This window comes from Mycetocola sp. CAN_C7 (assembly GCF_015752285.1).
In the GTDB taxonomy this organism is placed as follows: domain Bacteria; phylum Actinomycetota; class Actinomycetes; order Actinomycetales; family Microbacteriaceae; genus Mycetocola_A.
Window position 1 is genome coordinate 1 of sequence record NZ_JADOUY010000004.1, and the last position, 57,671, is coordinate 57,671.

Annotated in this window: 48 protein-coding genes and 1 rRNA gene (1 of these 49 running past the window's edge); 36 read left to right on the top strand and 13 right to left on the bottom strand. The window is 65.4% G+C overall.

What is annotated here, in order from left to right:
* Positions 1-87 (top strand): 5S ribosomal RNA (rrf, locus tag IWX78_RS09380); the annotation flags it as partial.
* 104 nt (positions 88-191) lie between these two features.
* Here rrf and IWX78_RS09385 read toward each other — a convergent pair.
* From IWX78_RS09385 to IWX78_RS09395, 3 genes are read right to left on the bottom strand one after another with little or no spacing between them, the layout of a single operon-like run.
* A complete protein-coding gene (locus IWX78_RS09385; RefSeq protein ID WP_196833285.1) occupies positions 192-968 on the bottom strand; it encodes an Fpg/Nei family DNA glycosylase in 777 nt (258 codons plus the stop codon).
* Positions 961-5,583, bottom strand: coding sequence for an ATP-dependent helicase (locus IWX78_RS09390; protein WP_196833286.1), 4,623 nt, complete (start codon positions 5,581-5,583; stop codon positions 961-963). Before IWX78_RS09390 ends, IWX78_RS09385 begins: the two co-directional genes overlap by 8 nt.
* A 54-nt stretch (positions 5,584-5,637) precedes the next feature.
* Complete coding sequence (locus IWX78_RS09395; RefSeq protein ID WP_196833287.1) at positions 5,638-6,279, bottom strand: alpha/beta hydrolase; 642 nt, start codon at positions 6,277-6,279, stop codon at positions 5,638-5,640.
* 94 nt (positions 6,280-6,373) lie between these two features.
* Here IWX78_RS09395 and IWX78_RS09400 point away from each other — a divergent pair, with 94 nt between their 5' ends.
* Positions 6,374-6,943 carry an NUDIX hydrolase family protein gene (locus tag IWX78_RS09400; protein ID WP_196833288.1) on the top strand — a complete coding sequence of 190 codons (570 nt, stop codon included), beginning with the start codon at positions 6,374-6,376 and terminating at the stop codon, positions 6,941-6,943.
* Here the strand turns inward: IWX78_RS09400 and IWX78_RS09405 are convergent.
* Positions 6,940-7,455 (bottom strand): GNAT family N-acetyltransferase, encoded by a 516-nt coding sequence (locus IWX78_RS09405; RefSeq protein ID WP_196833289.1) that lies wholly within the window; start codon positions 7,453-7,455, stop codon positions 6,940-6,942. The two genes, IWX78_RS09400 and IWX78_RS09405, sit on opposite strands and share 4 nt — an antisense overlap.
* Before the next feature lie 167 nt (positions 7,456-7,622).
* Positions 7,623-9,200: a DEAD/DEAH box helicase gene (locus IWX78_RS09410; protein ID WP_196833290.1), complete on the bottom strand. Its 1,578-nt coding sequence runs from the start codon at positions 9,198-9,200 to the stop codon at positions 7,623-7,625.
* A 336-nt stretch (positions 9,201-9,536) separates the two neighbouring features.
* Here IWX78_RS09410 and IWX78_RS09415 point away from each other — a divergent pair, with 336 nt between their 5' ends.
* The 15 genes from IWX78_RS09415 to IWX78_RS09485 all read left to right on the top strand — a co-directional run bounded on the left by IWX78_RS09415 (position 9,537) and on the right by IWX78_RS09485 (position 26,861).
* Positions 9,537-11,495 (top strand): glycoside hydrolase family 127 protein, encoded by a 1,959-nt coding sequence (locus IWX78_RS09415; RefSeq protein ID WP_196833291.1) that lies wholly within the window; start codon positions 9,537-9,539, stop codon positions 11,493-11,495.
* Positions 11,496-11,550: 55 nt separating this feature from the next.
* Positions 11,551-13,239, top strand: a complete 1,689-nt coding sequence (locus IWX78_RS09420) for an ABC transporter substrate-binding protein (protein ID WP_196833292.1) — start codon at positions 11,551-11,553, stop codon at positions 13,237-13,239.
* A gap of 6 nt (positions 13,240-13,245) precedes the next feature.
* On the top strand, positions 13,246-14,202 hold the full coding sequence (locus IWX78_RS09425) for an ABC transporter permease (RefSeq protein WP_196833293.1): 957 nt from the start codon (positions 13,246-13,248) through the stop codon (positions 14,200-14,202).
* Positions 14,202-15,197 (top strand): ABC transporter permease, encoded by a 996-nt coding sequence (locus IWX78_RS09430; protein WP_196833294.1) that lies wholly within the window; start codon positions 14,202-14,204, stop codon positions 15,195-15,197. The genes IWX78_RS09425 and IWX78_RS09430 overlap by 1 nt, the downstream gene beginning before the upstream one ends.
* On the top strand, positions 15,194-16,024 hold the full coding sequence (locus IWX78_RS09435; protein WP_334684668.1) for an ABC transporter ATP-binding protein: 831 nt from the start codon (positions 15,194-15,196) through the stop codon (positions 16,022-16,024). Before IWX78_RS09430 ends, IWX78_RS09435 begins: the two co-directional genes overlap by 4 nt.
* The gene (locus IWX78_RS09440) at positions 16,021-16,872 is read left to right on the top strand and encodes an ATP-binding cassette domain-containing protein (protein ID WP_196833295.1); all 852 of its coding nucleotides are present in this window, start codon (positions 16,021-16,023) and stop codon (positions 16,870-16,872) included. The genes IWX78_RS09435 and IWX78_RS09440 overlap by 4 nt, the downstream gene beginning before the upstream one ends.
* Entirely contained in the window at positions 16,869-18,164 is a 1,296-nt protein-coding gene (locus tag IWX78_RS09445) for an alpha/beta fold hydrolase (RefSeq protein WP_196833296.1), read from the top strand. Before IWX78_RS09440 ends, IWX78_RS09445 begins: the two co-directional genes overlap by 4 nt.
* Positions 18,161-19,636 (top strand): aminopeptidase P family protein, encoded by a 1,476-nt coding sequence (locus tag IWX78_RS09450; RefSeq protein WP_334684669.1) that lies wholly within the window; start codon positions 18,161-18,163, stop codon positions 19,634-19,636. The genes IWX78_RS09445 and IWX78_RS09450 overlap by 4 nt, the downstream gene beginning before the upstream one ends.
* A 9-nt stretch (positions 19,637-19,645) precedes the next feature.
* Positions 19,646-20,332, top strand: a complete 687-nt coding sequence (locus IWX78_RS09455) for a GntR family transcriptional regulator (RefSeq protein ID WP_196833297.1) — start codon at positions 19,646-19,648, stop codon at positions 20,330-20,332.
* Between the two features lie 75 nt (positions 20,333-20,407).
* Positions 20,408-21,598 (top strand): NAD(P)/FAD-dependent oxidoreductase, encoded by a 1,191-nt coding sequence (locus tag IWX78_RS09460; RefSeq protein ID WP_196833298.1) that lies wholly within the window; start codon positions 20,408-20,410, stop codon positions 21,596-21,598.
* Positions 21,595-21,918: a (2Fe-2S)-binding protein gene (locus tag IWX78_RS09465; RefSeq protein ID WP_196833299.1), complete on the top strand. Its 324-nt coding sequence runs from the start codon at positions 21,595-21,597 to the stop codon at positions 21,916-21,918. Before IWX78_RS09460 ends, IWX78_RS09465 begins: the two co-directional genes overlap by 4 nt.
* Positions 21,915-23,351 (top strand): FAD-dependent oxidoreductase, encoded by a 1,437-nt coding sequence (locus IWX78_RS09470; protein ID WP_196833300.1) that lies wholly within the window; start codon positions 21,915-21,917, stop codon positions 23,349-23,351. The genes IWX78_RS09465 and IWX78_RS09470 overlap by 4 nt, the downstream gene beginning before the upstream one ends.
* Before the next feature lie 59 nt (positions 23,352-23,410).
* Positions 23,411-24,328, top strand: a complete 918-nt coding sequence (locus tag IWX78_RS09475) for a dihydrodipicolinate synthase family protein (protein ID WP_196833301.1) — start codon at positions 23,411-23,413, stop codon at positions 24,326-24,328.
* A gap of 27 nt (positions 24,329-24,355) precedes the next feature.
* Positions 24,356-25,357 carry a proline racemase family protein gene (locus IWX78_RS09480; protein WP_196833302.1) on the top strand — a complete coding sequence of 334 codons (1,002 nt, stop codon included), beginning with the start codon at positions 24,356-24,358 and terminating at the stop codon, positions 25,355-25,357.
* A gap of 10 nt (positions 25,358-25,367) precedes the next feature.
* The gene (locus IWX78_RS09485; RefSeq protein WP_196833303.1) at positions 25,368-26,861 is read left to right on the top strand and encodes an aldehyde dehydrogenase (NADP(+)); all 1,494 of its coding nucleotides are present in this window, start codon (positions 25,368-25,370) and stop codon (positions 26,859-26,861) included.
* A 232-nt stretch (positions 26,862-27,093) separates the two neighbouring features.
* Here the strand turns inward: IWX78_RS09485 and IWX78_RS09490 are convergent, their stop codons facing one another.
* Positions 27,094-27,633, bottom strand: coding sequence for a hypothetical protein (locus IWX78_RS09490; RefSeq protein ID WP_334684670.1), 540 nt, complete (start codon positions 27,631-27,633; stop codon positions 27,094-27,096).
* Between the two features lie 137 nt (positions 27,634-27,770).
* Here IWX78_RS09490 and IWX78_RS09495 point away from each other — a divergent pair, with 137 nt between their 5' ends.
* Genes IWX78_RS09495 through IWX78_RS09505 form a run of 3 tightly spaced genes read left to right on the top strand, consistent with a single transcriptional unit; the run spans position 27,771 to position 29,185 of the window.
* Positions 27,771-28,235 carry an EVE domain-containing protein gene (locus IWX78_RS09495; protein WP_334684671.1) on the top strand — a complete coding sequence of 155 codons (465 nt, stop codon included), beginning with the start codon at positions 27,771-27,773 and terminating at the stop codon, positions 28,233-28,235.
* 42 nt (positions 28,236-28,277) lie between these two features.
* Positions 28,278-28,844, top strand: a complete 567-nt coding sequence (locus IWX78_RS09500) for a 2-phosphosulfolactate phosphatase (protein ID WP_196833304.1) — start codon at positions 28,278-28,280, stop codon at positions 28,842-28,844.
* A gap of 38 nt (positions 28,845-28,882) precedes the next feature.
* A complete protein-coding gene (locus IWX78_RS09505) occupies positions 28,883-29,185 on the top strand; it encodes a DUF427 domain-containing protein (protein ID WP_196833305.1) in 303 nt (100 codons plus the stop codon).
* A gap of 46 nt (positions 29,186-29,231) precedes the next feature.
* Here the strand turns inward: IWX78_RS09505 and IWX78_RS09510 are convergent, their stop codons facing one another.
* The 6 genes from IWX78_RS09510 to IWX78_RS09535 all read right to left on the bottom strand — a co-directional run bounded on the left by IWX78_RS09510 (position 29,232) and on the right by IWX78_RS09535 (position 33,655).
* Positions 29,232-29,867 (bottom strand): CGNR zinc finger domain-containing protein, encoded by a 636-nt coding sequence (locus IWX78_RS09510; RefSeq protein WP_196833306.1) that lies wholly within the window; start codon positions 29,865-29,867, stop codon positions 29,232-29,234.
* A 53-nt stretch (positions 29,868-29,920) separates the two neighbouring features.
* Positions 29,921-30,442, bottom strand: coding sequence for a DUF1697 domain-containing protein (locus IWX78_RS09515; RefSeq protein ID WP_196833307.1), 522 nt, complete (start codon positions 30,440-30,442; stop codon positions 29,921-29,923).
* Positions 30,439-30,933, bottom strand: a complete 495-nt coding sequence (locus IWX78_RS09520) for a SprT-like domain-containing protein (RefSeq protein ID WP_196833308.1) — start codon at positions 30,931-30,933, stop codon at positions 30,439-30,441. The genes IWX78_RS09515 and IWX78_RS09520 overlap by 4 nt, the downstream gene beginning before the upstream one ends.
* Positions 30,934-30,975: 42 nt before the next feature.
* Complete coding sequence (locus IWX78_RS09525; RefSeq protein ID WP_334684672.1) at positions 30,976-31,500, bottom strand: hypothetical protein; 525 nt, start codon at positions 31,498-31,500, stop codon at positions 30,976-30,978.
* A 126-nt stretch (positions 31,501-31,626) separates the two neighbouring features.
* Positions 31,627-32,778, bottom strand: coding sequence for a PQQ-dependent sugar dehydrogenase (locus IWX78_RS09530; RefSeq protein WP_196833309.1), 1,152 nt, complete (start codon positions 32,776-32,778; stop codon positions 31,627-31,629).
* A 1-nt stretch (position 32,779) separates the two neighbouring features.
* The gene (locus IWX78_RS09535; protein ID WP_196833310.1) at positions 32,780-33,655 is read right to left on the bottom strand and encodes a spermidine synthase; all 876 of its coding nucleotides are present in this window, start codon (positions 33,653-33,655) and stop codon (positions 32,780-32,782) included.
* Positions 33,656-33,793: 138 nt separating this feature from the next.
* Here IWX78_RS09535 and IWX78_RS09540 point away from each other — a divergent pair, with 138 nt between their 5' ends.
* The 3 genes from IWX78_RS09540 to IWX78_RS09550 are packed head-to-tail and all read left to right on the top strand — an operon-like array spanning position 33,794 to position 36,023.
* Positions 33,794-34,549 carry a 5-oxoprolinase subunit PxpA gene (locus IWX78_RS09540; RefSeq protein ID WP_196833311.1) on the top strand — a complete coding sequence of 252 codons (756 nt, stop codon included), beginning with the start codon at positions 33,794-33,796 and terminating at the stop codon, positions 34,547-34,549.
* A complete protein-coding gene (locus tag IWX78_RS09545; RefSeq protein ID WP_196833312.1) occupies positions 34,546-35,163 on the top strand; it encodes a 5-oxoprolinase subunit B family protein in 618 nt (205 codons plus the stop codon). Before IWX78_RS09540 ends, IWX78_RS09545 begins: the two co-directional genes overlap by 4 nt.
* Positions 35,160-36,023, top strand: a complete 864-nt coding sequence (locus tag IWX78_RS09550; protein ID WP_196833313.1) for a biotin-dependent carboxyltransferase family protein — start codon at positions 35,160-35,162, stop codon at positions 36,021-36,023. Before IWX78_RS09545 ends, IWX78_RS09550 begins: the two co-directional genes overlap by 4 nt.
* A gap of 78 nt (positions 36,024-36,101) precedes the next feature.
* Here the strand turns inward: IWX78_RS09550 and IWX78_RS09555 are convergent, their stop codons facing one another.
* Entirely contained in the window at positions 36,102-37,061 is a 960-nt protein-coding gene (locus IWX78_RS09555; protein ID WP_196833314.1) for an endonuclease domain-containing protein, read from the bottom strand.
* Positions 37,062-37,450: 389 nt separating this feature from the next.
* On the opposite strand from IWX78_RS09555, the gene rpoB reads away from it, so the two are divergent.
* The 13 genes from rpoB to pilM all read left to right on the top strand — a co-directional run.
* On the top strand, positions 37,451-40,942 hold the full coding sequence (gene rpoB / locus IWX78_RS09560; RefSeq protein ID WP_196833315.1) for a DNA-directed RNA polymerase subunit beta: 3,492 nt from the start codon (positions 37,451-37,453) through the stop codon (positions 40,940-40,942).
* A gap of 45 nt (positions 40,943-40,987) precedes the next feature.
* Positions 40,988-44,869 (top strand): DNA-directed RNA polymerase subunit beta', encoded by a 3,882-nt coding sequence (locus IWX78_RS09565; protein ID WP_196833316.1) that lies wholly within the window; start codon positions 40,988-40,990, stop codon positions 44,867-44,869.
* A gap of 147 nt (positions 44,870-45,016) precedes the next feature.
* Positions 45,017-45,706, top strand: a complete 690-nt coding sequence (locus IWX78_RS09570) for a hypothetical protein (protein WP_196833317.1) — start codon at positions 45,017-45,019, stop codon at positions 45,704-45,706.
* Between the two features lie 155 nt (positions 45,707-45,861).
* On the top strand, positions 45,862-46,497 hold the full coding sequence (locus IWX78_RS09575) for a hypothetical protein (RefSeq protein ID WP_196833318.1): 636 nt from the start codon (positions 45,862-45,864) through the stop codon (positions 46,495-46,497).
* A gap of 135 nt (positions 46,498-46,632) precedes the next feature.
* Positions 46,633-48,303, top strand: coding sequence for a GspE/PulE family protein (locus IWX78_RS09580; RefSeq protein WP_196833319.1), 1,671 nt, complete (start codon positions 46,633-46,635; stop codon positions 48,301-48,303).
* Between the two features lie 100 nt (positions 48,304-48,403).
* On the top strand, positions 48,404-50,107 hold the full coding sequence (locus IWX78_RS09585; protein WP_334684673.1) for a type IV pilus twitching motility protein PilT: 1,704 nt from the start codon (positions 48,404-48,406) through the stop codon (positions 50,105-50,107).
* Positions 50,108-51,337: a type II secretion system F family protein gene (locus IWX78_RS09590; RefSeq protein ID WP_196833320.1), complete on the top strand. Its 1,230-nt coding sequence runs from the start codon at positions 50,108-50,110 to the stop codon at positions 51,335-51,337.
* A gap of 179 nt (positions 51,338-51,516) precedes the next feature.
* Entirely contained in the window at positions 51,517-51,948 is a 432-nt protein-coding gene (locus IWX78_RS16370) for a type IV pilin protein (protein WP_334684674.1), read from the top strand.
* Between the two features lie 108 nt (positions 51,949-52,056).
* Entirely contained in the window at positions 52,057-53,439 is a 1,383-nt protein-coding gene (locus IWX78_RS09600) for a prepilin-type N-terminal cleavage/methylation domain-containing protein (protein WP_334684703.1), read from the top strand.
* Positions 53,436-54,134 (top strand): PilW family protein, encoded by a 699-nt coding sequence (locus IWX78_RS09605; RefSeq protein WP_196833322.1) that lies wholly within the window; start codon positions 53,436-53,438, stop codon positions 54,132-54,134. Before IWX78_RS09600 ends, IWX78_RS09605 begins: the two co-directional genes overlap by 4 nt.
* Positions 54,131-55,924: a hypothetical protein gene (locus IWX78_RS09610; RefSeq protein WP_196833323.1), complete on the top strand. Its 1,794-nt coding sequence runs from the start codon at positions 54,131-54,133 to the stop codon at positions 55,922-55,924. The genes IWX78_RS09605 and IWX78_RS09610 overlap by 4 nt, the downstream gene beginning before the upstream one ends.
* Complete coding sequence (locus IWX78_RS09615; RefSeq protein ID WP_196833324.1) at positions 55,924-56,817, top strand: prepilin peptidase; 894 nt, start codon at positions 55,924-55,926, stop codon at positions 56,815-56,817. Before IWX78_RS09610 ends, IWX78_RS09615 begins: the two co-directional genes overlap by 1 nt.
* A gap of 25 nt (positions 56,818-56,842) precedes the next feature.
* On the top strand, positions 56,843-57,671 hold the 5' portion of the coding sequence (gene pilM / locus IWX78_RS09620) for a type IV pilus assembly protein PilM (RefSeq protein ID WP_196833325.1). The gene runs 221 nt beyond the window's last position; the window shows 829 of its 1,050 coding nt (coding positions 1-829); it begins with the start codon at positions 56,843-56,845; its stop codon lies off the right edge, out of view.

The window sequence follows — 57,671 nt, forward strand, 5'->3', positions numbered from 1 at the left end:
GGTCACATTCCGAACCCGGAAGCTAAGACTCTTTGCGCCGATGGTACTGCAGGGGGGACCCTGTGGGAGAGTAGGACACCGCCGGACTTAACTTAAACAGAAAAGCCACCCTTCGGGGTGGCTTTTCTGCGTTAACGGCTCAGCCGAGTTCGACCTGGCTGATGCGGTTAGACAGCGGTGAGGCTGCCAGCTCAGGTCTGGCAGCGGGGGCACCAGTAGGTGACCCGTTCTTCGGTCTCGCGCGGACCCAGCTCGCCCCGTCTGATCCGGGTTCCGCAGCGCCGGCACGGCTGGCCCTGACGCCCGTACACCCAGGTCCGCTTGCCGGGGCGGGTGTCACCCGTCGTCGTGCGCTCGGTGCGATCGCGGTTCGCGAGGATGAGGCGGGACGACAGGGCGACGAGCGCAACGGCATCCGTCTCGCCGATCGGTGACGTCGGAAGCACTCCGCGGAGGAAGCACAGTTCGTTCGCGTAGACATTGCCGAGGCCGGCGAGGTTGCGCTGGTCGAGCAGGGCGACAGCCGTCGGCTGCCCCGGCGCTGCTGAGAGCCGGTCGACAGCCTCGGTCGCGTTCCAGTCCTCACCGAGCAGGTCAGGACCGAGATGGCCGACGACGGTGTGTTCATCGCTTCGTGCGATCAGATCGACGACGCCGAGTTCGAACCCGACGCTCAGCCAGTCGGCTGAACCGACGAGCGCACGCGCCTGGTATGCAGGACGTTTCCACGCCGAGCCGGGCCTGTAGAGGTGCCAGGACCCTTCCATCTTGAGGTGGGTGTGGAGGCTGAAGTCACCGACCCGATGGAGGAGGTGCTTGCCCCTGCTGATGACACCCTCGATCCGTTCACCGACGAGGTCGCTCGTGGCGAAGGCCGGAACCCGCAGATCCCAGGTGGTCACCGTCGCACCCTGAAGCACATCGTTCAGGTGACGGGCTGCTCGGTAGACGGTGTCGCCCTCAGGCATGCCTCATCCTCAGGCCGCGCGGTGTCTCGGTGAACCCTGCTTCGCGGAAGGCAGCGGCGATGGGGGTACCGAGGAGGAAGTCCCCGTTGACCTTCTCGAGCGCCAGTTTGTCGACCCGGCCACGCCGAACGAGATCGCCGACGGATGCCGCGGCGATAGTCAGGACGGCTTCGTCGGCTGTGAACGTCAGGAGAGTCTTGCCTCCTCGCTCGACGTAGAGGACGAGTGCGCCGTCGACGAGCGTGACGAGGGATCCGGCCTTGCGGCCCGGGCGGTGTTTCGTTCCGGCCGACTCCAGAGTCGGCCACGACAGCGATGCCCCATACGGGTTGGCCGGGTCTGTGGCGGCAAGGGAGACGACCGAGCGGTCGGCGGCATCGGGGACGTCATTGGCGTCTGAGCGGGCGAACGTCCGTAACCGGTCGACGGTCCCTGCGGTGGAGAACTGTGCAGCGCCGAGTCCGTCGATGAAATAGCCGCGCCTGGCCCTGCCCGTGTCTTCGAAGGTACTGAGCACGCGGTAGGTGAGGGCGAATCCGCCCGGGACCCCCTCGCTCATCACGGATCCTCGCGTCACGACACCGTAACGTTCGAGCAGGGTCTCCGCTGTGGAAGCGGTTCTCACGGTCGGGTCCTGCTCCGCGAGGGGGAGAACGGACCACCGCCCGCCGAGTGCCGGGGCGACCCGGGTCGACATCGACGGCCGGCTGATCGGCCGGCCGCGGTACATCCGGGATCGAGGGGCGGCGCGCTGTGTGCGGTGTGCCCCACCACCGTGGCCGGTGAGGGTGCGGAGCGGTGCGAAGGTGTCGTTGGTGACGAGCCCGGCCCAGACGAGGTCCCAGAGTGCGGCCACGAGGGTCTTGTCGTCTGCGGCCCCTGTGGCTTCAGCGAGCTGGGGAAAGAAGAAGGCACCGCCACCGCCGAGCGCGAGAAGGACCTCGCGCTGCAGGGAATCCGGTTGGTGTTCCGCAACCAGGGGAAGGGTGACGTTCGCGGTCTCGGCGAGATGAAGCGCCACCCACCCGTCGTTGCCGGGGAGAGACCCCGCACCCGACCAGAGCACCTCGCCGGTGGCGGTGAGCTCGTCGAGCATCGCGGGCGAGTAATCGGTGACGCGCTGGGGCAGGATGAGCGACTCCCATGCCGAGGCGGGAATGTGCGCGCCGCCGAGCTGGTCGATGACCGCTGCCACGCCGTCGATACCGCGCAGCCGGCCGCCGACGTGCTGCCAGGCCGGAAGGAAACGGGCGAACGCGTGCTGTTCGACCGGTTCGACCTCGTGCCGGAGAGCGGCGAGCGAGCGAACGCGCAGCCGCCTGAGGACTTCGGAGTCACACCACTCGGTGTTGTCTCCGATCGACTCACGGCCGGTGGCGAGGAACTCCCCGCGCATCACCCGCCGAGCATCGGCAAGCCGGACAAGGGTGTGCTGCGCAACCGCGCTGCCGAGTCCGAACCGGTCGGCGGCATCCTGTGTTGTGAACGGGCCATGTGTACGGGCGAACCGGGCGAGAAGGTCACCGAGGGGATCTGCGACAGGCTCGATGAAGGCGATGGGGACACCGATGGGGAGCGGCACACCGAGCGCATCGCGCAGGCGTGCGGAGTCTTCGATGGCCGCCCACCAGGAACGACCGGCGAATGTGACGCTGATCGCCCGCTTCGCGCGCGACAACTCAGCGAGGTGCACCGTGGCATCCTCGACCGGATGCTCCGACTCCAGGCGCGCGGCGACCTCGTCGAGCGTCAGGGGGCCGAGCATCCGCAACAGATCGGCGACCCCTTCGACGCCCTTGGCCTTGCGCGCGTCGGCGAGTCGCTGCAGTTCGAACTCGGTCTGCGCGATGACACCGGGATCGAGCAGCTCGCGGAGTTCGACCTGGCCGAGGAGCTCTGCCAGCAGCGCGGAGTCGATCGTCAGCGCGGCCGCCTTCCGTTCGGCGAGCGGGCTGTCTCCCTCGTACATGAACGCGCCGACGTAACCGAACAGCAGCGACTTCGCAAAGGGCGACGGGGTGTCTGTCGTCGTTTCGACGATCCGGATGCCTCGACTCGCCAGCTTCTTCGCAATGCCGAGCAGGGCCGGCAGATCGTATGCGTCCTGCAGACACTCACGGACGGTCTCGAGGATGATCGGGAATGCCGGGTATTTGCGGGCGACATCGAGCAGCTGGGCCGATCGTTGCCGCTGTTGCCAAAGCGGCGCGCGCTTGCCCGGTGAGTAATTGGGGAGGAGCAGCGCCCGCGCGGCACACTCACGGAAGCGCGATGCGAAGAGGGCTGAGCCCCCGACCTCCTCGGTCACAACGGCTTCGAGCTCGTCGGCGTCGAAGACGAACAGCTCAGCACCCGGCGGTTCGAGCTCGGTGTCCGGGATCCGCACGATGATGCCGTCGTCGCTTGCGATGGATGCCCCGTCGATACCGAACCGCTCCTGGACGCGGGCGCCGACGGCGAGTGCCCACGGTGCGTGCACCTGCATTCCGTAAGGGGAATGCAGGATCACCCGCCAGTCGCCGAGTTCGTCTCGGGACCGTTCGACGACGAGAGTTCTGTCGCTCGGGATGTGGCCGGTTGTCGTGCGCTGCTCGGTCAGGTACGCGAGCAGGTTTGCGGAGGCACGCGAATCGAGACCGGCGCCGGTGAGCCGTTCGGCGGCATCCGTCTCCGATGCGGCGTCGATGTCACGCATGAACGCCCCGACCGCTTCGCCGAGCTCGGCCGGCCTTCCGAGACCGTCACCTTTCCAGAACGGGAGCCGCCCCGGCTGCCCATACGCCGGCGTGACGATCACGCGGTCGTGGGTGATCTCCTGAATCTTCCAGCTCGTCGCCCCGAGGGCGAAAACATCGCCGACCCGCGATTCGTAGACCATCTCTTCGTCGAGCTCGCCCACCCGGGACCCGGCACCCGACGCGTCGCCTGAGGCCATGTAGACGGCGAAGAGACCGCGGTCGGGGATGGTTCCACCGCTTGTCACCGCCAGGCGTTGGGCGCCTGGGCGGCCGGTGAGGGTGCCAGCGTCCCGGTCCCAGACGATCCGGGGACGGAGCTCCGCGAACTCGTCGCTCGGGTACCGGCCGGCGAGAAGGTCGAGCGTCGCCTCGAACGCCGACCGGGGAAGCCGCGTGAATGGGGCGCTGCGTTTGACCTGCTCGAACCAGACCTCGACGTCGATCGGTTCGAGTGCCGTCGCTGCCACGGTCTGCTGGGCGAGGATGTCGAGCGGATTCGACGGGATGGCGAGGGACTCGATCAGGCCGGACACCATCCGTTCGGATGCGACGGCAGAGTTGATGAGGTCTGCCCGGTGCTTGGGGAAAAGCACGCCGCGCGAGATCTCACCCACCTGGTGACCGGCGCGGCCGACACGCTGCAAACCGCTCGCTACCGACGGCGGCGCTTCGACCTGCACGACGAGGTCGACCTCGCCCATGTCGATCCCGAGTTCGAGGCTCGACGTCGCGACGACGCAGCGCAGGCGCCCGGACTTGAGGTCGTCTTCGATGAACGCCCGCTGCTCTTTCGACACCGAGCCGTGGTGGGCGCGGGCCAGCTGGGGAGCGCCCTCGTCGCGGGCCGTCGTCTGCCCGCTGCCTCCCATCAGCGCGGCGGGCGGGCGGGTCTCGGTCGCCGTGGTCGCGCTGACCAGGAGGTCAGCTTCCTGGTCGAGAGCCGTCCGCAGATCGTAGATCTCGTTGAATCGTGCGGTGAGACGCTCAGCGAGCCGCCGTGAATTGGCGAAGACGATGGTCGACCGGTGGTCGAGGATACGATCGACGATCGCCTCTTCGACGTGGGGCCAGATCGACCCGGCCCGTTCACCCTCTGGCTGGACGGCCCCCGCAGCAGAGCCCTCGTTCTGCTGCGCCGCTGCCGGGAGGTCGGTCATGTCGTCGACTGGCACGACCACCCGGAGGTCGAAACGCTTCGAGGCCGGTGGGGCGACGATCTCGACCGGGGCGGTGCCGCCGAGGAACCGCGCGACCTCTTCTCGTGGCCGGACCGTCGCGGAGAGCCCGATCCGCTGGGCGGGCGATTCGAGCAGAGCATCGAGGCGCTCGAGCGAGAGTGCGAGGTGCGCGCCGCGTTTCGTCGCGGCGACGGCGTGGACCTCGTCGATGATCACCGTCTCAACCGAACGGAGCGTCTCGCGCGCGGCCGACGTGAGCATGAGGAACAGCGACTCGGGTGTCGTGATGAGAATGTCTGGTGGCGTCTTCGCGAGTGTGCGCCGATCGGCTGCAGGGGTGTCGCCCGACCGGACCCCGACGGTGACGTGTGGCACGTCTGCGCCGAGCCGGATGGCGGTCTGTGTGATACCGGTGAGGGGTGCGCGGAGGTTGCGTTCGACGTCGACGCCGAGGGCCTTGAGCGGCGAGATGTACAGCACACGGGTGCCCGGCTCGCTGCGGGGCGCTGCCATCAGCCGGTCGATCGACCAGAGAAAAGCCGAGAGCGTCTTCCCCGACCCGGTCGGGGCGACGACGAGCGCGTGCGATCCGCGCGAGATCGCATCCCAGGCGCCGACCTGGGCGTCGGTGGGCGCGGCGAAAGCGCCACTGAACCACTCGCGGGTGGCGGGGGAGAACCGATCAAGCACGTCGCTCACGCTCCCATCCTGCCTGACACCACTGACAGGCATCCGTATGAAATGGGCGACCGATCAGAGTTGTCTCTCGATGAAGCCCCGAACGTCGGCGAGTTCCTGTTGGGAGATCGCATGCGAGAGTCCCTCATAGACCCGGCCGACGAGGCGGGAATGCCCGGGCAGCCAGTCAGAGGTGTGAGCGACGGCGGCAGGCGGGATGACGTCGTCGTGGGTACCCCTGCCCCAGAAGACGGGCAATCGGCGGTCAGCGAGAGCCTGATCACCGCTCCGGATCTCGCGGGACGCGTAGCCGGAGAGGTTCACAGCGAACGTGAAGCGCTCGGGTGCGGCGCGGAGCAGTTCGATCGACATCGCCCCACCCTGCGAGAACCCGAGGAGCCCGATGGAATCGGGGGTGTACGGCAGTGCGTCGAGCCACTCGAGCACGGCGGCGGTCGACGACTGCATTCCGTCATCGTTCGGTTTGCCCGGTTCGTCGATCGGATACCACGACCAGCCGTCGATCGGGAACGGTGCGACGAGAGGTGCCCGAAGGGCGGCGATGACCGGTTCCAGGGGCAGGAACGGTGCGAGCTGGAACAGATCGGACTCGTTCGAGCCGTAGCCGTGCAGGACGACGAGAAGCGATCGCTCCTCGCGGTCTTCTCCAGATGCCGACCAGAGGACGGCCTCCGGATCGATCCGGTGAGTGGGCATCAGTTCTCCTCGTTCGGGCAACCCATCCACCCTATCGACCCTGCGCTGGGCGGGTGCCGAACGCCCGATCCATGAAACCGGGTAAGAATGGACCATGAGCGTTCGCACCCCAGACCCCGACCAGCCTTCGGACCCGTCGTCGAATCCGACACCAGGCTGGCTCACCGACATCGAACTCGAAGAGGTGCGCAGGCGCCTGCCGCTGCTCTACGTCGAAGCGATCCCCGTGAGGGTCGACGGTCTCGGAATCGTCACGGAGGTCGGAATCCTGCTGCGTGCAACGGCCACCGGGCAGATGACCCGCACCCTCGTCTCCGGCCGGGTGATGTTCGGTGAGACGCTGCGCGACGCGCTGTTCCGCCACCTCGAGAAGGATCTCGGGCCGATGGCGTTCCCGCTGCTCCCGGCGTCACCGACGCCGTTCCACGTGGCCGAATACTTCCCGATGCCCGGTATCTCCGCATACACAGACGACCGCCAGCACGCTGTCGCCCTCGCCTATGTCGTGCCGGTCACCGGGACCTGTGATCCCCGCCAGGACGCGCTGGAACTGACCTGGATGACACCGGAGGAGGCACAGACGGATGCCGTCAGCGCCGAGATGGAGGGCGGCAGGGGAACACTGCTGCGGCTCGCGCTCGCGTCGGTGGGTCGACTGTCCTAACGGACGTACCTGACCTCGTGGATTTCTTCGCCGAGGAACGGCTCGGTGTGCTCGGCGCCGTCTGCGACGAAGCCGTTCCGCTCGTAAAAGTGCCGTGCCCTGTCGTTGGCGGACGACACCCAGAGGTAGGCGGCTTCGTCTCCGATCGCCGCATCGAACAGCTTCTGGCCGGTGCCCGTGCTGCGGAACTCGGCCAGCATGTTGATGAAATACAGCTCCCGGTCACGAGGTGCGTCCGCATCGCGGGCCGGACCTGAGCCGGAGAAGCCGATGATCTCGCCATCGACGACAGCAGCGAACTGCCGGTAAGCGGGGCCCTGATTCATCCAGTGCGTCCACAGTTCGGCCATCCGTCGTGGCGAGAGTCGTTCCAGTGCTGCCTTGCTGATCAGCTCGTCGTATGCCTCATGCCAGCACTGGGCGTGAACACGCCCGAGCGATTCGGCGTCGACATCCCGCACGGGGCGGATGACGACTTCGGAGATGTGGGAAACAGCAGCATCGGTGTCCATACCGTGACCATACCCCGGGCGTCGGCGAGGCGAGAAATCGGGCGGAACCCCGGTTGACAGGATCGGCCGACTGGCGCCGTCGCCGCGCAGAACGAAAGCCACCGCGACCGGTCGTCGCACGGGATGCGTGCGTCGACCGAAAGCGATGGCTTCCGTGTGAGGTTTACTCAGCGGCCGCTGGAAACCCGCCGGTGCGTGCGCTGGCCACCGGTCGCTGCGCCACCCGCGGTGGCGGGGCGGGCGGAGCGCTCGGGACGGGCCTGCGCGGGTCGAGCAGACGAGGCGCCCTCGTGACGACGGCCTGACGCGCCTGCGGTCGAGGTCGAGTAGTCGCGCGAACCCGAGCCGGAGCGTGAACGCCCGCCGCCCTGGCCGTCACGGCTGGAGCGCTTGCGCTGTGCATTGGCGCCCTGTGAACGTCCGCCACCCTGTGCCTGGACGACACGGGGGACCGGCTTCACATAGGCAGCGACCTGGCCGACGAGGGCCGTTACTTCGGAGGACTTCGCGGTCACGGGAACCGGGGTGACCGTGATGGCGGCCTTCTTCAGCAGCTGGGCGAGGTCCTTCTTCTGCGTCGGGAGGCAGATGGTGACGACGTCACCGGCGCTGCCGGCACGCGCCGTACGGCCTGAGCGGTGCAGGTATGCCTTGTGCTCCATGGGCGGGTCGACGTGGATGACGAGTTCGACGTCATCGACGTGAACGCCGCGGGCAGCGACATCCGTTGCCACGAGAACGCGGGCGGTGCCGTCGCTGAAAGCGGCGAGGTTGCGGTCACGCTGCGGCTGTGACAGGTTGCCGTGCAGATCGACGGAGGGGATGCCGGCATCGGTGAGCTGCTTGGCCAGCTTCTTCGCGTGGTGCTTGGTGCGCATGAAGAGGATGCGTCTGCCGGTGCCTGACGCGAGCGTCTCGATGAGGTCCTTCTTCGAGTCGGGGCCTGAGACCTCGAACACGTGGTGGGTCATCGCGGAGACGTGGCTGGTGGCCTCGTCGACGGAGTGGAGAACCTCGTTGTGCAGGAAGCGGCGGACGAGCTTGTCCACGCCGTTGTCGAGCGTCGCCGAGAACAGGAGGCGCTGACCGTTGGAGGGCGTCTTGTCGAGGATGCGCGTGACGACGGGGAGGAAGCCGAGGTCGGCCATGTGGTCGGCCTCGTCGAGAACGGTGATCTCGACGGCGTCGAGGTTGACGAAGCCCTGCTTCATCAGATCCTCGAGACGACCGGGGCAGGCGACGACGATATCGACGCCGGCCTTGAGCGCGGTGACCTGACGGGTCTGGTTGACGCCACCGAAGATCGTGGTGGTGTTGAGCCCGTATGCCGCGGCGAGGGGGGTGAGCACAGCAGAGATCTGCGTGGCGAGCTCGCGGGTCGGTGCGAGGACCAGGCCGAGCGGGCGCCCTGGGCGTCGCTTGCCACCGGCCAGCTTGCCACCGAGGCGCGCAACCATCGGGATGCTGAACGCGAGAGTCTTGCCCGAGCCGGTCTTGCCGCGTCCGAGGACGTCGCGACCGTCGAGGGTGTCTGGGAGAGTGTCGACCTGGATGGGGAAGGCCATGGTCTTGCCGTCAGCGGCGAGAGCCGAGACGAGTGCTGCGGGGACGCCGAGTTCGGCGAAAGTGGTTTCAGGAACAGTTTCTGACAAAGTGGTGCCTTTCGGGGCATCAGCTTCCCGTACGGATCTCGACAGGCGAAATCGCTGGAGCGGGAGGAATGGCGAAGGTGGCAACAGCCACATCCGTTCGCCGTATGAAGAGTCATCGACCCGGAATCCTGCGGATTTCTCGGGGAGAGAGGAAGCGTTCTACGACGCAAGGGGCACAATGGTGGACCCGCGAGTACTCACACTCTAGCGGATGCAGCACCATCGCAGCTGACAGACGGGTGAATGCGCGGCCGGGGGCAGCATCCAGCGTTCAGTACTCGTTGTGTTAAGTCTGTGTTACGCCCGGTCGGTAACGACGATTTCAGCTTGACCGAACCCTCGTGCCGGAACGTAGTATGTCACCCACTACACATTCGAATGAGAGCACGATAGGGTGATATGTCACACGGTACAGGAGGAACTGATCGTATGTCAGACAACGACGTCAGCATCGCGCAGAGCGCGCAGAACACCCGGACCCGCCCGAGCGCGGTGGCCTCGGCGCGCGGCGCCGTCCGCTCCCTCCCCGCCAGTTCGGTCGAACTCACCGGGGGAGTCCTGCACCAGTGGCAGGTCCGCAACCGGGAGCGCACGGTGCCCCACTCGATCCGCGAGTTGCGGCTCGCCGGCAACCTCGACAACCTCCGGGCGGTCGCGGACGGCAGCACCGAGCCGTACCGCGGACGCTACCCGTTCCTTGACACCGATATCTTCAAGACGCTCGAGGGCCTGGCATACGAACTCACGAGGGAGGACGTCGACAGCGACACCCGGCGGTTCTTCGACGAGGCCGTCGACGCCATTGAAGCCGCGCAGGCTTCCGACGGCTATCTGAACTCGTACTTCCAGCACTCCGACACCGAGAAGGCACCCTGGTCGGACCTCTCCTGGGGTCACGAGCTCTACAACCTCGGACACCTGATCCAGGCCGCCGTCGCAGCGTCTCGTCAACTCGGTGATGACCGTCTGCTCGCCGTCGCCACACGATTCGCCGACCTCGCCGTCGACACATTCGGTGCAGAGACACACGACCAGGTCTGCGGGCATCCTGAAGTGGAGATGGCTCTCGTCGAACTTTTCCGGGCAACAGGCACAAAGTCGTATCTGATGCTGGCCGAGGCGTTCATCAACCGGCGCGGCCACGGAAGTGTGGTGCCCAGCGTCTTCCCCGCCGAGTACTTCCAGGACAACCTCCCGCTGCGGGACCTGCCCAGTGTGACCGGCCACGCGGTCCGAATGGTCTACCTCGCCGCCGGTGCCATCGACGTCCACCTGGAGACCGGCGACGACAGCCTGCTCTCGGCGACCAAACGGCTCTGGGACGACATGGCTTCCACGAAGCTCTATCTCACCGGCGGACTCGGATCGCGTCACTCCGACGAAGCGATCGGCGACCGCTATGAACTGCCGTCGGAACGCTCATACAGTGAAACGTGCGCGGCGATCGGCACGATGCAGTGGGCATGGCGGATGTTTCTGGCGACGGGAGCATCGACCTACCTCGACGTCTTCGAGACCGTCCTGTACAACGGATACGCTGCAGGGCTCTCCGCTGACGGTCGCGCCTTCTTCTACGACAACGCACTGCACCGTCGCCCCGACCACACGCAACGTTCGGGGGCCGAACCCGACGGGGAGCTGCTCCGCCGTTCCTGGTTCGGGTGCCCCTGCTGCCCGCCCAACATCATCCGGTGGAACTCCCAACTGCAGGACTATCTCGCCGCGACGGACGCCGCGTCTCTGTACATCGCCCAGTACAGTGCAGCCACGATCCAGTCCGATGCCATCGGGCTGACGATGACGACGGTCTATCCCTGGGATGGTCGGATCGAGATGGCCATCGACCGTGCGGAACCTCGCAAGCACACCATCGCCCTGCGCATCCCTGCATGGTGCCATGACGCGTCGATCAGCCTGAACGGAGACCTCCTCCCGATCGAGGTGACGGATGGCTGGGCCAGGGTCGAGCGCGTATTCGCCGTCGGCGACCGTCTCGAACTGCGGCTCGGGATGCCGGTCCGCGCGCACGGGTCACATCCGTCGGTGGACGCCACGCGCGGAGCGATCGCCATCGCCCGCGGCCCCCTCGTCTATGCAGCCGAACAACAGGACAACGACCGAGACCTCGACGACCTGATTCTCACAGCATCCGACGTCGGAGGCGCATCGACCCGGGCCGCCCAGCTCACCCCTGACACCCCGGAGGAATCGGTCGTCATCAGCGTTCCTGCTCGCTCCGCTCCTGCCGGCTCCGCCGAGCTCTACCCAGAGCTCGGTCGTCCACAGCCACTCGGCACAACCGAGACCGCCACCGCCACGCTCATTCCCTACTACCAATGGGGCAACCGGGCCGTCGGCGGAATGCGCGTCTGGCTGCGCTCATCCTGAACCCTGCACCACACGTCAGGGACCTTTCGTCCCACCGAACCGAAAGAAGAACCGTATGAAGAAGCGCTACGCCGTCGTGGGCCTTGCCCTCTCGGCTGCACTGGCCCTGACCGGATGTACCAGCGGAGGCGCAGCAGCGCCGAAGTCCGGTATCTCCGGTGAACCGGTCACCGGAGGCACCGTCCAGGTGCTGCTCAACGCCGATTTCTCCCACCTCGATCCCGCTATGGGCTTCGACGGTGGGGTTAACAACTTCTACCGCCTGATCTATCGCACCCTCACGACCCAGTCGAGCGAGGAAGGGAAACAGGACGAGATCGTTCCTGACCTCGCGACCGACCTCGGCACGCCCAATGACGATGCAACCGAGTGGACGTTCACCCTCAAGGACGACATCTTCTTCGAAGACGGAACCCCGATCACCAGCGCGGACATCAAGTTCGGTGTCGAGCGCAGCTTCGACCCTGCCGTGTCCGTCGGTTCACCGTACGCACGTATCCTGCTCGCCGACGTCGACGGATACCAGGGCCCGGAGATCTCCGGAGACCTGTCGTCCATCGTCACCCCGGATGACAAGACCATCACCTTCACGCTCAACCAGCCGTTCGCTGACTTCGCCAGCGCCGTCGCCCAGCCGGTGTACACACCGTTCCCCGCCGACGCCGGCATCACGGCGACGAGTCTCGACGCCCAGCCGATCGCCTCGGGCCCCTACCGTGTCGAGGACTACCAGCGCGGGTCGAGCCTGGTGCTCGTGCGCAACGAGGAATGGGACCGCGAGACCGACGAGGTCCGGGCCGCGGCGCCGGACTCGTTCGAGTTCTCCTTCGGACTCGACGGTGCGACGATCGACGAGCGGATGATCGCCGGCCAGGGTGACGACCAGAACGCCATCGCCGGGACGGTTCAGGCATCATCGATCGCCAGGATCCAGACCCCTGAGATCAAGGAGCGCACGTTGGACGGGCTCGGGGGCTGCACGACATACATGGCCCTCAACACGACGACCGAGCACTTCAGCAACCCGCTGGTCCGCCAGGCCGTCGCGTATGCGATCGACAAACAGTCGGTGAAGGATGCCACAGGCGGAACCCAGCTCGCGGACATCGCGCACACCATGCTTCCGCCGACTGTCGCCGGCTTCACCGAGTTCAACCTCTACCCGAGCGAGGGCGACAAGGGAGACCCCGAAAAGGCGAAGGAACTGCTCGCTGAGGCAGGGCTGCCAGACGGATTCGAGTTCACCCTCGACATCCGCAGCCAGCCGAAGATGCAGGCGCAGGCCGAGGCCGTCCAGCAGTCCCTCGCCAAGGCAGGGATCACGGTGAACTTCAACCTCATCGACACATCGACCTACTACGAGGTCATCGGCACGATCTCACAGCAGAACGACGCTGCCATCACCGGATGGTGCCCGGACTGGGCGTCAGGATCCACCTTCCTTCCGCCGCTCTTCGAGGGCAGCCAGATCTTCGAAAAAGGCAACTCGAACGTCGCGCAGTTCAACGATCCGGCTGTGAACGCCCGGATGGACGAGATCCGCGCCATGACAGACGTCGACGAGGCCAATGCTGCGTGGGGCGCTCTCGACGAGCAGATCCAGGAGCAGGTTCCTGACGTGCCGCTTCTCTTCGAGAAAGTCGTCCTCGTCGTCGGTGCGAACGTCGCCGGCGCGAAGACGCACTCCGGATTCTCGGGCGGAATCGACTACGTGTCGGTCGGACTCGCCAGCGTCTCGGAGTAGTCGCCGATGTCGACGGTTCCCAGTGAACTGACCGTCGAGGTTGACACGGTGGGGGCGCCTCAACAGGGCGCCCCCACCCCAGCCCGCCGCGTCATCTCCACCCTCCGCAGGTCTCCCGCTGTGCTGCTCAGCGCTGCATTCATCGTCTTCGTCGCGCTCCTCGCGATCTTCGCGCCGATCCACACGCTGATCACCGGCTGGGGGCCGTACGATTTCGACCCGTCAGCGATCAACACCGACCTCGGCGGAATCCCGAACGGAACCCTCGGCGGCATCAGCGCCGAGCACTGGTTCGGTGTGGAGCCGCAGAACGGACGCGACCTGTTCTCACGCGTGGCGCACGGCGCGCGGGTGTCGATGCTCATCGCGATCTCGGCAACGCTGGTCACCATCGTCACAGGGGTCATCCTCGGCATGCTCGCGGGTTTCTTCGGCGGCTGGGTCGATCAGCTCATCTCACGCGTCATGGATTTCCTGATGGCGTTCCCGGCTCTGATCTTCATGATCGCCCTTCTCTCCGCGCTGCCCGCCGGCAACCGGCCCGTTCTCCTCGTGCTTGTCCTCAGTATCTTCGGCTGGCCATACACGGCACGGGTGATCAGAGGACAGACAATGTCGCTTCGTAACCGCGAGTTCGTCGAAGCGGCCAGGGCCAGCGGCGCGAGCAGCGTCCGGATCGTTTTCCGTGAAGTGCTCCCCAACCTCCGCGGCACCATCATCGTTCTTGCAACGCTCGCGATCCCCGGCTACATCGGCACAGAGGCCGGGCTGTCCTTCCTCGGAGTCGGTGTGACCCCACCGACTCCGTCGTGGGGCCAGATGATCGCGTCGGCTGTCGGCTGGTACGCCGTCGACCCCATGTTCTTCCTCATTCCGGGCACGTTCCTCTTTCTCACGGTCCTCTCGTTCACCGTGCTCGGGGATCACCTGAAGAAAGCACTCGACGGACGGGACATCGCCTGATGGTCAGCTACCTCGCGCGCCGCATCCTCGCCGCCGCCGGCATCCTCGTGCTCATCAGCCTCTTCACCTACGCGATCTTCTTCCTCTTGTCGCCTGACCCTGCCGTTCAGATCTGCGGCAAGACCTGCACGCCCGACCGGATCGACCAGATTCGTTCCCAACTCGGCTTGGACCAGCCGTTCTGGGCGCAGTACTGGCAGTTCCTTCAGGGCATCGTCATCGGGCGCAGCTACGGCGACGGCGCAGGCGCGATCGCCTGTGCGGCGCCATGCCTCGGTTTCAGCTTTCAGACCAACGAATCCGTCACAGACATGATCACCGCCCGCCTGCCGGTCAGCGTGACGGTGGCCGTCGGCGCCGCTGTGCTCTGGCTGCTCGTCGGCATCGCCGGTGGCCTGCTGTCTGCGGTGAAGCAGGGGACCTGGTGGGACAAGGGCGCGATGATGGTGGCGCTCGGCGGCATCAGCCTTCCCAACTACTTCGTCGCCCTCCTCCTGCAGTACGTCCTCGTCGTCCAACTGCAGATCCTTCCGTTCCCGCGGGCGGTGGCCTTCGGAGACGACCCGGTCGCCTGGTTCCAGTCGTACCTGATGCCCTGGATGGTGCTGGCCTTCGGCTACGCATCGATGTACGCGCGCATGGTGCGGGCGAACGTGCTCGACACTCTCGACGAAAACTTCATGAGAACGGCCAGGGCCAAGGGGCTGGCAGCTCCGCTCATCCTCCGACGACACGCACTGCGTCCGTCATTGACCCCGATCGTGACACTCTTCGGAATGGACTTCGCCGGTCTTCTCGGCGGTGCGCTGATCACCGAGACGGTGTTCGGACTCAACGGCGTGGGCAAGCTGGCAGCCGACTCGATCGGCAAGAACGACCAACCTGTGATCATGGGTGTCACCCTGCTCGCCGCACTCTTCGTGGTCGTCGGCAACGTGGTCGTCGACATCCTGTACACCGTGCTCGACCCGCGAGTGAGGATCAAATCGACATGACAGACACAATGACGCCTCTTCTCGAGGTGACGGACCTGACCATCACGGCTGCCACGAGTGACGGTCCCACCGAGATCGTCAACAATCTGAGTTTCACCCTCGATCCGCACTCGACGCTCGGGATCGTCGGCGAGTCCGGTTCAGGCAAGTCGATGACGTCGCTGGCCATCATGGGACTCCTCCCCGACTCATGCACGGCGACGGGAAGCATCCGGCTCGGCGGAACGGAACTACTCGGTCTCTCCGACAGGGAACTACGGCGGGTCCGTGGCGAGAAGATGGCCATGGTCTTCCAGGATCCGCTCTCGTCCCTCAACCCGTACTACACCGTCGGGTTGCAGATCGAGGAGGTATATCGAGCTCATCGCGGCGGGTCGCGACGAGCGGCGCGTGCCGTCGCGATCGAGGCACTCGACCGGGTGAAGATCAAGGAACCAGCCAGACGAGTCGACCACTACCCTCATCAGTTCTCCGGCGGGATGCGGCAGCGGATCATGATCGCCATGGCACTCTGCCTTCAGCCGGAACTGCTCATCGCGGATGAGCCGACCACCGCCCTGGACGTCACGGTCCAGGCGCAGATCCTCGAACTGCTCGCCGAGCTCAAGGAACAGTCGGGGTCAGGAATGGTCTTCATCACCCACGACCTCGCCGTCGTCAGCCAGGTCGCCGAGAACGTGCTCGTCCTGAAAGACGGATGCCAGGTCGAATCGGGCACGGCGCAGCAGATCTTCTCGGCGCCGCGAGCCGCGTACACCCGTGCGTTGCTCGACGCGGTTCCGCGAATCGACGATCCGTTCGATGACCTGAAAGGGGCCAGCCGATGACCGGCGACGTCCTGTTCTCCGCGAGGAACCTCACCAAGGAATACGTCACACCAGGGAACGGCGCGTTCGGTTCCCGCAAGAACCGTTTCATGGCCGTCGACGGCGTCAGCTTCGATGTGACAGCGGGCACGATGCTCGCGGTCGTCGGGGAGTCCGGGAGTGGAAAATCGACCACTGCCCGCATCGCGGCCAAGTTGCTCGACATGACGAGCGGCAGCCTGCAGTTCGAAGGGGAAGACGTGACGGCGGCCAGAGGCAAACAGCTCGCGTCGTTCCGGAACAACGTGCAGGTCGTCTTTCAGGACCCGTTCTCATCGCTCAACCCGAAACACACGATCGAGCGCATCATCACCGCGCCGCTCGACTACCAGGGCATCACCGCCCCGCAGGGTAACCGGACGCTGGTCAGGGAACTGCTCGAGCGGGTCGGCCTCAACCCCGACCATTCCGCCAGATATCCGGCGCAGTTCTCCGGCGGCCAGGCCCAGCGGATCGGTATCGCGAGGGCGCTCGCCGTCGGGCCGAAGCTCGTGGTGTGCGATGAAGCAGTCTCCGCCCTGGACGTCTCGGTGCAGGCGCGCGTCATCAACCTTCTCCGTGAACTCCAGAGGGATCTTGGTCTGAGCTACATTTTCATCGCCCACGACCTCGCCGTCGTACGCCAGATCGCCGAGAGCGTCGCCGTGATGAACCAGGGCCGGATCGTCGAGCAGGGCAGCAGGGAACAGATCTTCGACGCTCCGCAACACGAATACACTCGGCAGCTGCTTGCCGCCGTCCCCCAGATCAATCCAGAGTGGGAACGACAGAGGATCGCTGCAGGGCTCGCGGAAGGACACGAACGATGATCACAGCGAGCTACACGATCCCCGGCATGCGCATCCACGACCACGAGGTGGACGTGCCCCTGGACTGGTTCACGGACGCATCAACACCGACCATCACCGTTTTCGCGCGGGAGATCGTCGACCCGACCCGCTCGGGTGAGGATCTTCCCGTCATCGTCTACCTCCAGGGAGGCCCGGGAGGGAAGGGGCCGCGCCCGACCGAAGCATCCGGCTGGATCAGACAGGCCCTGAAAACTCACCGGGTCGTGCTGCTCGATCAGCGAGGAACCGGTCGAAGCTCGCGCATCGACGGCCGTCTGATCGGCGACATCGGCGGAGACCACGCCGCGGCCGAGTACCTCACCCGCTTTCGAGCTGACTCGATCGTGCGCGACGCCGAGCACCTGCGCACCACGGTGTTCGGCGGCAAGCGCTGGGCGACGCTGGGGCAGAGCTACGGCGGCTTCCTCACCCTCAGCTATCTCTCGATCGCTCCATACGGACTCAGCGCGTGTTACGTCACCGGCGGACTTGCCGGCATCCGCCCCGACGCCGCCGAGGTGTACGCACGCACTTACCCCCGCACCGAAGCGAAGAACCGGGAGTTCTCCGCCAGATACCCCCACGACGTCGCCCAGGTCGCCCGGATCGCCGAGCGGCTTGCCGCCGGGGATGTGCGGTTGCCGGACGGTGACGTTCTTACGGTGCGTCGCTTCCAGAGCCTCGGGATCGACTTCGGCATGAAGCCCGGTTACGAGCGCATGCACTGGCTGGTGGATGAGGCATTCGCCGGGAACGGGGAACTCAGCGACACCTTCCTCTCTCAGGTCCTCACCCGGTCGTCGTACTCCGACAACCCGCTTTTCGCTGTGATGCAGGAGAGCATCTACGCGTCGGACACGACCGGTGCGACGAACTGGGCCGCACAACGGGCCAGGGATGCCCAGCCCCAATTCGCCGAGGAGGCCAGGCCGCTCCTGTTCACGGGGGAGATGATGTACCCGTGGATGTTCGACGAGATCCGCGCCCTCCGGCCGTTCCGTGGGGCGGTCGACGAGCTCGCCCATCGCGAGGAATGGAGCGCGCTCTACGACCTCACGGCCCTCGCCGCGAACGAGGTTCCTGTCGCGGCCGCCGTGTACTACGACGACATGTACGTGGATGCACACCTGCAACTCGAAACGGCCTCAGGCGTCGGCAACGTCCAGGCCTGGGTCACGAACGAATACGAACACGACGGCATCGGAGCGGACCGGGTCTTCGAACGACTCACCGAACTTGTCGCCCAGCGCGGAGGAGAACTGCTCACATGACGAACATCGAGACGTCGAACGCGCCAGCGACGGGCACGACATCCATGCCCAGGCCGGCGAGTCCTGACCCGCGACTTCCACGCCTGACGGAGGTGCCAGCGTTCGCCGAGTTCATGGGAACCGGCTGGGGCACTCCCGACCGCACCGCTCCCGTGGAGCCAGGCGCAGCCGACGCCGCTGCATCGCACCGCGAGAGGTTGAGCGCGGAGTTCCCCGGACGTGCGATGCTCGTCTCAGCCGGTCGCGCCCCCGTGCGGAGCAACGACTCGTTCTACGGATTCCGGCCAGACAGCGATTTCTTCTGGCTGACGGCCTGCGACGTCGAAGGCGCCGTCATTCTGCTCACCCCGTCCGGCGCCGGCCACGACGCGACCCTGTACATCCCGTCGCCGGCGTACCCGGGCGAAACCGGGTTCTTCGCCGATGCGGCGCACGGCGAACTGTGGGTGGGATCGGCCCCCGGCTTCTCCGACTGGTCCGTGGCGCTCGGGCTCGACGTCAGGCCGCTCGACGCCCTCCCCGCCGGCGTCGCCAGGGCAGGCACCGTTCTCGCCGCCGGCCATTCCGCAGTTTCGCTTCCCGAGTCCATTGCCGTCTCGGCCATGCTCCGTCAGACCCTCGCCGAACTCCGCATGATCAAGGACGACTGGGAGATCGCCGAACTGCGCCGAGCGGTCGATGCCACTGTCAGCGGCTTCGCGAGCGTTCTCCGGGAGATACCGGCCGCCGTCTCCGGTGGCGGCGAGCGCTGGCTTCAGGGCACCTTCGACCGTCATGCCAGGACCCTGGGTAATGGACCCGGGTACTCCACGATCATCGGCAGCGGCGCGCACGCACCGACGCTGCACTGGGTGCGCTGCGACGGACCGGTAACGCCGGGCGATCTCCTTCTGCTCGATATGGGTGTCGAAACCCGGGCCTTCTACACGGCGGACGTCACGAGGACCTTCCCTGTTTCCGGTACATTCAGCCCGGCACAACGTGAGGCGCACGACCTCGTCGAGCGTTCCCATCGGGCAGGGCTCGCGGCCGTGCGCCCCGGCCGTAGCTTCACCGACTTCCACCACGCGTCCATGGAGGTCATCGCATCCGGGCTCTCCGACTGGGGGCTCCTGCCGGTTTCCGTCGACGAAGCGCTGAGCCCGGCCGGGCAGCATCACCGTCGCTATCTCGTCTGCGGGATCGGCCACCATCTCGGACTCGACGTCCACGATTGTGCCCAGTCGCGCTACGAGGCTTACCAGGGCGCCACGATGGCTCCCGGCATGGTTCTGACCGTGGAGCCGGGGCTCTACTTCCACGCATTCGATGAAACCGTCCCGCCGGAGTTGCGCGGCATCGGCGTGCGCATCGAGGACGATATCGTTGTGACATCTAGGGGGTCAGAGGTCATTTCGGACGCCATGCCCATTGACGCACCAGGGCTCGAGCAATGGATGCTCGACCAGCACGACGGCACACGACGGATGTAGGTCAGGCGAATGACGAATATTTCGGCGATTCACAAAGTGGTTCAGCCCGCGAGCCTTCGGGCACACGTCGAACGGATGCTGTCGTCTGCCATCATCTCGGGCGAACTGGCACCAGGAACGCTGCTGACCGTCCCCACCCTCGCCACCCAGTTCGATGTCTCAGCCACGCCGGTTCGTGAGGCGATGCTCGACCTGGAGAAGCGCGGCTTCGTTGAGCCGGTCAGGAACAAGGGATTCCGGGTCACCGCCGTCAGCGACACGGTGCTGCAGGAGATCGTCGAGGTGCGTCAGCTCCTCGAACCGCCGGCCATGGAGGAGCTCGCCAAACGGTTCCCGGGCGACGTGCTTCCGGAGTTCGAACTCCTCGCCGACGACATCATCGCCGGTGCGAAGACCGGTGACCTCCAGGGCTACCTGGAAGCCGACGTGGAGTTCCATCTCAAGCTGACGGCGCTGCTGGGCAACAACCTCCTCACCCAGACGGTGGCCGACCTGCGGTCGAGGACCCGGCTGGTCGGTCTGGTGGCCATGCTTGAATCGCGCCACCTCGAGGACTCTGCCGCCGAACATCGCGAACTTCTCGGCTACCTCGCTGCCGGGGATTCGTCTGCTGCCCGTCAGCTGATGCACCGCCACATCCACCACGCACTTGGCTGGTGGTCCGGAAAGCCGGAGGCCGAGGGCGACGACGCCTGAACGGCTGTTCGCGCCGAGGGCTCGTTGGAAATGTGTGACATATTACTGATAGACTGACGGCAGGAAAGGGCGGATGTGACCAGTGACGTCGTGATCGTGGGGGCCGGAATCGTCGGCGCCGCCTGCGCGCGTCTCCTCGCCCGCTCCGGACTGCGGGTCCTCGTCCTCGACCAGGGTGCAGGGGCCGGTGGCACCAGCTCCCACGGCGAGGGAAACATCCTTGTTTCCGACAAAGGCCCGGGCGCGGAACTCGCACTGGCCCAACACGCCTCGTCGCTCTGGCCCGGAACAGCCGACGAGCTGTCGAACGAACTGGGCGCGAATTTTCCCTCCATCGAATTCGACCGCAAGGGCGGGCTCGTCGTTGCGACCACCGACACCGGCGCCGCACCGCTCATCGCTTTCGCCGAGACCCAGCGGGAGGTCGGTGTCGACGCACGAATGCTCGACATCGCCGAGGCGCGTGAGCTGGAGCCGTCGATCAGCGACACCATCACCGCAGCGATCTTCTACCCGGAGGACGCGCAGGTTCAGCCCGTCATCGCGACAGAGGCCCTGCTCGCCTCGGCTCGACTGGCCGGCGCCGACGTGCGCACCGGAATCCGCGTCACCGGTGCCGTCCGGAACGGGGCAGGCGACATCGTCGGGGTGCGTACGGACGCCGGCGACATTTCCGCCGCCGCTGTTCTCGTCGCCGCCGGGCCGTGGTCGGGTGAGGTGTCGCGTTCTCTGGGTGCCGCAGTGCCGATCCTTCCCCGCCGCGGGATGGTCCTCGTCACCACACGGATGACCCACCGGATCTTCCACAAGGTCTACGACGGCGACTACGTCGGTGCCGTGTCGTCGAGCGACGCCGACCTGCAGACGTCGAGCGTCGTCGAGTCGACGGCATCAGGAACCGTCCTCATCGGGTCGAGTCGGCAGCAGGTGGGTTTCGACGATCGGCTCCAGGTAAGGGTCCTGCAGGAACTCGCGGCGAAAGCCCTGCGTCTGTTCCCCTTCCTTGCCGAGGCCAGCCTGATGCGCAGCTACGGCGGATTCCGCCCGTACATGCCCGACCACCTCCCGGTGATCGGACGCGACCACCGCGTCGAAGGGCTGTGGCACGCATCCGGGCATGAAGGAGCGGGCATCGGCCTCTCGCTCGCAACCGCGGAGATCATCGCCGCCCAGATGACCGGCACGAAACCCGCTCTTGACGCTGCTCCGTTCCGTCTGGACCGGCCGACGCTCGCGCGGTATCTCGCCGAGGACGTGCCGGCATGAGCCCCGGCCTGTTTCCGCGCTCGGAAGACGGCATCCGTCCGGCAGCGAGCGACGCCCTCAGCATCTCCGTCGACGGGAAGACCGTGGACGGGCTCGCCGGCCAGACCATCGCCGGCGTGCTACTCGGCTCCGGGCGGCTCGCCTGGCGGAAGACGTCCTCCGACGGGTCGCCACGCGGGGTTTTCTGCGGGATCGGTGTCTGCTTCGACTGCATCGTCGAGGTCAACGGCATCCGTGATGTTCGGGCCTGCCAGCGTCGCGCCCGCGACGGTGACCAGGTCATCAGCCAGCACGATCCGCTGCCGGAGGTGACCGAGTGACATCCGTCGTGATCATCGGGGCCGGACCTGCCGGTCTGGCCGCAGCCCGCGCGGCTCGCGCCCGCCAGGCAGCCGTCACGCTCCTCGATTCTTCGGACGAGGTCGGGGGACAGTACTGGCGGCACCTGCCTGCCGAGCGCCCCGCCGAGCGGGAGTCGCTGCTGCACCACGGCTGGAGCACGTTCCTGGAGCTGCGGGAGGCCCTCGAGGCCGACCCGGGCTGTGACATCGTCACCAGCGCGCAGGTCTGGGCCATCGAAAGAGATGCGAACGACTCCCCGGTCGTGCACGTTCTCGTCGGGGAGCCCGACGGCACAGACCGTAGCCAACTGATCCTCACCCCGGACGCGCTGGTGCTCGCCACCGGTGCACACGACAGGACCCTGCCGTTCCCGGGCTGGCAACTGCCCGGCGTCTTCTCCGCCGGCGCGGCGCAGGCCCTCGCAAAGGGGGAACGGGTCGCAGTCGGACGGCGGGTCGTCGTCGCAGGGGCCGGCCCCTTCCTGCTTCCCGTCGCCGCAGCACTCGCGCAGACCGGTGCACGCGTCGTCGGCGTCTTCGAGGCCAGCAGGGTTCGCGGCCTGATGGCGGGCTGGCTTCCTCAGCCACACAAACTCATGGGAGTCGCCGGGAAGACCGGCGAGCTGGCCGGATATCTGCTCTCGCACCTGCACCACCGCATCCCGTACCGTACCGGCCACGCGGTCGTCGCCGCGCACGGCACCGACCGCGTGGAGTCCGTCACGGTCGCCCGGGTGAATGCCGACTGGTCGCCCATCCCGGGAACCGAACGGCGGATCCGCGCCGACGCCGTCTGTGTGAGCCACGGGTTCACGCCGCGCCTCGAACTGGCGATCGCCGCCGGCTGCAACATCTCGGCCGACCGGTTCGTCACCGTGGATGCAGCGCAGCGGTCGACCGTACCCACGGTGTTCGCTGCGGGGGAAATCACCGGCATCGGCGGGGTCGACGCAGCGCTCGCCGAGGGGACGCTCGCCGGGCATTGCGCGGCAGGCGGGTCACCGACCGACCCGACCGTCGCCCGACACGAAAAGAAGCGTGCGGTCTACGTCGACTTCGCCGCCCGTCTGGAGCGCGCCCACGGCATCCGCCGAGGCTGGACCGCCTGGCTGAAAAACGACACGACGATCTGCCGCTGCGAAGACGTCTCATACGAGACGATCCGCACGACGACCGAGGCCACGTGCGCCGTCGGGCTGCGTTCGGTCAAGCTCACCACCCGCGCCGGGCTCGGTATCTGCCAGGGGCGGATGTGCGGGCGAACCCTCGAAGATCTCGCCGGCCGTTCAGCACCCGGCGGGCTCATCGACCGGGTCTCCACCGACCGGCGGCCGATCGCCGCGCCGGTACGGCTCGGTGACCTGGCCAGGGCGCACGACGCCACAGCAGCCATCCCGACCGACTCCCTCTGAATTCCGCAACTCGACTCCTCGATTTTCCTCACTCTCCTCGACCTCCTCGAAAGGACCCCATGTCAGACAAGAAATTCGATCTCGGCGGTGTTGTCGTCGCGACCACGCTCGCCTTCAAGGAAGATGCGTCGGCCCCGGCAGGGCTCGCTGTCGACTACGACAAGTTCGCCGAGCACTGCAACTTTTTGATCGAGAACGGATGCCGCGGCGTCGGACCCAACGGTTCGCTGGGTGAATACTCCTCGCTGACGGATGAGGAGCGCCGAAAGGTGATCCAGGTCGCCGTCGAGACCGTTGGAGACCGCGGACTCGTCGTCGCCGGAGTGCACGGGGTCGGCTGGCACCAGGCGAAGCACTGGGCTGAGCTCGCCGCAGAGGACGGGGCCGACGGGGTCCTCCTTCTGCCGCCCACCATCTACCGCGCCAACGAATCCGAGGTTCTCGCGCACTACAGCGCCGTGAACGAGGTCGGGCTGCCGATCATGATGTACAACAACCCCATCGACACGAAGGTCGACCTCACCCCGAGCCTCATCGGCAAACTGGCCGAGCTCGAGAACGTCGTCGCCGTGAAAGAGTTCTCCACCGACATCCGCCGCGTCCTCGAAATCCAGGAGGCAGCGGACATCGACGTGATCGCCGGGGCAGACGACCTGCTCTTCGAGTCGCTCGTCGCCGGGGCGACCGGCTGGTTCGCCGGATACCCGAACGCGTTCCCACGTGAAGCCGTCGAGATCTACACGCTCGTCACCACCGGTCGGATCGCGGAAGCGCTCGAGCTGTACCGCAACCTCGTCGCCGTGTTCCGTTGGGATTCGAAGACGGAGTTCGTGCAGGCCATCAAGCTGTCGATCGATATCGCCGGGCAGAGCTACGGTGGGGTCACCCGCCCGCCGCGCGGCCCGCTGAGCGCCGAGCATGAGGCGGCTGTCCGTCGTGACACCCAGAAGGCGCTCGACTACATCGCGAGCCGCTGAGATCGACAACGCCGACGAAGGAGACCGATGAGAAGCACACGGATGTTCACCGCGGTCGATTCCCACACCGAGGGGATGCCGACACGCGTCATCACGGGCGGCGTCGGCGTGATTCCCGGCGCAACGATGAACGAGAAGCGACTGCATTTCATGGAGCAGCTCGATGACATCCGTCTGCTGCTCATGAACGAACCGAGAGGGCACGCCGCGATGAGCGGCGCCATCCTGCAACCGTCGACGCGGGACGACGCCGATTTCGGGGTCGTGTACATCGAAGTCTCCGGATGTCTGCCGATGTGCGGACACGGAACGATCGGCGTCGCGACGGTCCTGGTCGAGACCGGCATGGTCGAGGTCCAGGAGCCTGTGACGACGATCCGCCTCGACACCCCGGCCGGACTGGTGATCGCACGGGTTGCTGTCGTCGACGGTCATGCCGAATCGGTGACGATCGAGAACGTGCCGAGCTACGTGGTGAGACTCGACGACACGGTCGAGGTGCCCGGGATCGGGGTCGTCCCGTACAGCCTTGCGTTCGGCGGCAACTTCTACGCCATGGTCGATCTCGATTCCGTGGGTCTGCCATTCGAGCGCGAGCGGCAGACCGAGATCATCGAAGCGGGGCTCGCGATCATGGCGGCCATCAACAGCACGGCCCCACCGCGGCATCCGACGATCGACGGCGTCGACCACGTGCACCACGTCGAGTTCATCGCCCCCGGTTCGGATGCTGTCCTGTCGCGCCACGCGATGGCCATCTACCCGGGCTGGTTCGACCGGTCGCCGTGCGGAACCGGAACATCCGCCCGCATGGCAGAGCTCTGGGCACGCGGCGAGTTGCCGCTCGGCCAGGACTTCACCAATGAGTCGTTCATCGGAAGCCGGTTCGTCGGCCGGCTCATCGCCGAAACGGAGGTCGGCGGGATTCCCGCCGTCATCCCCACCATCACCGGCAGGGCCTGGGTGACCGGGATCGGGCAGTACCTGCTCGACCCGGCAGATCCGTTCCCCACCGGTTTCCAGTTCTAGGAGCAGCAGCATGACATCCATCAGCACCCTCGACGTCGTCGCATCGCGCGCGGCGGACTCCGCTGCCGCGTTCGCGCGCACGTCACCCCGCGACCGGGCCGATGCGCTCGTCGCGGTCGCAGACGCGTTGCTCGACCATGCAGACGAACTCATCGCCATCGGAGCGGACGAAACCGGTCTTGCCGTCGCGCGACTCACCGGCGAACTCACCCGCACGGCAGTCCAGTTGCGTCTCTTCGCCGAGACGATCGTCGACGGCGGGTACCTCGACGTGCGGATCGACGCCGCAGACGCGGGCTTCGTGCTCGGCGCGCGTCCCGACATCCGGCGGTATCTCATCCCGCTCGGCCCCGTCCTCAACTTCGCGGCGAGCAATTTTCCGTTCGCGTTCTCTGTTGCCGGTGGCGACACGGCGTCAGCGCTGGCTGCCGGATGCCCGGTGATCGTCAAAGCGCACCCGGGCCATCCGCGACTCTCGGCCAGGACGGCGGATGTCGTCGCGGAGGCTCTCGCAGGTGCGGGAATGCCCGACGGTGTCTTCCAGCTCGTCGAGGGTGAAGAAGCAGGGGTCGAACTTCTGGGGCATCCGCTCATCGCGGCTGGGTCGTTCACCGGCTCCCTGCGTGCGGGGCGGATCCTCGCCGACATCGCCACCGGCCGGGACGCGCCGATTCCGTTCTTCGGGGAGCTCGGGAGCGTCAACCCGGTGTTCGTCACTGTCGATGCGATCACCGAGCGAGGCGCTGACATTGCGTCAGGTTTCGCCACGAGCGTCGCGGGTTCCGCCGGTCAGCTCTGCACCAAACCCGGCTTCGTGTTCGTTCCGATCGGCCACGACCTCGATGCGCCCATCGCCGCCGCCGTGGCGGACGTCGCCGAGCATCGCTTGCTGAACCCGAGGATCACGGCGGGATACGTCGAACGGCGGGACGCGATCCTGAGTACAGCCGGAGTGCGGATCGTCGCAGAGGGCACCGTCCGAGTCGACGACGACGGACAGGGCTGGGTGACCCCGACCATCGTCTCGGTCGGACTGTCCGAGCTCGAAAAGGCGGGAGACACCCTGCTCGACGAGTCCTTCGGTCCGCTGTCGATTCTGGTCGAGTACGGAACCGGCACCGATCTCGCGGCGGCGGCCGAGTCGCTGTTCGACGGCAGCCTCACGGCGACCATCCACATCGGTGACGCTGAAGAGAGCAGTGCTGTCGCGAACCTCGTGGAGGCGACGACCCGCCTGGCTGGCCGGGTGCTCTTCGGAGGCTGGCCCACCGGCGTCGCTGTGACTCCGGCGATGCAGCACGGCGGCCCGTGGCCGGCAACGACGAACGACTCGGGCACCTCGGTCGGGTCGGCGGCGATCGCGCGCTTCCTTCGTCCCGTCGCGTACCAGGGCGCGCCGGACCGCTTGCTCCCTGAACCTCTGCGCAACTCCAACCCGTGGGACGTGCCCCAGCGAGTGGCGGCAGCAGGCGAATCTCCTACCTGGGGTGAGAACGCGCGCTGACCTCTCGGCAGCGCTGCCAGGGCGACCGGCGCGCGCTCCGACTTCCCACTTTCAGGCGCTCGGCTGACACGCTCGAGGAGCTTGCTCCACACTCAGGCCTTTGCTCCAAATTCAGGAGATCAGGCGCGACACGCCGTGCGGGAGCGCTCCCATCGCGGCGTGTCGCCAGAAACTCCTGAATTTGTAGAGGGGTGCGCGGAAGAGGGGTGTGCCGTCAGGGAGCGGCCGGCCGTCAGGGAGCGGGAAGCACGTCGGCGTCGGGGTGCTCGGACTCCTGCTGCTCGGACTCCTGCTGCACAGGCTCGAACGCCCAGTTCGGTGCCATCTGAGTCAGGCGGATGCCGCGCCACTGCCACATCGACCACATCGGCATCCACATCGGCAGGGCGGCTGCGCCACCGAAGTCGAGACGGTCACGATAGAGCGTCTTCGCGGGGTCGCCGGGAGCGGGTGCGACCGCCATCTGGTGCCTCCAGCCCTCGAGGAGACTCAGCGGCCCGGTGAGCGGACGGCCGGAGTCGACGAGGATCCGGACCCCCGGCATCCGTTTGACGTCGAAGTCGAGATCGATGCGCTGGCGGCCGACCGGCACGACTCCGGCTCCGCGCACGGTGACGTCCATCGAGCCCGGTTCCCAGAGCGTCGGCACGGGGCCGCCCGGGTCGAGTTCGAGCAGTGGTGCGTACAGTTCGCGGAGGACTGTCGGGGAACGAAGCGCCCGCCAGGCGTCGTCGGGCTCGCAGTCGAGGATCAGTTTGAGTTGCACGCGCATGCTCCCAGTCTGATCCTCTTCAGCGAGCGGCGCGTGCAACGGTGGAGATTCGCACCGATTTCACCGGGACGGACTCCGGTCGCGGTGTGCGGCCGATGCTGCGAAGTTCCGAACGCCACATGCGCTAGACAGGAGGCATGGCGATTCGATACTGGCTGGTGGTGTCGTCACGCGACCACGTGCGCAGCGCCGTCGACCTCGGGATCGTGCAGGTGAGCCACGGTGCTCGTGCCGGACTCGACCGGATGGGGGAGTCAGACGGGGTGGTCTGCTATTCGCCGCGAACCGAGCACCCGGACGGCGACGTGCTCCGCTCGTTCACCGCGGTCGGCCGGGTCGCGGACGCCCGGGTCTACCAGGCGGTGTCCCTCGACTGGCGACCGTGGCGCCGTCGCGTCGACTGGGATCCGACAGCCGAGTCCGCCCCGATTCGCCCGCTGCTCGGCGCACTCGAACTCACCAGGAACGCGCCGAACTGGGGTTATCAACTCCGCGCGGGGCTCCTCGAGATCTCGCGCCATGACTTCGAGATCGTCCGGCAGTCCATGCAGCGCCCCACCCCGGACGACCGGCGATACCCGGAAGAGCGACGCTGGCCGTAACAGAGCACCGACACCGGCTCCCGCCGCGATTAAGCTGTTCCAATGCCCGATCCCGAGAACACAGCGGATGCCGTCACCACGATTCCGCAGGCCCAAAGCAAGTACCAGGTCCGATTCGACACCGGCAGTGGTGCCCTTCACCGGATCGGAACCGTCGACGTCGTCGTGTGGGTGGATGCTCTCGCACTCGGTGATGCTGCACCGGCGATCGCCGAGAACACCGTCGAAGCGCGCTCCCAGGCCGGGGCGGTCCTCGTCGCGGACCTCACCGACCGGAGCGCCGCGGCTCGCTGGATTCTCGAGCACCAGGTCCGGCTCGGCCGTCGCATCTCGATCGCGGTGATCGCCGCCGGTGAGAACGGATTCGCCGCACCGGACATCCTCGCGGCCGGGTCGGTGATCGACGCGCTCATCACCCTCGGGATCGACTTCACCTCCCCGGAAGCAGCCGTCGCGTGCGGCGCGTTCGCGAATCTCCGCAACGCCGTCGGGCACCTCTTCACGGCATCCGTCGGCGGACAGGCTCTGATCGGCGCAGGCGAACGCGACCAGGTCGTCGCAGCCGCGCGGATCGACTCAGCGGACGACGCCCGCGTATTGCGCTCCTGACTCTGCGGGTTGTCAGCCACGCCACATAGGGTGCAGGCATGAAAGCCATTCACAACGACACCGTCCTGGCAGATGCCCCCACGACTGACCTCGTGAAGATCGAGGGCAACTGGTACTTCCCGCCGTCGAGCATCGCCAGTGACCTCTTCACCGAAAGCCCGACCGCGTACACCTGCGGGTGGAAAGGTGAAGCGCAGTACTGGACGGTCACCAGCGGCGGCGAATCTCAGAAGGATCTCGCCTGGAGCTACCCGGTGCCGTACCCGGCGTCGTTCGGCCGGGTGGGTCAGGACTATTCCGGCTATGTGGCATTCGACCGTTCGGTTTCGATCAGCGAGTAGCCGATCGAAAAGTAGCCGATCAGCGAGTAGCCGGCCGGAGAGTAGGTCAGAGCGCAGGGCCTCCTGCGACCGGTCCGCGTGCTGCCCTGGCCCGGTGGGCTCGCACCTTGTTGCGGTTGCCGCAGCGCTGCATCGAGCACCAGCGGCGCGTGCCAGCCCGGGCGGTGTCGAGGTAGATCAGCCCGCAATCGTCGGCATCGCAGCGACGGATGTGGCCGGGAGTTTCGCCGGAGAACAACGCGACGGCATCCCGGGCCAGGGTCGACAGCGCCTGAGAAGCACGGGCCGCCGTGCGCCCGGCCTGCAGCGAGCCGCCGGCGAGTCGAGGCGGCATGTCCGGGGTAGCGGCGTACAGGTTGAGCAGGTCGATGTCACCGGCGCTCGGCTCGTCCCTCGACTCGGCGGCGAGCGCCAGGCGTCCGATCGATCCGCGCAGTCGGAGGGCATCGGCCAGGTCGCGTTCGGTGGCCTCGCTGGCCGGAAGTCGCTCCGAGAGCCAGGCTGTGAGATCTGCCGGTGAGCGCAATGTCTCCCGGGGCCCGTCGTGGCCGCCACCCAGAGCAGCCAGCGGGCCGGTGTAGGCGAAGTCCAGGGCCAGCGAGCTCGGGTCGAACCACCAGCGGGTGCCTTCCGGCCAGGTGAACCATTGCCCGGTGGCGGGTTCCGTGGGCGGTTGGTGCATGCTTCCAATATATGCGGGCCACTCGGGGGACGAGCTCGGAGCAGGAAGAGAGTTCAGAGCAGCTTGCGGAGGGTGCGCAGGTTTCTGGTGGTCGTCAGGATGCCTGGAGTCCTTGCGGTGCGCTTCGAGAAGGCGCTGTCTGTCGACATCCCCTTACGAACCTCCCAGTAGAGCACGCCGTCGCCCGCCCGAACCCGTTCGATCTCAGGATCGAGGTCGCCGGCGAGGTCGACGAGAGTCGGGAGGTCGTCGGCTGTCTGCGCGAATATCACGTACGGCTGGCGGTCGTCGACTTCGTCGAACGGATAAGCGGCAACGATGGCGTCGACCGCGGCCTGGTCGGTGACGATCACCCTGGCCTGGTACCCGAACGCGTCAGAGAGGCCCTTCTCGATGGTTGCCGTCTGCTCGGAAGGGCCGCCTTGGCCGGCGAAAAGTACGTTACCGCTCGCGAGAACGGTGCGAACCTCGTCGAAACCCAGACCGCGGAACACCTCGGCGAGCTGGGCCGACTTCACGGTGATGCCTCCGACGTTCACACCGCGGAGGAGCGCGATGCGGAGGGAGCCGGTCATGACGCCTGTGCGGCCGCGCGCTGTCGCATGGCCGGGGTGATCACCCGATGCTGCCAGCTGATCGCGAACGTCGGGTCGAACCGGCGGGAGCAGACACCGCATGAGGTGTGATGCTTGGGCTGGCGGTATCGATACAGGGTGTGCCCGTTGGGGCAGGAACCGACCCACGGCGCCAGTTCGTCCGCCGTCTCGCCATGGTGCACGCGGGAACCCTCGTAGCCGAGGTCGGCGGCGATCCGCTTCCACGCCTGACCGTGGCCGGCGCGCGGACCCGCCAGTGCGTGGGCGACCTCGTGGAGCAGGATCTGATGGATCTCATCATCGTCGAAACGCGACGCGAGGTACCGCGAGACCGTGATGCGCTTCGTGGTGAAGTTGCAGAGCCCGGCCCGACGTTTGGCATTGTCGAACCCGAACGACCACACGGTCGGGTCCAGATGCAGCTTAATCAGCGAGTCGGCCCACAGCCGTACTCTCACCAGATCGGACATGCCATTACGGTAGCGCGCGCGGCTGACATTCGCTCTCCCGGCTCATCGGCCGACGAATGACTCCGTGACAGCGACCGCGATGAGGGCCGATTCGAGCTGATCGTCTGACGCGCCCAGGTCGGTCCGAAGCCTGACGGCGGCGGTGAAGTCGGCGAGGGCCAGCGGGTAATCCTGCTGGTCGAAGTACACCTTGCCGCGGTGCTGGAGGGCCAACGCCTCGAGCAGAGTCCAGTCGTGGGTGTGTGCCTCGTTGATGAGAGACGACAGCTCGTGCAACGCTTCGTCGTACGCCCCGCGGAACTGCAGCACCTGGGCGCGAAGCATCCGTGGCTGCATCAGACCCTTGCGGTCGCCGGTGAACCGGGCAAGCCGCACACACTGGTTGGCGACTTCGAGGGCCTCGTCGAGCTGCCCGGCGACCTTGAGCAGCCAGGCCTTCTCGCAGAGGGCGCTGAGACTGCGCATGTCGCCGAGCTCACTCAGTCGGTCCCCAACAGCTTTGAGGTCGACCTTCTCACGCAGGGTTGAGGCGTCGTAGCCAAGGATGATGCTCAGGGTGTACTCCAACGGTGTCCGAAGTCCGGGAGGTGTTCGACCCGGGTTCTCTCTGACTTTAACCCGCGCATCCCCGTGCAGGGGTCACCGTCGTGCGCCTGTCGCCAGACGCACTCACAATCTCCGTACCCGGTGGTGTCAGCCTTCGACGAGAGGCGCGAGGGTCAGTTCGATCAGCCGGTCATCGCCCTCACCGGGGCTGCCCCTGCCGTCGGTGTTGTTCGTGATCAGCCACAGGGTGCCGTCCGGCCCCGGCGCAACATCGCGGATCCGGCCGAACTCGCCCTCGAAGTAGGCGGATGCCGTGACGGCACCCTCGAGTCCCTGACTGCCCTCAGGAACGTGGATGCCGTCGAGCATCCCCCAGAGTCGCTCGCCGCGGAGTGCCGCCATGAAGAGTGTGTTGTCGACGACGGTCAGTCCGCTCGGGCTGGCTTCGTCCGTCGACCACTGGTACTCCGGGTCGACGAAGTCGCTGTTGCCGGCCTGGCCTTCGACGACCGGCCAACCGTAGTTCTGCCCTGGCTCGATGAGGTTGAGCTCGTCCCAGGTGTTCTGGCCGAATTCGCTCGCCCAGAGCCGGCCGTCGGCATCCCACGCCAGCCCCTGCGGGTTGCGGTGACCGAGAGAGAAGACGGGTGAGCCCTCGAACGGGTTGTCCTGAGGCACGTCGCCGGTCGGGGTCAGCCGAAGGATCTTGCCACTGAGGGAATCGGGGTCCTGCGCCGCGTCGGCGTTTCCGGCGTCGCCGACCGTGGCATACAGCATCCCGTCCGGGCCGAAGGCGATCCGCCCGCCGTTGTGGTTGCCCGCCTTCGCCAGCCCATCGAGAACGACCTCCTGGTCGCCGAGGCCGAGGCTGCCGGGGGAGCCGGTCAGCGGCATCCGGACGATGCGGTTGTCGTCGTCGGTGGTGAGGTAGGCGTAGATCCAGTGCTGTTCGTCCTGCGTCCGGGCGGCGAGTCCGAGGAGCCCGCCCTCGCCTCCTGCGCTGACCCCGGAGACGATCCCGGCTTCGCGGAGGTCGCCCGACGGGGTGAGTTCCATGATCTGCCCCGTGTCACGGTAGCTGAGCAGGGTGCTGTCGCCGAGCCGCAGGATCGACCAGGGTGCGTCCAATCCGGTGGCCAGGACGGTCGACTCCCCGGTCGGGTAGACGGGAGGGGCGCCTGTCGGGGCGGGGGCCGGCGTCTCGGGCGCCGGCGGGCGCTGAGGAAGGGGCTCGGATGCCGTGCACCCGGCCAGGAGGAGGGCGGCGGTGGTGATGGCGACGAGCGGGAGCCGGCGCATCTCAGCGCCCCCCGCGGACCTGGAAGATGCTCTGCGCTGGCGGCGGCGACGGCACCGCTGTCGTGTCGGTGACGACCTGTGCTCCCGAGATGAACTGGCGCAGTTCCTCACCGGCTACAGCCTTCGCTGGATGCGGGCCGCCGGCCAAGAGGCGGGGGATGAAGTCCATCGGCAGTTCGGTGTTCGACCCGACGACGACCACATTGCCGAAGCGGCGTCCTTTGAGGATCTGGGTCTCGGCGAGCAGCGCCACATGGCCGACGGCCTCGCTGATCGTCGCGGCCTGGCCGCGTGCATAGCCGAGCCCCGGGCCGTCTGCCACGTTCACGACGAGGATGCCGTCGGGTTTGAGCAGAGCGGCCACCTCGCGGTAGAACTCGATGCTCGTGACGTGGGCGGGAGTGCGCGCGCCCGAGAAGATGTCGACGACCACGAGGTCCACGCTTCCGGTGAGACCGCCGGGCAGGCGCCCGAGAACCTCGCGTGCATCGCCGTAGCGCACACGGATCGCCGCGCGTTTCGACCAGGGGAGGTGTTCGCGCACGAAGTCGACGAGATCCTGCTCGAGCTCGACGACCTGCTGCCTGCTGCCCGGCCTCGTCGCGTCGACGTAGCGAGGGAGGGTGAGCGCACCGGCTCCGAGGTGCACAGCGGTGATGGGTTCGCCCGGCGCCCTCACCTCGTCGATCACGTGGCCGATGCGCTGGATGTATTCGAAGAACAGGCTCGTCGGGTCATCGAGGTTCACGTGGGACTGCGGTGTTCCGTCGACCACGAGCTGGAAGCTGCCTGGAACGAACCGGTCTGCTTCGATCACGGCGGTGTGACCGCTCGACGCCAGTCGGATGCTGGGGTTGTCGGTGTCTCTCTGCGCCATGCGTCGAGCCTACCTGCGCCACCGTCGGAGAATCGTGGGATCTGCGGAGTGAACGGGTCGAACGGGCCTGATCGTGCGCGAATTCGCGAGGTTCGGAACACCGCTGCGCTGCACACCGCTCGCGGCTAACCTGAGAGCATGCGGGTCGACCTGAACTGCGATCTCGGCGAGACGGTGGATGGCGTCCCGACCGCAGACGATGCTGCCCTGTTTCCGCTGATCACGAGCGCGAACATCGCCTGCGGATTCCACGCGGGTGATGGCGACACGATGCTGTCGTCGTGCCTGCTCGCCGTCGAGCACGGGGTGAGCGTCGGAGCCCACGTCTCCTACCGGGACCGGGCGCACTTCGGCCGGGCGGACCTCGAGATCCTTCCTGCCGTGCTCATCGACGAGACCATCGAACAACTCGAGGCGCTCGCCACCGCAGCGGAGAAGGCGGGAACTCGCATCCGTTATGTGAAGCCGCACGGTGCTCTCTACAACCGCATCGTCCACGACGAACGGCGAGCGGATGCCGTTGCCGCGGCGATCGCGCAGTTCGCGCCCGGGCTCGCGCTGATGGGGCTCTCCGGCTCTCGGGTCGCTGCTGCGGCGGCAGCACACGGGCTCCCGTTCCTGCGGGAGGCCTTCGTCGACCGTGCCTACCAGCGCAACGGATCGCTGGCACCGCGAAAGTGGCCCGGCGCGGTGCTGCACGGCGAGAGCGAGATTGCCGAACGCGCGGTGGCCATGGTCACCGAGGGGACCGTGCGCGCGCTCGACGGATCCGTTCTGCGGGTCGAGGTCGACTCCCTCTGCGTGCACGGCGACACCACCGATGCCGTCGCGATGGCTCGCGCGGTGCGGCGGGCGCTCGCCGCGGCCGGCGTCGAGGTGAGGGCTGCAGTATGAGCGGTGTCCATCCGGTCGGCGATCGTGCCGTTCTTCTCGACTGCGACGACCTCGACGCGGTCATCGCCATGCACGCCGGGCTGCTGGCCAGCCGGCCACACGGTGTGATCGACATCGTCCCTGCCGCTCGCACCGTGCTCGTGAGTTTCGATCCCGCCGTGCTGGCATCGGAGCAGGTGACCGCCTGGCTCCGCACGACCATGCCGATCGTGCCCGCATTCCGGGTCGGTGAGGAGCCGGTGACCATCGACGTTCACTACACGGGGGAGGACCTCCTGGAGGTCGCGGCGCTGCTCCGGCTCAGCGAGCGGGAGGTCGTCGACCTGCACACGGCATCCGTCTGGCGCGTGGCCTTCGTCGGATTCGCGCCGGGATTCGGCTATCTCGTGACCGACCACGAGCGGTTGACCGTGCCGCGGCGCACCAGTCCGCGCACCACGGTTCCCGCGGGCTCCGTGGCGCTCGCCGGGAAGTTCAGCGGCGTCTACCCGCGCCCGTCTCCCGGTGGCTGGCAGCTGATCGGCAGCACCGATGCCGTGATGTGGGACGAGACGGCGACTGAGCCTGCGCTCCTCGTGCCCGGTCGCGTCGTGCGGTTCCGGGAGGCGTCATGAGTGGCTTCACCGTGATCTCTTCGGGACCGCTCACCACTGTGCAGGACCTCGGCCGGCCCGGATTCGCGGCGATCGGCGTGAGCGGTTCCGGTGCGCTCGATCGGAGGGCGCTGAGGCTGGGCAACCGGCTCGTCGGCAATGCGGAGGATGCTGCCGGGCTCGAAATCACGGTCGGTGGATTTTCTGCGCTGTTCGACACTGATGTCTGGATCGCGGTCACAGGCGCGTGGGGCGCTGTGAGCGTGGCGGGGCATCCGATCGATCCGAATCACCCGGTCGAGGTGACGGCCGGAAGCCTGCTCGAGATCGGTCAGGCGAGCGCGGGAGTGCGCTACTACCTCGCGGTGCGCGGCGGGATCGACGCGACCGTCGTTCTCGGGTCGCGGTCCCGCGATGTGCTCGCGGGGATCGGCCCTGCGCCCGTCGCCGACGGCGACCTGGTCGCTTTCGGGCGGCAGCAGGCGGCGCCCGTGCCAGGGCTCGACTTCGCCCCGTGGGGTCCGCCGTCCCTCGGAACGGTGGATGTTCCGTTGCACGTGGGCCCGCGCGAGAGCTGGTTCCCTCCGGCCGCCCGTGAGGCTCTGTTCTCGACGACCTGGACCCTCAGCGCCGCGTCGAACCGGGTCGGGGCGCGGCTCGATGGTCCGCCGATCGAGAGGCTCGACCTCGGCGAGCTGCCGAGTGAGGGAATGGTCGCGGGTGCCATCCAGGTGGCGCCGTCCGGGCAGCCGACCGTGCTGCTCGCCGACCACCCGGTGACCGGTGGGTATCCGGTGATCGCGGTCGTGGCATCCGCTGCGCTCGACGTGTTCGCGCAGGTGCGTCCTGGCCAGGGGCTGCGGTTCAAGCACGCTCGCTGATCGCTTCTTCATCGCGAGTTGCTGGGTTTGAGGGGTCCCGCCGCACCTCCACCACCTCAAACCCAGCAACTCGCGGGCCTAGAGGCCACGAGCACGGATGTGCGCGTTGATGCGGGCGATCAGATTGCGGGGGTCCTTCAGATCCGCCTGCGTCACCCGGATCACTCTCCACCCCGCGTCCTCGAGGTTTCGGACTCGTTCGATGTCGCGCTGCCACTGATCGGGATCCAGAAGATGCTGCAGGCCCTCGTATTCGAGGATCAGGCCGTACTGGCGATAGAGCAGGTCGGCACGTGCGATGAAACGCCCGGACGCGTCGAAGACGTCGACATTGACCTCAGGTTCAGGCAGCCCTGCGAAGACGAGCTCAATTCGAAGGATCGATTCCTTCGGTGACTCTGCACGGTCGTTGAGAAGGGGCAGGGCCAGGCGCAAATTCTTGACGCCCCGCTGTCCCTTCTGGGCTGCGACGGCATCGGCGAGGCGACCGATCGATGTCAGAGGATCGTCGCGCCGGATGAGGTAGTCGCCCGCAGCCACGAGATCAGGAAGGCGGAGCTCCCGAGCGAGGTCGCACCAGGTTCGCTCCGGTGACGTCATCCACCCGGCGTCACCGGCGATGACCTGCCGCGGGTCGATGGTGTAGCTGTGTCCAATGGCGCCGATGACCTGTACGGCGCGGCAATCGTCAGGCAACCCGATGTGGAGCCGGCGATCAGATGACACGCGGTAGGGGAGCGGAATCCCCTGGAGAAGCGCGGCGGTCGGCCCGCAATAGAAGGCGCCGCCAGGCATCCGCAGCCTGTAAGCGGTGCACAGGGCGAGATTCTCTTCGCGGTGCCGGGAGAAGACGATCATCCAGTCGGTGAGCGATTGCGGGGGAGCGAGGGGCGAACGGGTGGGCATGCGGATGCCGGCGAAGGGCTTCATGAGATCGGCGGCGCCGAGGCGGCCGCGCGTTACCCCAAGCGAAAGCGCATCGGCCACGGTGAAAGGGCCGCGACCGAGAGCGGTCGGAAGTGGTTTGCGTGCAGTCATGCCGACAGCGTCGCCGATCGCAGTGGTCCGAACCTCCGCTGAGCAATTTCTGTGAATCAACGGTTGGCCGACGATCGCTGTGCAGGGGACAGAAAAGGCCGCGAGTTGCCGGGTTTGCAGGGTCCTGACGGCCTCGGACCCCTGCAAAGTCAGCAACTCGCGGGGTGTTATACCGCAGCGACGGATGCTCGTCAAGGATCGTGCTGGACACGGCGCGTCAGAAGGCCTATAGTTGATCTTTGCGCTCCCAGACGTTCCCCATGCCTTCATATTGCGGTCGGCCAGTGTTTCTTTCTCAAGAAAGACGCACCATTTTTGATGGCGTTTGACGAGTTCTCCATTACTACCAGTAACTAGAGCCTGTACGAGGGCCCACGGAGGTTATTTCCTTGGCTGCTGCGCGCAACGCATCCACCAACTCACCCCAGAACGGCCGCGACGCTTCGCGTCTGTCGTTCGCGAAGATCACCGACACCCTGACGGTTCCGGATCTGCTTGCTTTGCAGACCGAGAGCTTTGACTGGCTCGTGGGCAACGACGTGTGGAAATCACGCGTCGCAGAAGCCACGAAGGCCGGCCGCCAGGACCTGCCGACTCACTCCGGCCTCGACGAGATCTTCGAGGAGATCTCGCCCATCGAGGACCTCGGCGAGACGATGCAGCTGAGCTTCACCAGCCCCTTCCTGGAGCCGGAGAAGTATTCGATCGACGAGTGCAAGGAGCGTGGCAAGACCTACGCCGCTCCGCTCTACGTCGAGGCCGAGTTCATGAACCACCTCACCGGTGAGATCAAGACTCAGACCGTGTTCATGGGCGACTTCCCGCTCATGACCGAAAAGGGCACGTTCATCATCAACGGCACCGAGCGTGTCGTCGTGTCCCAGCTCGTCCGCAGCCCCGGTGTCTACTTCGACCGCAACCAGGAGAAGACGTCTGACAAGGACATCTTCTCCGCTCGCATCATCCCGAGCCGCGGAGCCTGGCTCGAGTTCGAGATCGACAAGCGTGACCAGGTCGGCGTTCGCATCGACCGCAAGCGCAAGCAGTCGGTCACCGTGTTCCTCAAGGCCCTCGGCCTGACGAGCGAAGACATCCTCGAGAAGTTCAAGGGCTTCGAGTCGATCGAGCTCACCCTCGAGAAGGACACGATCCTCACCAAGGAAGATGCGCTCCGCGACATCTACCGCAAGCTCCGTCCAGGAGAGCAGGTCGCCGCTGAGGCCGCCCGTGCCCTCCTCGACAACTTCTACTTCAACGGCAAGCGCTACGACCTGGCCAAGGTCGGTCGTTACAAGATCAACAAGAAGCTCGGCCTCGACGCCCCGCTGAGCGACTCGGTCCTGACCGTCGACGACATCGTCGAGACGATCAAGTACCTCGTTCGCCTGCACTCGGGTGAGACCAGCTTCACCGGTCTGCGCGACGGCAAGAAGGCCGACATCCGCCTCGACATCGACGACATCGACAACTTCGGTAACCGTCGTATCCGCGCCGTCGGCGAGCTCATCCAGAACCAGGTCCGCACCGGTCTCTCCCGCATGGAGCGTGTCGTCCGCGAGCGCATGACCACGCAGGACATCGAAGCGATCACCCCGCAGACCCTGATCAACGTGCGCCCCGTCGTCGCCGCGATCAAGGAGTTCTTCGGAACATCGCAGCTGTCACAGTTCATGGACCAGAACAACCCGCTCGCCGGCCTCACCCACAAGCGCCGCCTGTCGGCTCTTGGCCCCGGTGGTCTGTCACGTGAGCGTGCAGGCGTCGAGGTGCGAGACGTTCACCCGTCCCACTACGGCCGCATGTGCCCGATCGAAACTCCTGAAGGCCCGAACATCGGTCTGATCGGTTCGCTCGCATCGTTCGCCCGCATCAACGCATTCGGTTTCATCGAGACCCCGTACCGTCGCGTCGTCGACGGACTGGTCACGAAGGACATCGACTACCTCACGGCAATGGAAGAGGACGACTTCATCGTCGCCCAGGCCAACGCGCCGCTGAAGGCAGACGGCCGCTTCACCGAAGACCGCGTCCTCGCTCGCCGTAAGGGTGGAGAGGTCGACCTCTTCCCCGCAGGTGAGATCGGCTACATGGATGTCTCGCCGCGCCAGATGGTGTCGGTCGCGACGAGCCTCATTCCGTTCCTCGAGCACGACGACGCGAACCGCGCACTCATGGGTGCCAACATGCAGCGTCAGGCAGTTCCGCTGCTCCGTTCGGAGTCGCCGATCGTCGGAACCGGTATGGAGGGCTACGCAGCCATCGACGCCGGCGACGTGATCACGGCCGAGAAGTCCGGTGTCGTCATGGAGGTGTCGGCCGAGGTCGTCACCGTCCAGCTCGACGAAGGCGGAACGCAGGAGTACTACCTCCGCAAGTTCGACCGCTCCAACCAGGGCACGAGCTTCAACAACCGCGTGATCGTCTCCGCCGGTGACCGCATCGAGGCCGGCGAGGTCATCGCTGACGGCCCCGCGACGGAGAATGGCGAGCTCGCCCTCGGAAAGAACCTGCTCGTGGCATTCATGTCATGGGAAGGCCACAACTTCGAGGACGCAATCATCCTGAGCCAGAACCTGGTGAAGGACGACACTCTCTCCTCGATTCACATCGAAGAGTATGAAGTCGACTCGCGCGACACCAAGCTGGGCAAGGAAGAGATCACCCGTGACCTTCCGAACGTCAGCCCGGAGCTCCTGAAGGACCTCGACGAGCGCGGAATCATCCGCATCGGCGCCGAAGTCCGTCCAGGTGACATCCTCGTCGGAAAGGTCACGCCGAAGGGCGAGACCGAGCTCTCCGCCGAAGAGCGTCTGCTCCGTGCGATCTTCAACGAGAAGAGCCGCGAAGTTCGCGACACCTCGCTGAAGGTGCCCCACGGCGAGCGTGGAACGATCATCGCCGTCAAGGAGTTCAACGCCGAAGACGGTGACGACGAGCTCGGCTCGGGCGTCAACCGCCGCGTCGTCGTCTACATCGCCCAGAAGCGCAAGATCACCGAGGGTGACAAGCTCTCGGGACGTCACGGCAACAAGGGCGTCATCTCGAAGATCCTGCCTGTCGAAGACATGCCGTTCCTCGAAGACGGAACCCCTGTCGACATCATCCTCAACCCGCTCGGTATCCCGGGTCGAATGAACTTCGGCCAGGTCCTCGAACTCCACCTCGGCTGGATCGCTCAGCAGGGTTGGAAGGTCGAAGGCAAGCCGACCTGGGCGAAGAACCTGCCGGCAGAAGCGCACGAAGCTGCCCCGGGTACCAAAGTTGCGACGCCGGTGTTCGACGGCGCATCCGAGGAAGAGATCGCCGGTCTTCTCGACTCGACCACCGTCACCCGTGACGGCGACCGTCTCATCGGCTCCAGCGGAAAGGCCAACCTGTTCGACGGCCGCTCCGGTGAGCCGTTCCCGATGCCGATCTCGGTCGGTTACATGTACATCCTCAAGCTGCACCACCTCGTCGACGACAAGATCCACGCTCGTTCGACAGGACCGTACTCGATGATCACCCAGCAGCCGCTGGGTGGTAAGGCACAGTTCGGTGGCCAGCGCTTCGGTGAGATGGAAGTGTGGGCCCTCGAGGCTTACGGCGCGGCATACGCGCTCCAGGAACTCCTCACCATCAAGAGCGACGACATCCTCGGCCGCGTGAAGGTGTACGAGGCCATCGTCAAGGGTGAGAACATCCAGGAGCCCGGTATCCCCGAGTCCTTCAAGGTTCTGATCAAGGAAATGCAGTCGCTCTGCCTGAACGTGGAAGTGCTGTCTGCCGACGGCACCGCGGTCAGCCTGAAAGACACCGACGACGACGCCTTCCGCGCTGCGGAAGAACTCGGAATCAACATTTCCTCCAGGTTCGAGTCCTCGTCAATCGACGAGATCTAAGCCTGGCCAACAGAAGATTTCAGAGACCTTTCTTTAGGAGAGAAATTGCTCGACGTAACAACTTTTGACGAGCTTCGCATTGGCCTGGCTACCGCTGACGACATCCGTCGTTGGTCGTATGGTGAGGTCAAGAAGCCCGAGACCATCAACTACCGCACCCTGAAGCCCGAGAAGGACGGTCTGTTCGGCGAACAGATCTTCGGCCCGAGCCGTGACTGGGAATGCTCCTGTGGCAAGTACAAGCGTGTGCGCTTCAAGGGCATCGTTTGTGAGCGCTGTGGCGTGGAGGTCACCAAGTCCTCCGTCCGTCGCGAGCGCATGGGCCACATCGAACTGGCAGCGCCCGTCACCCACATCTGGTACTTCAAGGGCGTCCCGTCGCGCTTGGGCTACCTGCTCGACATGGCTCCGAAAGACCTTGAAAAGGTCATCTACTTCGCTGCATACATGGTCATCTCCGTTGACGAGGATGCTCGTCACCAGGACATGCCAGGACTCGAGAACGAGATCCGCCTCGAGATCAAGACCCTCGGCGACCAGCGGGACTCCCGCATCGCCGACCGTCTGAAGAAGCTCGAAGACGACCTCGCTGCCCTCGAGGCAGAAGGCGCCAAGGCTGACCAGAAGCGTCGCACCAAGGACGCCGCTGAGAAGGAGATGAGCCAGGCCCGCAAGTCGTACGACGAGCAGATCGCTCACCTCGAGCGCGTCTGGGACGACTTCCGTGGGCTCAAGGTCGGCGACCTCAAGCCTGAGGATGCCGTCTTCCACGAACTGCAGGACCGTTTCGGCCTGTACTTCGAGGCGTTCATGGGTGCAGAGGCCATCAAGAAGCGTCTGCTGAGCTTCGACCTGGCCGCCGAGAGCGAACTCCTGCACACGCAGATCGCCGAGGGCAAGGGTCAGAAGAAGATCCGCGCCATCAAGCGTCTCCGTGTCGTGAACTCGTTCCTGTCGACCGGCAACTCGCCGGCCGCCATGGTCCTCGACGTCGTCCCGGTGATCCCGCCTGAGCTGCGCCCGATGGTTCAGCTCGACGGTGGCCGCTTCGCGACCTCCGACCTCAACGACCTGTACCGTCGTGTGATCAACCGCAACAACCGTCTGCGTCGACTGCTTGACCTCGGTGCCCCCGAGATCATCGTCAACAACGAGAAGCGCATGCTTCAGGAGGCCGTCGACGCACTGTTCGACAACGGTCGCCGTGGTCGTCCGGTCACCGGTACCGGCAACCGTGCCCTCAAGTCCCTGAGCGACATGCTCAAGGGAAAGCAGGGTCGCTTCCGTCAGAACCTGCTCGGAAAGCGCGTCGACTACTCGGGTCGTTCGGTCATCATCGTCGGTCCTCAGCTGAAGCTGCACCAGTGTGGTCTGCCCAAGCAGATGGCTCTCGAGCTGTTCAAGCCGTTCGTTATCAAGCGACTGATCGACCTGAGCCACGCTCAGAACATCAAGGCCGCAAAGCGTATGGTCGAGCGCAGCCGCCCCGAGGTCTGGGACGTTCTCGAAGAGATCATCCGCGAGCGTCCGGTCATGCTGAACCGTGCACCAACGCTGCACCGCCTCGGAATCCAGGCATTCGAACCTCAGCTCGTCGAGGGTAAGGCCATCCAGCTTCACCCCCTCGTCTGTGCTGCGTTCAACGCCGACTTCGACGGCGACCAGATGGCTGTGCACCTGCCGCTGTCTGTTGAGGCCCAGGCCGAAGCCCGCATCCTGATGCTGGCCTCGAACAACATCCTCAAGCCGTCTGACGGTCGCCCGGTCACCCTGCCAACGCAGGACATGATCATCGGCCTGCACCACCTCACTACCCTCAAGGATGGTGTCGAGGGCGAAGGCCGTGCCTTCTCCTCGATCGCGGAAGCAATTCTCGCGTTCGACCAGAAGTCGCTCGACCTCAACGCCAAGGTGCGGATCCGCCTGCACGACATCACCTTCGGTAAGGGCCTCGCCCCCGAAGGCTATGAAGGCAGTGGAGTCGCCCTCGTTCAGACGACCCTCGGTCGCGCCATCTTCAACGAGGCGCTTCCGGCGGACTACCCGTACGTCGAGGACGTCGCTGACAAGGGCAAGCTCTCAGCGATCGTCAACGACCTCGCTGAGCGGTACCCGAAGACGGTTGTCGCGGCAACGCTCGACAACATCAAGGATGCCGGCTTCCACTGGGCAACCCGCTCCGGCGTCACCGTCGCACTGAGCGACGTTCTCACCCCGCCGAACAAGCGCGAGATCGTCCAGGGCTACGAGAAGCTGGCAGCGAAGGTCCAGGGTCAGTTCGACAAGGGTCTGACCACCGACGCCGAACGTCGCCAGGAGCTCATCAAGATCTGGACCGAAGCAACCGAAAAGGTTGCAGAGGCCATGCGGGCGAACTTCCCCGAGGACAACACGATCAACCGCATGGTGACATCGGGTGCTCGTGGTAACTGGCTGCAGATCCGCAACATTGCGGGTATGCGAGGCCTGGTGAACAACCCGAAGGGTGAGATCATCCCTCGCCCGATCATCTCGTCCTACCGCGAGGGCCTGAGTGTTGCTGAGTACTTCATCGCAACCCACGGTGCTCGTAAGGGACTGGCTGACACGGCACTGCGTACCGCAGACTCCGGGTACCTCACGCGTCGTCTCGTCGACGTCTCGCAGGATGTCATCATCCGTGAAGACGACTGTGGAACGACCAAGGGCCTCGAGCTCGCGATCGCTGCTGTCGACTCCACCGGAACGCTTGTTCGTGACGCGAACGTGGAGAACTCCGTGTTCGCCCGTTCACTCGCCGCTGACGCCATCGACCCGAAGGGCACCGTGGTTGCGGAGGCCGGTTCGGACGTCGGAGACGTTCTCATCGACAAGCTCGTCGAGGCCGGTGTCGAGAGCATCAAGGTGCGCTCGGTCCTGACCTGTGAGTCCGCCGTCGGTGTGTGTGCAGCCTGCTACGGCCGTTCACTCGCCACCGGAAAGCTCGTCGACATCGGAGAGGCCGTCGGCATCATCGCGGCCCAGTCGATCGGTGAGCCGGGAACCCAGCTCACGATGCGTACCTTCCACACCGGTGGTTCGGCATCCGCTGATGACATCACGCAGGGTCTTCCCCGTGTGCAGGAGCTCTTCGAGGCCCGTACCCCCAAGGGTGCGACGCCGATCGCGGAAGCTGCTGGACGTGTCACCATCGAAGACACCGACCGCAGCCGCAAGATCATCCTCACGCCGGACAACGGCGACGAGGCAGTGATCTACCCGGTGCTCAAGCGTGCGACCCTCCTCATCGAGGACGGGCAGCACGTCGAGCTCGGTCAGCCGCTGCACCTCGGTGCCGTCGACCCGAAGGAAGTTCTCCGGGTTCTCGGTGTGCGCGAAGTGCAGAAGCACCTCGTCGGTGGCGTCCAGGGCGTCTACCGCTCGCAGGGTGTGCCGATCCACGACAAGCACATCGAGGTCATCGTTCGTCAGATGCTCCGCAAGGTGACTGTCGTCGACCACGGTGATACCGGACTTCTTCCCGGTGAGCTCGTCGACCGGATGAAGTACAACGAGCTGAACCGCGCTGCGCTCACCGAAGGCAAGAAGACCGCATCCGCCCGCCAGGAAGTCATGGGTATCACCAAGGCTTCTCTTGCGACCGAGTCGTGGCTGTCTGCCGCCTCGTTCCAGGAGACGACCCGCGTTCTCACGCAGGCCGCCATGGAGGGCAAGAGCGACCCGCTTCTCGGCCTCAAGGAGAACGTCATCATCGGAAAGCTCATCCCGGCAGGTACCGGCCTCGGCAAGTACCGCAACGTCACCGTCGAGGCGACGGAAGAAGCCAAGGCTGAGCGTTACCCGAACCGCATCTTCGCAACGGACGGTGTGTTCGACGAGTCCGATCTGGGTTTCGTCGACTTCGACACCTTCTCGAACGACGATTTCACCCCGGGGACGTACAACTAATCCTGTACTGAACTGACGAGAAAGGCCCCGGCATTGAGCCGGGGCCTTTTTTGCGGAGCAGGCGATACGTAATTGTGACCTGACCTGCGATGTTTGGTTGTCCCCTAGCGCTAGTGTTGCGTCGAATCCTCCGACAGAAGGCGCGCGATGACCGCAGCAGGCCCACCCACACGCCCCGCCGGTTCGTCTCGCCGCAGCCGCACCTTCTTCATCATCGTGGCCGTCGTTCTGGCCGTGGTGACCGCAGCGGTCGCAGTGTTCTTCGCGACGCGCGGTGCCGGCGCTGAGCCCGTTGCATCGTCGTCACCGTCGCCGACGGAATCAGCGGCTCCGTCTGCCGCGCCGTCGCCGTCAGCCACGACGGTTCCAGCGGCAATCGCGCTTCCCGACGAGTGCGAGGACGCGTTCAGTCCGGAATACTTCGCCCTTCGGTCGGAATCCGTCTGGAACCCACTCAACCATGAGTCCGTTGCAGACTCCCGAATCACGGACTACGCGGCCGTCGAAGAGCTGCGGGCTGGGTTGCCGCAGCTGAGGTGCACCTGGGCTGTTGCCGGAGAAGAGGGCATTCTCAGCTCGATCGCCGACGTCACGGCTGCGGAGTCCGGGCGCGTCATCCTCCTGCTCGAGGAGGAGGGCTACGACTGCGTGGTGCACCGACAAGGAACGGCATGCTCGATCGTCCTCGGCACGAACCCCGACAACGGGCGTCCGGTCTTCGGCGAAGAACACTTCTTCCGCGACAACATCTGGATCGCCGCATTCTGGGCCAACATCGACATCGTCGGATACAACGACGACATCATCGACACTCTCTGGGGATCTACAGAAGGCTGACGGTCGCCGACGAACGGATGCCGCATCACGGCATCCGTTCGATCGTTACGCGACCGCATCCCGCGCCCGCTTTCTCGTTCTGATCGCGCGCCGGTAGGCTTCCGTGGCGACACTATGTTGTCAAAAGACACACGAAGTTCTGAAACGGGGGAGTCATGGGAGTCACCACGTCTCGCACGACCGCTCGGCGCAGCCGGGCACGGCTCGGCCTGCTCGGAACCGCTGCCGCGCTCACCGCCGCTCTTCTCTCGGGCTGTGGTGGAACCGCGACCCCCGATGACCCGTCGACCCCGTCAGCTGAGGCAAGCGCCCCACGGCCGACCCCGTCGACCGAGGGCGGCGCACAGCCCGTCGGAATCGTGATCCCCGCCGACTGCGAGCAGATGTACCTGCCGCAGATGTTCGAAGGGCTGCAGTCGGACTATCCGCCGCTCAACGACCCGACCATGACCGATCCGAACTTCTCGAACACCGACGAACTCGAAGAGCTTCTTCGGTCGACGAACTTTCTGCAGTGCACGTGGGGCGGTGCCAGCGGTACCGGCATCGTCACCGCCGTGGCGAAGGTGACCGCCGAGCAGTCCGCCGAGGCGATCGCGATTCTCGAGAACGGTGACTTCGACTGCACCGAGCAGCAGGAGGGCACCCGTTGTGTCACCCGCGAGGAGACCGAGGGCAATCTGCTCGGTGAGACGCATTTTCTCCGTGATGACGTCTGGCTGTCGACGTTCTGGCTCAATGCACCGGTACGCGGGTACACCGAGAACATGATCGAAGCGCTCTGGGGCTGACGCCGACTCTCTCGACCCGACACCGCGCATCCGGGTGACGCGAAAGGGGGGAGCGGAATCCCCAACGGGGGACTGTGCCGTTCGAAGGCCTCGCAGATAGTTTTGCAAGGCTGCCCGTACCCGGAGGTGATCGAGATGGCATCCATTATGGAAACCCTGATTCTTCAGGGCATTCTGCCGTTCGATCAACTCGAGAGAGTGTCGAGGAACCAGGCGGACGACGAGTCGGCCATCACCGGCCTCGTCACTCAGGGGCTCGTGACACCCGTTCAGTTGGCGCGGGCCCGGGCCACCCAGGCCGGCATCGGCTTCGTCGAACTGCTTGAGTATCCGGTCGACCGCACCGCCGTCACCCTCGTGCCCTCTGTGCTCTGCCGACGCCACGACGTGCTGCCGATCGGTCTCGACGACAAAGTGCTCAGGCTCGCCATGGTCGACCCGGGCAACGTGTTCGCCATCGATGACGTGAGGGCTGCCACCCACCTGCAGGTCCAACCGGTGCTCGCCGAACGCGCCGACCTCCTCGCCGCCATCGACCGCTACCTCCGTGCCGACGGTGAGCTCAGCGACCTCACGACAACGCTCGAAGAAGAGAACGCGCCCCAGGAGTCCGACCTCGCCATCGGCGATGCGCACGACGACGAAGCCCCGATCGTGCGGTTCGTCAACCTGCTCGTGTCACAGGCGATCCAGGACAACGCCTCCGATATCCACATCGAGCCGGGCGAGTACGAGCTCCGGGTGCGGTACCGCATCGACGGGGTGCTGCACGAGATGCAGAGCGCGCCGAAGAGCATTCAGAACGGTGTCATCTCCCGGCTCAAGATCATGAGCGAGATCGACATCGCCGAGCGACGTAAACCGCAGGACGGCCGCATGTCGGTCATGCACGGCGGGCGCAAGATCGACCTTCGTGTTGCCACGCTGCCGACGGTGTGGGGCGAGAAAGTCGTCATGCGTATTCTCGACAACTCGAACACGAGTCTCGACCTGCGCGACCTGCAGCTGCTCGACCGCAACTTCGAGGCGTACAAGGCCTCGTACACGAAGCCGTACGGCATGATCCTCGTCACCGGCCCGACCGGGTCGGGCAAATCCACCACGCTGTACACGACACTCAACTCGGTGGCGCGACCCGAGATCAATGTGATCACCGTCGAGGACCCGGTCGAGTACCGCATGAAGGGCATCAACCAGGTGCAGGTGAACCCGAAGGCGGGGCTCACCTTCGCGAGTGCCTTGCGCTCGATTCTGCGGTCAGACCCGGATGTCGTTCTGCTCGGTGAGATCCGTGACCACGAGACCGCGCAGATCGCCATCGAAGCGTCGCTCACCGGTCACCTCGTGTTGTCCACGCTGCACACCAATGACGCTCCGAGCGCCGTTGTGCGGCTGACCGAGATGGACATCGAGCCGTTCCTCGTGGGTTCTGCCCTCGACTGTGTCGTGGCCCAGCGCCTCGCTCGACGGCTCTGCGACCGCTGCAAGGCACCTGCGGAGTACTCGCAGGAGGACCTGGCGCGGCTCCGTTTTCCGCAGGTGGAGATCAGCAGGCGGATGCCGGGACTGTTCCGGCCGGTCGGCTGCCAGCAATGCTCCAACACCGGCTACCGCGGACGGCTCGCGCTCCACGAGGTCATGACCGTGACCGAAGAGATCGAACGCCTGGCCGTTGCACGCAAGTCGAGCGCCGAGATCGGCCGGGTCGCCCGCGAGCAGGGCATGCTCACGCTCCGCGAGGACGGGTTCACCAAGGCGACCATGGGGCTCACCTCGCTGGAAGAGATCCTCCGGGTCGTCGTCTAGTGCCACACAGTTCTCCAACTCGCAATACCGCAATCCGTAACACCCAGCACCACACGCAATACCTGCACAGACAGCAAAAAGCACACAGAGGGAGTGACGCTTGAGCGACCCAATCTACGAGATCCCGATCCTGCCGCCTGGAGCGAGTGTCGACGGCTGGACCCCGGGTATCCGCCGCCGGAGCCGAGCCGATGCGTCTGCGGCGCTCCCCGACCTCGAAGCATCCACCTTCTCCGCCGGTCTCGAGCCGGCCAGGCGCGGGGAACCCGTTGCCGAGCCGCGCGCCGAGGCCTGGACTCAGCGGCAGGCAGAGCCCGTCGTGCCGTCAGGGTTCGACGCGACCGCAGCGCCTCAAGCCCCCGTAGCCGAGCCGGCGTACCGCCGGAGCAGCTTCAGCGAGCCTGCGCTGCCGACCTACCTGGCCCCGACGGAAGCGCCCGCCGTTGCTCCGGCTCCGCCCGCCTACGCTGCTCCGCCTGCATACACCGCGCCAGCTTCGTCGTACTCGGCACCGACCGAGCAGGCACCGACCGAGCAGGCACCGACCGAGCAGCCGCTGAGCCGCAGCGAACTGAACCGGCAGCAACAGGATGCCGCGGCTGCGGCCGGTCGCTCCAGCTACGGGCAGGCCGAGCCGGAGCCCACGCCGCTTCATGATGTGACTCTCGCCGAGGCGCTGCACACGGTCGTGCGCCTCAACGCATCCGACCTTCACGTGACAGCGGATGCTCCGCCGATGATCCGCGTGAACGGCGGGCTGAAAGCGATCGACGGTGCCCGCCCCTGGTCGCGCGACAAGATCAACGCCGAGCTTCGAGCCATCGCCAACGAGAAACAGCTCGGCATGTTCGAGGAGCACCTCGAACTCGACTTCGCGCACACGCTGACGGAGGAGAGTCGCTTCCGCGTCAACTACTACCTCCAGCGCGGTGCGATCGGGGCGGCGTTCCGCCTCATCCCGACCGAGATCAAGCGGCTGAGCGACCTCGGTGTGCCCGACTCGGTGAGCCGATTCGCGGCGCTGCCGCGTGGACTCGTGCTCGTCACCGGGCCGACCGGTTCCGGAAAGTCGACCACCCTGGCCGGCCTGATCGACCTCGTGAACCGCACGCGGGCCGACCACATCGTGACGGTCGAAGACCCGATCGAGTTCATGCACAAGAACCAGAAGTCGATCGTCAACCAGCGTGAGGTCGGGGCTGACACGCACAGCTTCGCCAATGCGCTCAAGCACGTGCTGCGGCAGGACCCCGACGTCATCCTCATCGGTGAGCTCAGGGACCTCGAGACGATCTCGGTGGCGTTGACAGCGGCTGAGACCGGCCACCTCGTGTTCGCGACACTGCACACGCAGGATGCCGCGCAGACGATCGACCGTGTCATCGACGTGTTCCCGTCTCACCAGCAGGACCAGGTGCGCACGCAGCTCGCCGGAACGTTGCAGGGTGTGGTCAGCCAGACCCTCGTTCCCAAGGCCAGTGGCTCGGGCCGGGTCGTTGCGACGGAGGTCATGGTGATCACCCCCGCGCTGTCGAACCTCATCCGCGAGGGCAAGACCTACCAGATCCTCTCTGCGATGCAGGCGGGTAAGGAACTCGGCATGCACACGATGGACCAGCACCTCGCTGAGCTCGTGAACAGCGGCCGGGTGACCCGCCAGGCCGCGGAGGCCAAGGCGCACGATCCTGAGGGCTTCCAGCGCATGCTGCACGGTACGCAGTCGCCGACCGAGCAGTCCACGCGCGCCATGCAGGCATCCGGAATCGATTTTGGAGATTCGTACTCGGCGAAACTGGAGCGATAGATGGCCACCACAGTCGGGTACGCATACAAGGGCCGTGATGCGGCAGGCAAGATCGTCAAGGGCAAGGTGGATGCCACGAGCGAAGCAGCCGTTGCCGCTCGACTTCGCACGATGGGTCTGTCGCCGGTCTCGATCGATGCTGCCCCGGACGGCACGGGGCTGAGTCGCGAAATCACGATTCCCGGGTTCTCCAAAGGAGTGACGCTCAAGGACCTCGCGATCATGAGCCGGCAGATGTCGACCATGACGAGCGCCGGCCTGTCGCTGATGCGCACGCTGTCGATTCTGGCCGAGCAGACGGAGTCGAAGCCGCTGGCCAAGATCCTCGTCACGGTGAGAGACGACGTCGAGACAGGCATGTCGCTTTCTGAAGCGATGCGCAAGCACGACCGCGATTTTCCGCCGATCATGATCAACATGGTCAAGGCGGGGGAGACCGGCGGATTCCTCGACAAGGCACTCGACACCGTTGCCAAGAACTTCGAAAAAGAGTCGGAGCTTCGCAACAGCATCAAGAGCGCGATGACCTATCCGATCGTCGTCGTGGGAATGGTTGTCCTCGCGGTCGCCGGCATGCTCATCTTCATCGTGCCGGTGTTCAAAGACATGTTCGAGGGCATGGGCGGGAGCCTGCCTCTCCCCACCCAGATTCTCGTGACTCTGTCTGAGCAGATGATCTGGCTCGGACCTGTGATTGTCGTTGGATCGATCGTCGGCTCGATCTGGTGGAAGAAGAACAAACACACGGTCGCAGTGCGCAAGGCGCTCGACCCGTTGAAGCTCAAGATGCCGGTCTTCGGGATGCTTATGACGAAGCTCGCGGTTGCTCGCTTCTCGCGCAACTTCGCCGACATGATCGGGGCCGGCGTTCCGATTCTGCAGTCGCTGCAGATCGTGGGGGAGACCTCCGGCAACTACGTCATCGAAGAGGCTCTCAAGAAGGTTCAGGACTCCGTACGGCAGGGAAAATCGATCGCGACCCCGCTCGCCGAAGAGTCCGTCTTCCCACCGATGGTCATCCAGATGGTTGCCGTCGGAGAAGACTCCGGTGCGCTGCAGCAGATGCTCGACAAGATCGCCGACTTCTACGACCAGGAGGTGAAGACGATGACGGATCAGCTGACCTCGCTGATCGAGCCATTGCTCATCGCCTTCCTCGGCATCGTGGTCGGCGGCATGATCGTCGCCCTGTACCTGCCTGTCTTCAACATTGCCACATTGATGCAATAATCTGAGGTTTTCTCAGCTTAATGTAGCTCAGCCCCCGCTCTGGGGGCGAGAAATGCTCATTTCACCCCCGTTGGCGTGTCTTTACCCGCGAGTCGGCTCCCCTAAAGTCAGAGACCGGCAGGCCATTCAGGCTCTCCCGAAGCACCCAGCCAGTACCCCTCAATCAGAAGGAAAGCCTCATGGTTTCTCGCATCACCGCTGCACTCGCGGCACGCTACAAGGCCATCCAGGAGAAAGAAAAGGGCTTCACCCTGATCGAGCTCCTGGTTGTCGTGATCATCATCGGCGTGCTCGCCGCGATCGCCATCCCGATCTACATCGGTGTTCAGAACAGTGCAAAAGATAGTGCTGTTCAGTCTGACCTCAGCAACTCGAAGATTGCGGTAGTAACGAACTACACAAACAACCCGGACGCTACAACGATCCCGGATCTCGCGACCCTGACCGATGAGGGTTACACCGCGAGCGCAAACTACACCGGTGGGCAGGTTCCGACTGTCTTTGCCGGCTCGACCCCCACTGACTTCTGCATCGACGCTCAGAGCGGCGAGACGGACGTGTGGTTCAGGGTGACGCATGACGCCGGCGTTGAGCCTGGCGAGTGCGCCTGATATTTCCCGAGCTGAACTGAACGTTGGTGGGGCGGCGCCGGAGGGCGCCGCCCCACTCTTTTAGCACATGGTTCGTTTGACCCGAAGGAGGTGACCGCCGTGCGACGTATGAGAGCCAGCTTTCCTGATCACGAACGCGACAGCGGTCTCACCCTCATCGAACTCATCGTGGCGATGATGATCTTTGCGCTGATTGCCGCCGGTATTTCGGTGTCGGTGACCAGTGTGCTCTCAATGACGTCTGGCTCTCGGGCCCGCGTCGCTGCGACCAACCTCGCTGCAAGCGAGATCGACCTCGTGCGCTCATACGAGGATGTATTCAAGGTCCTGACCAAGAGCACGACGAAGACCGTCGACGGCACCACGTTCACCGTTCGACGGTCGACCTCCTGGGTCTCCACCGCTGGAACGGACGTCAGCTGCAGCAGCGCCGGTGGAGCACTGCAATACAAGCGCGTCAACGTCAAGGTGGAATGGGCGGGGAATCCAGGCGCGGATGTTCGGTCGGACACGCTGCTCACGCCGGGTAGTCGGATCAACGAGCCGACGACCGGAACGATTCTCGTGTCGGTCAAGGCGGCGTCCGGGCAGGGGACGCCAGACGTGACGATCAGCGCGGTCGCTACCGCGAGTGGAGGAGCGATCACCACGACGCCTCCGAAAACCGACGCCGACGGCTGTAGCTACCTTCTCAAAGTGGTACCCGGCACGTACAAGGTCGCCATCGCCAAGGCCGGAAACGTCGACAACCTGCACAGTCCCTCGCCCACGTTGTCGGTCACAGTGCTGGCTGGCCAGTCGACCGCCGCAGCTTTCGCATACGACACGGCGGCCACCTACAACGTCAAATACGTAGCAACGCCCGCACCTGCCGCCGCTCTGCCCAACGCCATTGCAGTTCCAACCACCGTGGAGTCCAGTATTTTCGGCGGAGGTGTTCCCGTCGTGCGTTCCCTCTCGTCCTCCATGAGCCTGTTCCCGCAGCCGGCCGGATACCAGATGGTGACCGGCGCCTTCGCTGTGGAGACCGCGACGAAGCCCTGCACCGTCGTAGACCCGACGGCCTGGCTCGATGACGAAAGTGTTGTCCCGCCGCGGACGGGTCAGCTTCCCGGCCTCGTTGCCGCGACGCCGCCGTCCAGCGCAGACATCGATGTGCCGGTTGGCGTCGTCACCGTCAAAGGTGACAGCAACGGGTCTCGTTACCTTTTCGCAGAACGGGTGACATCGACAGTCGTGTCTCCCACCGGCCAGCCCGCTTGCGCGCAGCCGGCGACCTATTCGTTCGCGGCTCAGATCATTCCGACCAACTCGAACTCCCTCATCACCGTCGGCCTTCCCTTCGGGTCGTGGAGGTTGTACACCAGCACGCACGCCGATGGTCGTTCGCCGATCGCCCTTACAACCACTCGAGTGACCGTGCGGACATCTGCACAGCCGGCCACTGGTTCCAGCGTCTTCGTGCTCGACCCTCGGGCGGTGGCACCATGATCCCGCTCCGCACACGTCTGGCTTCACTCAAGAAAGACGCAGAACGAGGGATCACGATGGTGGAACTCGTGGTGTCGATGTTGCTGCTGTCGATCGTGATGACCATTGTCGTATCGCTTCTCATGAGCATCACCAATGCTGCTGCGCTCAGTCAAGGCATCGATGCGAGCAGCAAAACCGCGTCCAACGCCATGAACGAGCTGGCCCAGGTCGTGCGAAACGGGGCGACGGTGCCGGTGAAGAACAACATCGTTCCGCAGCCCGCGTTCGTGTCGGCTGCACCGGAATCGCTGACCATCCACTCCGTGCTCGATTCGTCGGGTTCGATGCTGGTGCCCGTCAGAGTCGGTTTCACCGTCAATGCGAAGCGTCAACTCATCGAGCACCGGTGGACAGCCTCTGTCACCGACGGGTATTACACCTGGCCAACCGGCGTGGCCGTCACATCCCGGAACCTCAGCGGTTCACTCCTGATCCCCGAAGCGGGCGGCACTCCGCTCTTCACGTACCTCGACAGTCTGGGAAATAGGCTGGCGATGGGGACAGACAACAAGTTGACCGCTGCAAACCTGGCGAAGGTCCGGTCGATCACGATCACGATGCGCGTCGAGGCGGAAGGTGGAGCGACCGGCGAGATCATCGAACTGGTCAACACGATCGGTCTCCCTAATCTGGGAGAGGTCAGGACCGGATGAAATACTCAGTGGCACGATTCCTTCGTCTGAAGGGGGAGGAGGGTGCAGCACTCGTCATGGTGATCGTCCTCGGCGCCGTGATGATGATGGTCGCCGGTACCGCGATCACGATAGCCGTCAGCGGGGCGCGAAGTTCTAAGACAAGTGAGGACTGGAACGCAGCGCTTGCCGCTGCTTACGCCGGTGTCGAGGAATATCAGAACCGGCTCGCGAACGATAGTACGTACAGTAAATACGGCAACCCGGCATCCACCTTCTCGTCGACATCCGCGAGCAACGTCGCTCTTCCGTCGGCTCCGGTAAATCCTGCGTTCGGGGTCGGAGTTGCAGACACCTGGGCGACAGTACCGGGCAGCGATGGCCTAGCCTCATTCCGCTACGAAGTCGACAACTCTCGCTATTCAGCGAGCGGCATCCTGACTCTCCGGTCCACAGGTCGGGTCGGGACTTCGACGAGAACCGTGGTTGCTGACCTCAAACAGAAGGGGTTCATCGACTTTCTCTACTTCACCAACTTCGAGGTTCGCGACCCCAGCATGGGCGGCGCCAGCTGCACTCCGACCTACAGCTGGGACGTTCCCAACAGCTGTACGAAGATCCAGTTCGCCGCGAACGACGAGATCAACGGGCCGATGCACTCGAACGACACTCTGAGTCTGTGCGGAACGTTCAAAGGCGAAGTGACGACGGCAAACAACAGGACTCCCAATTATGAGAAAGCCTGCTCGAGCCCGACGTTCGAAGCAGGCGCACCCAAAACCGGACAGACTCTTCCGATGCCGCCAACCAACGCGGAAATGAAGCGAGAGACCAGGTCGGATCTGACGACTCAGGACGTTCCGCGGCCAGGCTGCCTGTATACCGGTCCGACCCAGATCACCATGTCCAGCACCGGGACGATGACGGTCAAATCGCCGTACTCGAAATACACGAACGTCGCCGGTGCCGCTTCTGCCTCAGGTACAAATCCCGCACAGTGCGGCCAGCCCGGCACGAACACCGGTCAGCTCGGGTCGGCCGGGGGCGCAACCATCGACGTCATCGATCAGAACCTCGTGTACGTGCAGGATGTGCCCACAACGATCGGCGATGTCAACCGCACGGCGCCCGGAACGTATCCATCCAACTTCGTCTGCACGAACGGCGACTCGAATACGACCAAGGGCGGATGGGTGTTCTCGACTGGTGCCGCCACCTCCCAGTATCCGATGAAGAACGAAGTCGCGGCAGCGGCGGTGAACCCGGTGCACTACGGGTGCCGAAGCGGCGATGTCTACGTCAAGGGCACGATCAAAGGTGCAATGACGATCGCTGCGCAGAGTTACGTCTATGTGGTTGACGACGTGCTTTACACGGATGCCGGGAACGACATCCTCGGGCTGGTCGGCGGAAACTCTGTGTGGGTGTGGAACCCGATTGAATGCACCAGATACCAGACGGATTGGCGCGGAAATCCGACATCCGTTTGCGCCGAATCGAAATTCGCGCTTGAGAAGAACCGCACGATCAACGCGGCCGTCCTCGCGGTCGCGCATTCATTCCTGGCCCAGAACTACGACAAAGGGTCGAGTAAGCGGGGCACGTTGACGGTGAACGGTGCGATTGCACAAAAGTTCAGAGGTCCGGTGGCGACAACGGGCGACACCGGCTACGACAAGCAGTACAACTACGACCTGAGGCTTCGAGTTACAGCACCACCAAAATTCCTGTCGCCGACATCGACGACGTACGGAGTCAGTCAGATCGGCAGCGTAGGAGCGGCCTTCAACGCGAACGGGGGAGCCGGCTGATGGACGCTGGACTCACTTCCCTCACTGTGGTCCTTGCTGCTTTCATCGGTGTGCTCGGCCTGCTCATCGGCTCGTTCCTCAACGTCGTCGTGTACCGAGTGCCCGCCGGCATGTCCATCGTGTCCCCGCCGAGCGCGTGCCCGGGCTGTGGCTCGGAGATCAAGGCCTACGACAACGTCCCGGTGCTGTCGTGGCTGGCACTTCGGGGCAAGTGTCGTTCGTGCCACGAGCCGATCTCAGCGCGCTACCCGCTCGTCGAGGCCGGTGTCGGAGTGTTTTTCGCCGTTGTTGCGGTCTGGTGGTGGGTGGCGGCCGCACCGGCGGTCTCGACAAGCTCTATCGCCGGCGTGGGCTCGATCATCGGTGTCAGCTCGACCAGCGAGACCGTAGCGAGCGTCCTCATCCTCGTCGCGTTCCTGTGGCTCGCCGGCGTCAGCGTCTCGCTGGCCCTCATCGACCTCGACACGCACAAGCTCCCGAACGCGATCGTCCTGCCGAGTTATCTCGTCGGCGGCGTTCTGCTCGCTGCTGCCGGCATCCTGAACGGTGACATCGACGCACTGATTCGTGCTGCAGTCGGGATGGCCGCGCTGTGGGCCGCGTATTTCCTGCTGGCGATGCTCTACCCCGGCGGCATGGGGTTCGGCGACGTCAAGCTCGCCGGCGTTCTCGGCATCTACCTCGGCTTCGTCGGCTGGGGAGCGCTGCTCGTCGGGGCATTCGCCGCGTTCTTCCTCGGCGGCATCTACGCGATCGCCCTTCTGCTCTCGAAAAAGGCGGGCCGCAAGAGCGGCATCCCGTTCGGCCCGTGGATGCTCGCGGGCGCCTGGGTCGGCATCTTCGCCGGCAACACACTATGGACTTCCTACCTCTCGCTGCTCGGTGTGGCTTAGGTACGGGAAAGCAAGGGGAAACACCATGTCAACAAGCGTTGTGGGAATCGACATCGGCAGTGTCGCGATCCGGGCCGTCGAACTCAAGGATCCGGACAAAGCAAAGCCGACGCTGCTGCGCTACTCGGAGCTTCCGTTGCCCGCCGGCGCGGTGAACCGCGGTGAAGTGATCGAGCCGAACACCGTCTCATCGGTACTGAAACGGTTGTGGTCCACCGGCGGATTCAAGACCAAGAATGTGGTCATCGGCATGGGCAACCAGCGAGTTCTCGCTCGCGACCTCACGGTGCCGAAGATGTCTCAGACCCGCATTCGCGAAGGCCTGCCGTACCAGGTGCAGGAACTCCTGCCGGTGCCGGTCACCGAGGCGATGCTCGACTTCTATCCCGTCTCTGAAGAAACGACCGATTCGGGCACTGTGGTCCACGGACTCCTCATTGCAGCGATCAAGGAAGCAGTGCTCGGCAACGTGCGCGCAGTCGAAAAATCCGGGCTGACGACGACCGGGGTCGACCTCATCCCGTTCGCCCTCTCGCGGGTGCTTCTCCGAAACGGTCACGCGACCGGAACCGTCGCCATCGTCGACATCGGCGCGAGCGCCACAACGGTGGTGATCGCGTCGAACGGCGTTCCGCAGTTCCTCCGGATCATCCCGGCCGGTGGTGATGACCTGACAACGGCCCTCGCCCAGCGGCTCGAGATCGAGACGGCTCAGGCTGAGGGATTGAAACGTGGAGTGGGGCTGCGTACGCGGGTCGATGACCCGCAGTACCAGCGTCCGATGGAGATCATCAACGAGGTGACGAGCGAACTCCTCGGCAGCGCGCGGAACACGCTTGAGTACTTCAGCACGT

Excerpts from the sequence above, each read along its gene's own strand:
- IWX78_RS09385 (WP_196833285.1), bottom strand. The coding sequence starts at position 968 with ATGCCTGAGGGCGACACCGTCTACCGAGCAGCCCGTCACCTGAACGAT.
- IWX78_RS09395 (WP_196833287.1), bottom strand. The coding sequence starts at position 6,279 with ATGCCCACTCACCGGATCGATCCGGAGGCCGTCCTCTGGTCGGCATCT.
- IWX78_RS09400 (WP_196833288.1), top strand. The coding sequence starts at position 6,374 with ATGAGCGTTCGCACCCCAGACCCCGACCAGCCTTCGGACCCGTCGTCG.
- IWX78_RS09405 (WP_196833289.1), bottom strand. The coding sequence starts at position 7,455 with ATGGACACCGATGCTGCTGTTTCCCACATCTCCGAAGTCGTCATCCGC.
- IWX78_RS09410 (WP_196833290.1), bottom strand. The coding sequence starts at position 9,200 with ATGTGGCTGTTGCCACCTTCGCCATTCCTCCCGCTCCAGCGATTTCGC.
- IWX78_RS09415 (WP_196833291.1), top strand. The coding sequence starts at position 9,537 with ATGTCAGACAACGACGTCAGCATCGCGCAGAGCGCGCAGAACACCCGG.
- IWX78_RS09420 (WP_196833292.1), top strand. The coding sequence starts at position 11,551 with ATGAAGAAGCGCTACGCCGTCGTGGGCCTTGCCCTCTCGGCTGCACTG.
- IWX78_RS09425 (WP_196833293.1), top strand. The coding sequence starts at position 13,246 with ATGTCGACGGTTCCCAGTGAACTGACCGTCGAGGTTGACACGGTGGGG.
- IWX78_RS09430 (WP_196833294.1), top strand. The coding sequence starts at position 14,202 with ATGGTCAGCTACCTCGCGCGCCGCATCCTCGCCGCCGCCGGCATCCTC.
- IWX78_RS09435 (WP_334684668.1), top strand. The coding sequence starts at position 15,194 with ATGACAGACACAATGACGCCTCTTCTCGAGGTGACGGACCTGACCATC.
- IWX78_RS09440 (WP_196833295.1), top strand. The coding sequence starts at position 16,021 with ATGACCGGCGACGTCCTGTTCTCCGCGAGGAACCTCACCAAGGAATAC.
- IWX78_RS09445 (WP_196833296.1), top strand. The coding sequence starts at position 16,869 with ATGATCACAGCGAGCTACACGATCCCCGGCATGCGCATCCACGACCAC.
- IWX78_RS09450 (WP_334684669.1), top strand. The coding sequence starts at position 18,161 with ATGACGAACATCGAGACGTCGAACGCGCCAGCGACGGGCACGACATCC.
- IWX78_RS09455 (WP_196833297.1), top strand. The coding sequence starts at position 19,646 with ATGACGAATATTTCGGCGATTCACAAAGTGGTTCAGCCCGCGAGCCTT.
- IWX78_RS09465 (WP_196833299.1), top strand. The coding sequence starts at position 21,595 with ATGAGCCCCGGCCTGTTTCCGCGCTCGGAAGACGGCATCCGTCCGGCA.
- IWX78_RS09475 (WP_196833301.1), top strand. The coding sequence starts at position 23,411 with ATGTCAGACAAGAAATTCGATCTCGGCGGTGTTGTCGTCGCGACCACG.
- IWX78_RS09480 (WP_196833302.1), top strand. The coding sequence starts at position 24,356 with ATGAGAAGCACACGGATGTTCACCGCGGTCGATTCCCACACCGAGGGG.
- IWX78_RS09485 (WP_196833303.1), top strand. The coding sequence starts at position 25,368 with ATGACATCCATCAGCACCCTCGACGTCGTCGCATCGCGCGCGGCGGAC.
- IWX78_RS09490 (WP_334684670.1), bottom strand. The coding sequence starts at position 27,633 with ATGCGCGTGCAACTCAAACTGATCCTCGACTGCGAGCCCGACGACGCC.
- IWX78_RS09495 (WP_334684671.1), top strand. The coding sequence starts at position 27,771 with ATGGCGATTCGATACTGGCTGGTGGTGTCGTCACGCGACCACGTGCGC.
- IWX78_RS09500 (WP_196833304.1), top strand. The coding sequence starts at position 28,278 with ATGCCCGATCCCGAGAACACAGCGGATGCCGTCACCACGATTCCGCAG.
- IWX78_RS09505 (WP_196833305.1), top strand. The coding sequence starts at position 28,883 with ATGAAAGCCATTCACAACGACACCGTCCTGGCAGATGCCCCCACGACT.
- IWX78_RS09510 (WP_196833306.1), bottom strand. The coding sequence starts at position 29,867 with ATGCACCAACCGCCCACGGAACCCGCCACCGGGCAATGGTTCACCTGG.
- IWX78_RS09515 (WP_196833307.1), bottom strand. The coding sequence starts at position 30,442 with ATGACCGGCTCCCTCCGCATCGCGCTCCTCCGCGGTGTGAACGTCGGA.
- IWX78_RS09520 (WP_196833308.1), bottom strand. The coding sequence starts at position 30,933 with ATGTCCGATCTGGTGAGAGTACGGCTGTGGGCCGACTCGCTGATTAAG.
- IWX78_RS09530 (WP_196833309.1), bottom strand. The coding sequence starts at position 32,778 with ATGCGCCGGCTCCCGCTCGTCGCCATCACCACCGCCGCCCTCCTCCTG.
- IWX78_RS09535 (WP_196833310.1), bottom strand. The coding sequence starts at position 33,655 with ATGGCGCAGAGAGACACCGACAACCCCAGCATCCGACTGGCGTCGAGC.
- IWX78_RS09540 (WP_196833311.1), top strand. The coding sequence starts at position 33,794 with ATGCGGGTCGACCTGAACTGCGATCTCGGCGAGACGGTGGATGGCGTC.
- IWX78_RS09545 (WP_196833312.1), top strand. The coding sequence starts at position 34,546 with ATGAGCGGTGTCCATCCGGTCGGCGATCGTGCCGTTCTTCTCGACTGC.
- IWX78_RS09550 (WP_196833313.1), top strand. The coding sequence starts at position 35,160 with ATGAGTGGCTTCACCGTGATCTCTTCGGGACCGCTCACCACTGTGCAG.
- IWX78_RS09555 (WP_196833314.1), bottom strand. The coding sequence starts at position 37,061 with ATGACTGCACGCAAACCACTTCCGACCGCTCTCGGTCGCGGCCCTTTC.
- IWX78_RS09570 (WP_196833317.1), top strand. The coding sequence starts at position 45,017 with ATGACCGCAGCAGGCCCACCCACACGCCCCGCCGGTTCGTCTCGCCGC.
- IWX78_RS09575 (WP_196833318.1), top strand. The coding sequence starts at position 45,862 with ATGGGAGTCACCACGTCTCGCACGACCGCTCGGCGCAGCCGGGCACGG.
- IWX78_RS09580 (WP_196833319.1), top strand. The coding sequence starts at position 46,633 with ATGGCATCCATTATGGAAACCCTGATTCTTCAGGGCATTCTGCCGTTC.
- IWX78_RS09590 (WP_196833320.1), top strand. The coding sequence starts at position 50,108 with ATGGCCACCACAGTCGGGTACGCATACAAGGGCCGTGATGCGGCAGGC.
- IWX78_RS16370 (WP_334684674.1), top strand. The coding sequence starts at position 51,517 with ATGGTTTCTCGCATCACCGCTGCACTCGCGGCACGCTACAAGGCCATC.
- IWX78_RS09600 (WP_334684703.1), top strand. The coding sequence starts at position 52,057 with ATGAGAGCCAGCTTTCCTGATCACGAACGCGACAGCGGTCTCACCCTC.
- IWX78_RS09605 (WP_196833322.1), top strand. The coding sequence starts at position 53,436 with ATGATCCCGCTCCGCACACGTCTGGCTTCACTCAAGAAAGACGCAGAA.
- IWX78_RS09610 (WP_196833323.1), top strand. The coding sequence starts at position 54,131 with ATGAAATACTCAGTGGCACGATTCCTTCGTCTGAAGGGGGAGGAGGGT.
- IWX78_RS09615 (WP_196833324.1), top strand. The coding sequence starts at position 55,924 with ATGGACGCTGGACTCACTTCCCTCACTGTGGTCCTTGCTGCTTTCATC.